We start from the raw sequence: 57,671 nt of genomic DNA, 5'->3' as shown, positions 1-57,671 counted from the left end.
ATCTGTAATGAGTACGAAATAATAAGCACTAAGAAAATTATACTACAAACAAATCATCACAGAATTTTATAGTATGCATTGTATTTTTATTCAATTCAAATAGCAATTAATCCTTGAAATCAAAAAATCCATACGCAGTATTTTCTCATTTTTGCCTTAGAACTCCTGCATTTTCCAGAGATTTTTATGAGGCTATTACTAAAGAAACAGAAATCCATCCGGATACTTATAAGGAAACCTGGAGAAACAAGATTATTAGAGAAGCTATTTTCTTAGCTTCACCAGAATTATACAAGGAAATCCAAAAATGGATGGATCATCAAATCAGTGATCCTGAAACTATCAAGAGATTACAACACTCCTTTTTAAAATATATCGCCAGAATTACCAGCCGTTGTACACCTTTTGGCCTATTTGCTGGATGCACTGCAGGAACTATGGGAGCAAAAACTCATATCCAACTCGATCATCTGGACTCTTATATCCGGCAAACGCGGTTTGATATGAACTTTCTGGTGGCATGCTCGCAAGAATTTCAACAACAACCACACATAAAAAAACAATTAACTTGGTTTCCCAATAATAGTCTATATAAAATTGGAAATCAATATCGTTATGTAGAATATACATATACTGAACAGAATCGTAGAGAGCATTCTCTGGAGGCAGTTACCCATACGTCTTATTTGCAAGAAGTAATAGAAATCGCAAAAACAGGTGTTACTATAGATAAATTAGTGGATGTATTAATACAAGATGATGAAATTACCATACAAGATGCGACCGATTATATTCATACACTCATAGAAAACCAAATTCTAATCAGTGAATTGGAACCATCTGTTAGTGGAGACGATTTTTTACAGCAAATGAAAGAAATCCTTCAGCAATATATTGATACTACTCATCTTTGTCATCAAATAACGGAATATCAAGACTTTTTACAGAAAATAGATCAACAGTTTGGCAATCCTATAAAAGTATATACCCAATTTATCAAATTAGTACAGCAGATTAATGTACCAATGGATCAAAAATATGTATTTCAGACAGATATATATCCTAAAACTGTTATACGACAACTAGATATTAAGTGGACTTATAAGATCAAAAGATTGATGTCTGTATTGAATAAAATGACAAACGCATCTACAGAAAATCACCTGAGTCGTTTTATCAAAGCATTTAGTAATAGGTATGAAAGTCGCGAAATTGCACTTACTACCGCATTAGATACAGAAATCGGAATCGGATATATTCAAGGGCAAGACGCTTCAGACACAACTCCTTTTCTCGATGGGCTCGATATTCACTATAAAAAAACACAAGAGCAATCCTTATCTTGGACTCCTCTGCAACAGATACTTGCCAAAAAGTTAACGCGAGCACAACAAAATAATGCATACATAGTAGAGATCAAAGATACAGATCTCGCAGATTTTACCGAAAACTGGAATAATCTCCCTGATACTATGTCAACCATTGTAGAACTAATTAATCAGGATGGTGTCGAGAAAATGACACTATCTTTTATAGGAGGTAGTTCTGCAACCAATCTTTTAGGCAGATTTACCAATGGAAACCCTGAAATTCTTGAGATTGTAAAGCAAATAGCAGATAAAGAAAAAGAAATGCATCAAGAGCAGGTTGTGGCAGAAATCATTCATCTGCCAGAATCCAGAATTGGGAATGTAATACAGCGATCTACTATTAGAGACTATGAAATCCCGTATCTGGGAAAATCTAACCTGCCATTAGACAACCAAATACCTGTTGATGATTTAATGATTTCTGTTGATAGAGGACAGATGCTACTTCGATCTAAAAAATTGAATGCTTATATAGTACCCAGATTATCTAATGCACATAATTACAGTGCCAATGCACTGCCAATTTATCAATTCTTATGCGACCTCCAAACCCAACAAAAAAGAGCAAGTATCGGTTTTAGCTGGGGAGCAGCATTAGAGAAAAATCAATTCTTACCAAGAGTTATATATGGAGATTTTATTCTATCAAAAGCCCGATGGATTATTCATAAAAATAAATTAACTGAATTGCGTACTGTATCAAAACAACATCTTATAGAAACCATAACGATATGGAGAAAATCGTTACAGATTCCCGGCAGGGTTCAATTAAAAGATGGGGATAATACCTTACTTATCAATATGGAAAATATCGATTCCATACGAATGTGGTTGGATACCGTAAAGAACAGAGCTTCCTGCATGCTCATAGAGTTTTTATTCTCAGAAAAATGCGTGGTAAATAGAAATGACGAAGGTTTTACTAATGAATGTATTATTTCATTTTACAAAAACAGCTAATATGTCTTTTACTTAGAACGCTACATTTTGTCATAAAATTACTGTTGTAAGAAAACCAATGGTAAAAAAAATCAAATAAGCTAACGAATACATGGATACACCAGAAACCAAGAGGATCTTTATTACTGGAGAAGAATGGTTATACTATAAAATTTATTGTGGTAACAGAACGTCTGATCTGATATTATCAGATACCATCCTACCGCTAGTAGAAAAATTAATACAGGATGGTTATATAGACTCATGGTTTTTTATACGATACAATGATCCTGATTTCCATCTTAGAATTAGATTTCATATCAAAAATAATCAGCACATTGGTCCTGTGATACACCAAATAAAAGCATCACTGCTCCCTTATATAGACGCAGATATCGTTTATAAAATACAAACAGACACTTATATCAGGGAATTAGAAAGATATGGAGCCAGAAATATAACTAATTCAGAAACTTTATTTTATAAGGAAAGTATGATGATACTAGAAGCACTTGACCTTATAGAAGACCCGACACTTTATTTTTTATTTGTTCTAAAAGCTATCGATACATTATTAGAAGATTTTGAGTTTACAGACGCCCAAAAACTACAATTAACAACCATGAATCAGAAAGCTTTTAAAAAAGAATTTCAGGTAGATAAAAAGCTGGTTAAGCAATTGAATAAAAAATATGAAGGTTTAAAAGATGAATTATCAGACTTTTTATCTGTGAACCGTCAGAATTCTGCATACGAGCCAATTTATAAAATAGTACTTACTAAAAGCAGCGCTCATAAAGAAGAAGTTAAAAGAGTGCAGGAATATCTATCTAAGCATCCGGGAGAAATACAAGCAGACCATCTTATAAGTAGTTATATACATATGTTTGTTAATAGAGCATTTAGATCCAGGCAACGTTTTTATGAACTTGTATGTTATGATTTTTTAAGCCGGTATTATCGCACACAAATGTATATAGGGTCAAAATGAATCTAGTACTACAATAATAAAAAAGAATTGTTTTACTTTGTCATCATATGAATTATAGTATTCATCTAAATCCAAAAATTAATGCCCAAATTTCCTTTCTATAAACAAGCTGAATCTAAAGATTGTGGTCCTACTTGCATTAAAATAATCGCCAGGCATTATGGAAAGACATTAAACATGACAACGCTGAGATCGATCAGCGAGACTACCAGAGAAGGCAGTTCTTTATTAGGATTAAGTGATGCTGTAGAAAAAATTGGTTTCAGATCACTTGGTGCAAAATTATCATTGAATCAATTGACAGAAGTGCCCCTACCCTGTATTGTTCATTGGCGTAAAATCCATTATGTAGTTGTATTTGATATTAAGACTTCCCGAAAAGGAGGCATGACCATCTATGTTTCTGATCCGGCACACGGACTCATCACCTATACCAAAGAGGAATTTATCAAAGCATGGATTGGCAATAATGCAGATGAAACTACAGAAGAAGGAGTTGCTTTATTAATAGAGCCTACCCCAAAATTCTATGCAGATGATCTGGATGAAGAAGATCAGAAATTTGGATTTAAATTTATATCTAAATATCTTTTTAAGTATAAGAAGTTTATTTTTCAGCTTATTTTAGGATTGATAGCAGGTAGTTTATTACAATTAATAACTCCCTTTTTGACCCAGAGTATTGTAGATGTAGGCATCCAGAATCAGGATCTTAATTTTGTGTATTTGGTACTCATCGCTATGCTTTCTCTTTTTATTGGCAGAACGCTGATTGAAGTATTACGAAGTTGGATTCTGTTACACCTCAGTACCCGTATTAATATCTCTCTTATTTCTGACTTTTTTATCAAACTGATGAACCTGCCGATCTCATACTTTGATGTAAAAATGACAGGAGATTTATTGCAGCGTATTAATGATCATAAACGTATCGAACGGATATTAACAATGTCTTCGCTTAATGTTTTATTCTCACTAGTGAATCTGGTCGTATTTAGTATCGTACTTATATATTACAGCCTTTCTATTTTTGGCATTTTTGCAATAGGGAGTATATTCTATTTTGCATGGATTCTGATTTTTTTTAAAAAGCGAAAAAAACTAGACTATAAGCGATTCTCTCAGGTGAGCGAAGAACAGAGCAGGGTAATTGAGCTGGTCAATGGAATGCAAGAAATCAAATTACACAATGCAGAAAAAAAAATGCGATGGAACTGGGAGTTTGTGCAGGCAAAACTGTTTAAAGTATCTGTAGAAGGATTAGCACTGGAGCAATATCAGAATGTAGGATCTGGTTTTATCAATGAATTAAAAAATATATTAATCATTGTATTATCCGCTAAACTTGTGATCAGTGGAGAAATTACGATAGGTATGATGCTTGCCATAACGGCAATTGTAGGTCAATTAAATGCTCCAATTACGCAACTTATTAGTTTTCTTAGAGAATTACAAGATGCACAGATCTCTCTGGAACGCCTCGGCGAAATCCATAATAAAGAGGATGAAGAGCAACCAGAAGATGAAAAAATATCAGAAGTATCCGAGAATTCGGGGTTTGATATACAAAACATAAGTTTTAGATATATAGGATCAGAAAAACCTGTTTTAAAAAATCTATCGCTTTCTATTCCTTCCAATAAGATTACTGCGGTGGTTGGAGTTAGTGGTAGTGGGAAAACTACCTTAATGAAGCTCCTTCTCAAATTTTATGAACCTGATGAAGGGCAAATTCTTATAGGAACTAATGACTTACAGAAAGTCTCACAAAAATCCTGGAGAGGTCATCTGGGTGTAGTGATGCAAGAAGGGTACATTTTTAATGATACCATTGCTAATAATATAGCCATAGGAGAAGATTATATAGATAAAAAAAAGTTAGCACATGCGGTAGATGTTGCCAATATCAAAGAATTTATAGAATCATTGCCACTATCTTATAATACAAAAATAGGGATGGAAGGTGTAGGACTCAGTACGGGGCAGAAACAACGATTATTTATTGCACGGGCCGTCTATAAAAATCCTAAATTCTTATTTTTTGATGAAGCAACCTCAGCATTAGATGCTAATAACGAAAAAGTTATTATGGAAAAATTAAATACCTTTTTCGAAAATAAAACAGTAATGGTTATTGCTCATCGATTAAGTACCGTAAGAAATGCAGACCAGATAGTAGTATTAGACAAAGGACAAATTATAGAAGCAGGAACCCATGAAGCGCTTGTAAAAAAGAAAGGAAATTATTATCATTTAGTTAAAAATCAATTAGAGTTAGGAACCTGAATTTTTAACTTTTTCAATGTATTAAACGTAGAAACTCAAAAAGATGCCTGATCATTTAGATGACATACAATTAAGAAGTGAGGAGGTTCAGGAAATCCTGACACGTGTTCCGCATTGGATGATCCGATGGGGCAATGTATTGATTTTTGCTTTGGTCATACTACTCTTATTTTTATCCTGGTTAATAAAATATCCAGATGTTATAAAAGCAGAAGCAATAGTAACTGCACAGGTTCCACCTCAAAAAGAATATGCAAAAGTAACAGGGGAAATCGAAAAAATTCTAGTCGAGGACGGGCAGATTGTTCCAGAAGGCACTCCATTAGCAATCATTAGAAATACAGCAAATTACCAGGATGTTTTTACGCTAAAATCAATGATAGATAGTGTAGCAATCAATAGTCTGGACATTAGTTTTCCTTTAGATAAAATCCCAGTATTGTTTCTGGGGGATATAGAAACTAGTTTTGCATTATTTGAAAACAATTATCTGGCATATTCTCTTAATAAAGAATTACAACCCTTTTCTAATGAATCGCTAGCCAACCAAGTATCGCTATCAGAATTATATCGAAGACAAGCCAATCTAAAAGGTCAAAAAAGAATCGCTAAAACCGAACTGGATTTTAAGAAAAGAGATTTTGACAGGCAAAAAGGCTTATTTGATAAGGGAATTATATCAGCACAAGAATTCGAAAGTAAGAAAATAGCGTATCTACAGGCAGAAAGAGATTATGAAAGTAATAATGTGCAACTTTCGCAGATTACAGAAGGTATTAGTACCGCTTCAAAAACATCAAAAGGCACAGAAATCAGCCAACGTAAAGAAGAAATTAATCTAAGAACAAAGTTATTACAATCCTTTGACCAGCTTAAGAAAAGTATCAAAGATTGGGAGTTACAGTATGTACTCACCTCAGATATTACAGGTCGTGTTTCTTTTATGAACTTTTGGAATGAGAATCAAACAGTGCTGGCAGGAGATTTAGTTTTTAGTATCATTCCATCAGAAAACTCTTCTTATATTGCTAAAATTAAAGCCCCGTCACAAAACTCTGGTAAAATAAAAGTGGGGCAAAAAGCAAATATCAAACTAGAAAATTATCCCGATGATGAATTCGGAATGCTACAAGGAACAGTAGAACATATTTCCCTTTTACCTGATAGAGATGGACTATACCTGATAGATGTTGCACTTCCGAAAGATTTAATTACTTCATACTACAAAAAAATTGAATTTAGACACGAGATGAGAGGTGTTGTCATGATCATCACAGAAGACCTTCGGCTCATCGATCGCTTTTTTTATCAGTTCAAAAGTTTAGTAGACCAGTAGCATAAAGCACACTTTTTCTTTTAAAACACTTATAAAAATCCTCTCGTAAATCGGCTATTGCTTATTAATAGCAGACGCCTTCTCTCATTTTAGCAGCATTATACACTTCCTTTGAAACTCCTATAAACACTACAAACTTAAAATTAATTAGAAAAAAGTGGAGAAAACAGGGTAATAAAATCTACAGAAGAGACACTATTATATTGAAACCTCACAATAAAGAAAAAAACATACTATTATTTAGGAATTTATGAAATCGCCATGTTCTTTTTTTTAAGCTGTATCAATTTGTGATCTGGAATAAAAAATAAGTGTACTATTGCAAAAAATTTAAAGAAATACTATTTAAAAAATGAAAAACACCTACTCATAAGTCTTTTACTACTTTTTGGTTATAACTGTTATTCACAAATTAGATTTGAGAACGGATATTTTATTACAAACAACGGAGAGAAAATTAATTGTTTTATAAAAAATGAAGGATGGAAAAATAATCCAACTGCGTTCTCTTATAAAATAAATGAAAACGATACTCTAAAAACGGCATCAATACAAACTGTTAAAGCATTTAGCCTTACTAATGGGGCTTTATATAAACGATTTTTAGTCAATATTGATAAATCCAGTAATCAGATCAATCAGCTAAGCAAGCATAAAGAAGTTGAGTTTATAGAAGAAACTGTATTCTTAAAAAAATTAATAGAAGACAAGGCAAGTCTCTACATATATGAGCAAAGCAACCTAACTCGTTATTTCTATCATACAAAAGAAACAGAGATCAAACAATTGATTTATAAAAGCTATCTGGATGGAACAACTAAAAGAACGAATACAAACTACAAAACCCAACTTTGGACAGACTTGCAATGCAGTAATATTTCTTTAAAAGAAGTCAGAAGTACAGAATACAAAAGAAAATCTTTAACAAAGTATTTCCTTAAGTATAATAATTGTAATGGTGACATATCTAATGTTGTGAATTCTCAGGAAAAAGGACGTTTTAAACTTACTGCAATTGGTGGAATAAGTGCTAATTCTTTAAAGGTCAGTAATCGCATAGATAATATTCCCACCATTGATTTTGATAGCAAGTTTACTTTTAGAATAGGGCTAGAATCAGAATACATTTTTGCTTTTAACAGAAATAAGTGGGCAGCATTTTTAACCCCTACTTATCAGTCTTTTAATAGTAATAAAGACATTATATTTCTTAGGCAATCATCAGGAGCATTAACTACCAATATGGATGTCAATTATCAATCTATAGAAGTACCTCTAGGAATTAGACACTATATGTTTCTCAATACGAATTCTAAGCTTTTTATTGATGGGGCATTAGTACTTGATATTCCTTTAAATTCAGAAATAGTATATGAAGACTATATAGATGATTTTAAAGTTAGCTCTGGTATCAGCTTTTCTGCTGGCATTGGATACGATTACAAGAATAGATATAAAGTGCAGCTACGATATGCTCCCAGAGATTTAGGAGATGGTGGAGCATCCTCCTATAAGTACAGCTCTATCTCTTTGGTGCTCGGGTATTCTATTTTTAATAATATTAAATAAACTCTCAATTCCTAACAGTTAGTAATAAGTAGTACTTTACCCTGACTTATTTATTTTCTAAGTAAAGGCAAAGTCTCCTGACTTGGCAGAATGCTCAAAACGGATTTACAATGCTAATAATCATTTATTTAATAAATCATATGTAACTTATTATATGCACCAATTTAAAGAGCATTTAGTCAATATTCGAGTGTCTTACTTAGATAGAGACTGAGACGATCAGACATATGCTCTTAGAAATAATAAAGTATCTTTATAATAATCTCATCTAACAGCAATGTAATACCCAATAATTCGTTCAAGCTTCAAAAATGGAATAGTGTTTGTGCGATTGGTGGAAATATTTAAGATAATAAAATTATGAAAAATTACATATTATATTTATTATTAATAGTTTGTATGAATGTTTATTCTCAGAACAGATATGAGACCGATAGCATTACAGCATATTCATTAATTAAAAATGAGATGGCTAATCTCAAAGAAAGAGGTATTGAAAAAACTAATGTGATTTCTTTATTCGATGACACAGGTAAGATTATTATTTTTTGGAAAGAAAAAGAAAAATATAGAGCAGTAAAAATGCATTACAAAGGGAAGGAATCTAATAAAGTTAAAAAACAAATGCTTTCAAAATTAGATAAAAAAAATATTGAGTTAATTTTTAAAAACCCTCAAATTTTATCTAAAATATCTAACTCTAATTGCAATGAAAAGGCTCATTCTCTTAATAAAGTTAATATAAATACTGAAAAATATTCTAACAGTTTTTTCTCGAATTGTGAACAAGACAATGAACTAATACCATTTACATCACTATATTTTAGTTTAAGGTAGTAGCTTAATTTATATAAATTATAAAACCACCTTTAACGAGTTGGTTTTTTAGTATAAGAGTTAATTATCCACCTGAGGATTCAATTAATGACGATTTAGCAACAACAGAATACTTGCTTAATAATTTAGTTTGGCATGAGTTTGTAAATGAAAATAATAGACCTTCAATAGATGAGTTTAATCAAAAAACAATTTATAATTATTGGCTTAAAAGAATAAATGAATGTAAGTAGTCATCCCCCAGTAGATGCAGAAAACACTTCTAAAAACAGTCTCTCTGAAGTCACAGGTAATAAAGATCCTTTTGTAGGAGATTAGAAACAATTATCTCCAACAGGTTGGAAAAGTATAAATTTTGATGTTGATGGTAGTATAGCGTGCTTTTATGGATGCAATTCAGATGAGTTTGCATTAAAATTTCTATCCTATCAAGATGTAAAATATACAACAGGAACTTTTGGTGGTTCTGGGGGATCATATTCTTTTCAAGGAGGGTTTTCAGCAAGTTGGTTTAATCCTTTAGGAAGAAATGTTTATCAAGTATCGCAAGAAGGAGGAAAAGTTCTTCCTAGACTAATTTATTCAGAAGATATGCCTGTTTCTAATTATACTGATTCAAGTGGAGGAGCAAGGCGATTAAAATATAGTGATGTTGAAGGTAATAATTGGAGTTATCGAGAATCAAAAATTAGTATTTATGGTAATCCATCAATTGATAAAAATTCAAAAACTGTAATTTCTGGATCAAAAGAATAATTATTATGAATTTAAAAAAAGTTTTGACTTATTTATTTTTATTTATGTTTATAAGCTCAGTTTTGTCTTTGATTATAAATATATATATACTTGATAATGGCTTTAAAGTAGGTTTTCCTTATACTTTTTATTGGGAATTTCAAATAACAGGGAGCGATTTTAAAAATTATAGTTGGTTTATTGAAAAAGGCATAATAGACATATTAATTTATGTCGCTGTATCTTTTATATTAATTAGAGTTTTTAAAAAAAACTCAGCAAGCACTCCTTTATAATATGTGCTCGGCTGAAGATGCTGGCGGGGTTACCTCCCAGATGGTCAGAAAATAATTATAGCAAGTAATACTAGCACAACATTAACACATCTTGCACAAATCGCAGCTACTAGTAAAGGTCGTAAAAGATTAGATAGATTGATTAATTCCCCCGCTGTTCCATAGTATGTTTGCTACCGCAATGCATTATTAAATTATTTGAAATGAAAAAAAAATGGTATCAAATAGGAATATTAGATAAAAATTTATGTAGTAATTGTAATTCTGAATTTCAAGGATTACAAACTCTAGACCATCATTCACAAATTTGTCCTAGTTGTAAAATAGAATGCATCTGGTTTTCATTTAAAAATGAAAAAACATTGCAAATAATACCTGAATTTGCTCCTAAAGAATTTCAAACTTTTATTAAATGGGCTCAAAAAGAGTTTGATGAAATAGAATTTTTGGAACTAATTTTGAGTTTTGAAGAAATAGCAGAAGCATTATGAATAAAACTCCCCACTAGCGCCAGAATATTTCTGGTACCGTCAGCGATTGGCAGTTAAGAGTAAATAAATATAAGAACCAGTTTCAGAAATGTAGCTAATTATATGCACCAATATAAAGAGCATTTAGTCAATATTCGAGTGTTTTACTTAGATAGAGACAGAGACGATCAGACACATGTTCTTAGAAATAATAAAGTATCTTGATGATAATCTCATCTAACAGCGATGTAATACCCAATAATTCGTTCAAGTTTCAAAAATGGAATAGTGTTTGTCCAATTGGTGGAAATATTTAATTAAGTAAAATGATATTAAAATTAGCAGCTGAAGATTTCGCAAGATGTTATGGAATTTTAATTTTAGATGATAATTTTCTAATAGAAATTGATCATTCTTTAATTCCTAAAAGTTTAATTAAAGAATTAAAAAAAATGATTCTGACTATTACAAGTATACAGGAATGTCAATTTATGAATTAAAAAAAATTGATTCTGAAATCAATTCTTTAGATGAAAGAGGTATACAATTATTGAAGCATATTTATAACTCCAATATTTTCAAAGAAATAAAGGAATACCAATATTATAGTAGAGGAAGTGATCAATTTTTATTTTCTTTAGATCGGAATGGGAAAATTATAAATCCCCATGTCGTTCAATAGTATGGTGTCTTCCCATTAATAACAGAATATTTATGGTGCCGTCAGTGATTAGCGGTTAAGAGAGTATAAAAATTAAAGTAAGCCCATTTGTACAAATTGAGTGCAAACAAAAAAGCTTCAAAAGATCAAAATCCTCAGAAGCTCCGTATTTACCAGTGGAGAAGATGGGAGTCGAACCCACGACCTCTTGACTGCCAGTCAAACGCTCTAGCCAGCTGAGCTAAATCCCCTGTACAATCCCAAAAATACTCTTTTTTCTTAAAATTTATCTAAATATGAATCCTGATCTGATCAGAAACTATAAACAGTAGGATAAAGTTAGTACTTTTGGTCTATATTAAAACTAATGATAAGAAAAGCAACGCCCTCTGATCTAAATCAAATCCATCGCCTTACTCAGGCTTGTGCCAGTGCTATGATCAAACAGGGGATTTATCAATGGAATGAACATTATCCCACTAAATCCCGTTTTCAAAAAGATATAGAATTACAGGAATTATATGTATTAGAAATAGACCTGACAATCCAAGGGATTATTGTACTTACTTCCATAATGGATGATGAATATATTCCTGTACAGTGGCTTACCAAGAATGAAAACAATCTATACATTCATCGACTTGCGGTGCATCCTGACGTATGGGGTAAAGGATACGCGCAACAATTGATGACATATGCAGAAACCTTTGCAAAAAATAATAAGTACCAATCCATACGCTTAGATACATTTAGTCAAAATAAAAGAAATCAGCAGTTTTACAAAACCCGAGGATATAAAAAGTTAAGCGACATCTATTTTCCTAAACAAAGCCAACATCCTTTTTATTGTTATGAATTGATTGTATGAATAGCATCAGTTTTAAAAATATAAACCGATTAGCAGTTCCTGCTATTATTGCAGGAATTGCTGAGCCTTTACTGTCCATAACTGACACTGCTATTGTAGGTAATATCCCTGAGTATGGCACAGAATCATTAGCAGCTGTAGGGATCGTAGGTTCTTTTCTATCAGCCCTTATCTGGATACTGGGTCAGACCCGTAGCGCAATATCTGCGATCATTTCACAGTATCTGGGAGCAGGAAAAATTAAGGAAGTATCCACATTGCCTGCGCAAGCAATTTTTTTTAATATACTCTTAAGTATTATCGTACTGTTATCAACTATCTTTTTTGTAGAAGAGATTTTTAAACTCTATAATGCCAAAGGATTGATATTAGATTATTGCGTTGATTACTATAATATAAGGGTATGGGGATTTCCACTCACCTTATTTACATTTGCTGTTTTCGGAATCTTCCGAGGATTACAAAATACGTTCTGGCCTATGGTGGTTGCCTTAATTGGTGCTTTTGTCAATATAGGATTAGATTTCATACTTGTATTTGGGATTGATGAATTTATTCATCCTATGGGAATCAAAGGAGCAGCCTGGGCAAGCCTTATCTCTCAGTTTATAATGGCATTAATTGTTTTTATCTTATTAATCGTCAAAACAAAGGTGAGTCTTAGATTACGTTTTCCCTTGCATAACGAATTAGGAAGATTAGTACGTATGAGTCTCAATCTTTTTGTAAGATCGGTGGCACTTAATGTTGCTTTATATTTTGCTACTTCCTATGCAACTGACTATGGTGATGAATATATAGCCGCCTATACTATTACTATGAACATATGGTTATTAGCCGCATTTTTTATTGATGGCTATGGTGCGGCAGGTAATATTCTCGGAGGAAAACTATTAGGTTCCAAAGATTATAATGCACTCTGGAAATTAGGCAAGCGTGTCGCTTCTTATGGTATAGGAATGAGCATCATATTAGCGATATCAGGGTTCATATTTTATGAACAAATCGGAACCTTATTTACAAAAGATGATGAGGTATTACGAGTTTTTTATAATGTGTTTTTTATTGTACTGATTGTTCAACCTATCAATGGTTTTGCTTTTGTTTTTGATGGAATTTTTAAAGGATTAGGCGAAATGGGATATCTAAGAAATGTCCTTTTAGGCGCTACTTTTATTGGATTTCTACCCACATTGTTTTTCTGTGATTATTTTGATTTAAAACTACACGGAATCTGGATTGCCTTTACCGTTTGGGCACTATTTAGAGGAATTTCTTTAATTATAAAATTCAGGAATAAATTTATTCCTTTGATCCAAAAATAATACCCAAATCGTAATAGAATGATTCGGGTATCTTGGTATCCAATTACGATTCTCTGCTACTGTCTAATCTATATTAGCAGCAACCTGACACGTTTTTGTTTCTCTATCAAAAAAAATCAGTCACCGTTTGGACCGTCTATGTATACTATTCTGATCCTAAATCTGCATCAAACTGTATAATCTGTCCTCCTACCAATCGATCACATTCAATTGCAAATTGTTCATCGGTTGCTCCTGCATTAATGGTAAATGTCTTACTCTGACCTGCTAGCAATCCCTTTAGGCTAGTTGTTGATCTCACACCGTTAACAGAAGGAAATGCATCATAATAAATAGGAGCAAGACCTATATTCATGATAGTTACTTTTGTAGTTGCACCATTACTTTTAAAAGAAGTTACCTTAAAGCGATATCCAATATTAATAGCAGCTTCTTCGATTCTTTTTGCAGTTTGATATTTTAATTGATCGTTACCAATTATATAACTGATATCATACAAATCGGCTAATTCTTCAAAACTAGTTCCATGAGGACCATTAGGCACATCCAGCATATGTTTCTGATCATAATTGGAGTAATAGCTAAACTCTCCTCCTGCAACTTGAGTAGCAGCTCTTGTAGCACCAAAAGTAAGCCAGGAAGCTCTATTATATTCTTGATCATTCTTAGAATGTTTACTATGTAAAAAAGAATCATCAAACAATCCAAATCCAAGATTCATTAAAGAACTATTTCCTTTAATAGGTGAAAATTCATTATCAGCGGCATCAATAGATATTGCCCACCGCAACTCCGTAAATACAGAATCTACATGTTTGAGAAATGTTGTCTGGTAATCCTTTGAAGGAAAGGTCTTCCCTAATGCTAATGGACCGTCATATAAGTGATACTCAGAATACGATCCAAACCCAACTTGTACAAATGCCAATCTGGGGTCTGTATTATATCGTTCAGCAAATTTAGTAAAGAATTTTAATGTAAAATCCTGTAATTCCTGATGAGACCAATCAGGAAGGTACGTCTTACTACCTTCTACTCGTTTTATCTGATCCGTATAATCACTTAAATTCCGAATGTAATCTGGCACACTAGGAGTAGTTACCCCAGGATAGGTATATCTAAATCGTAAAAGTACCTGCCTGCCACGAGCAGCAGCATTCATTAATAAATTATCCACTACAGACCAGTCATATACATCCTTCTGGGATACTACGTCTGAGTAAATAAGATATGAGTATTCTAATTGTACCTTATTGCCTAATGAAGAAAGATCAGACTCATTATCTGCCCAAAAAACAATACCTGTCATTGGTTGCACTCTATCCACATTGCCGTGTAAGCCGACATTGACAAAATCCTGCCCTTGTACAATCATAGCCGCAAGAATTGCGATGACAAAAGCCATTTCTTTACATAATAATAGTAGTTTCTTTATTATGTCTTTTAATAATGATCGGCGTGCCTTTAAGATGCCTGAATTCATGGTAATGTATTTTACGTTAGCTAGATAAAACTTTTAAAACATTATCTTTAAAAAAATCAAAAATAAGGTTTTGAAATAATATTTTGAAATATAAATTTCATATAATTTGTTTTCACTTCTCCATAATACATAATGACCATCTAATACTTGTCAAAACTATACCTATTGGCAAAGTCTTCCTGACTAACATTTTATAGAATTTTTGACTTTTCCCACTGCTGCTCTTGAAATGAAAAATAGTACATTTGAATAAATCTTCTTTTTATGACAACTTCAAGACTTAACGGAAGTTTATATACACATGTAGAAAATAAAATTGCAACTATAGAATTTGGGCATCCAGCCAGTAATTCTTTTCCATCAGAATTATTAGATAGACTCACTCAGGCATTTGATCAGTTATCTGTAAATGATATGGTACATGTGATCATATTAAAATCAGAAGGAAAGAAAGCTTTCTGCGCAGGTGCTTCTTTTGATGAGTTGGTATCGATTACAACTTTAGAAGAAGGAAAAAAATTCTTTTCGGGATTCGCTAATGTAATCAATGCAATGCGCAGATGTAAAAAACCAATTGTAGGCAGAGTACAAGGAAAAACTGTGGGTGGAGGCGTCGGATTAGCAGCGGCATGTGATTATTGTATGGCTACAGAAGCTGCAGCGATTAAGCTAAGCGAATTAACAATCGGGATTGGCCCCTTCGTTATAGAACCTGCAGTATCAAGAAAAATAGGATTGGCAGGGTTTAAAGCTATGGCCTGGGATGCATCCCAATGGAAAAATGCATACTGGGCAAAAGAAAAGGGTTTATATGCACAAGTTTTTGAAACTATTGCAGAATTAGACAAAGAAATTGAGCTGTTTGCAGAAAAACTTGCAAGCTATCATCCGGAAGCAACACAACAAATGAAAAAAATAAGTTGGCAAGGAACCGATCACTGGACAGAGTTATTGATAGAAAGAGCCATGATCTCTGGCGAACTGGTGCTATCAGATTTTACTAAAAAAGCGTTGGCTAAGTTTAAAAAATAAATGCTTTTGCAGTAACATCTCATACGACAGAAACTCTATTAAAAATAAGAAGTTTATAACATATCAATTAAACATCACTCACATGAAAAATCAAATCATTTGTCTGTTACTCGTTATCTTTTCTATAAGTTGTAAGAACACAACAGATACAAATGAAAATCAGGGTATTCAAAACATGGAAAAGGATACTGTTACGATTTCTATGGACACCAATGCCGCAGCATTTTTAGAAGATTCCACAGTGACAGCAATTTCTATTGGGGTGTATAAAAACGGTAAATCATATACCGGTCACTATGGTGAGTTAGATCGTCAAAAAGGAAATCCGCCTACAGATTCGACTTTTTATGAAATTGCTTCTGTAACAAAAACATTTACAGGTACACTCGTTGCTCAGGCAATATTAGATGGAAAATTAAGTCTGGAGGATGATATCCGGAAATACTTAGATGGAGATTATAACAATCTGCAATATGATGGGCACCCTATTTTAATCAAACATGTACTTACACATACGGCACGATTACCCTCTAATAATAAGGGTATTGATGAATTATTTAAAAATGAAGCTGATAGCCTTGCTTTCAAGTTTAATGAAATTGAGAAAAATTATAATAAAGAAAAATACTTTAGTCATTTGCAAGAAATCACCTTAGACACCCTACCAGGAACAAAATATAATTATTCTAATGTGGGAGCAAATCTAATGGGTCATATTCTGGAAGTAGTCTATAAAAAATCGTTTACACAGTTACTCGACCAATTCATTTTAAAAAAATCAGGGATGAATACCTCAAAAATGATACTAACTGAAGAAGAAAGTAATCGATTAGCTAATGGATATAATAATGATGGTGATTTAATGCCCCATCTTCCAGTATCCAATACATTATGGGGCGCAGAAGGAGGACTAAAATCTACCATGCCAGATATGATAAAATATATGCAATTTCAGATGGACTCTACAAATGCTGTAGCGCAGGAATCACATAAGAAAATTCATAAAGAAAATGCAACAGAGTGGATAGGCTATTTTTGGCGTGTAGAGCAAGATGAGGATGGTATCTACTATCACCATCACGGAGGAGCTTTTGGAGCAAATACTTATTTTTTTATATATCCACACTATAATCTGGGTATTGTAGCAAGTACTAATTGTAGTGGTCGTATCGCATCTGCTAATTTAAAAAGTGCTGTAGATGGACTGTTAGATGATTTAAAACCTTTTGGTAAAAAATCAATTTCTCGTGCTATTACTACCCTCTGTTTTGAAGATATAGATAAAGGAATTACCTATTACCATCAACTAAAAAAAGAAAAACCCGAGGGATATAACTTCGAAAAAGAAGGCGAACTAAATTCACTAGGCTATGCGTTGCTTAGAAAGGGAGAAGTAAAAGCTGCTATAAAAATATTCACATTATTGGTAGCAGAATTTCCAGAAGCATTTAATCCTTATGATAGTTTAGGAGAAGGATATTTTGAAGATAAAAATTATCAAATGTCCTTATTAAATTATGAGAAATCGTTAGCATTAAATCCAGAAAATGACAATGCAAAAATGATGATTGATAAAATAAAAAATAACAAAGAAAAATAAATAGCATCCTGTCTCAGGAACATCAGATGATAGGCTCAACATTAAATTATGGATATACTAAGTTTTTTAGGTGGTAACGGATTGTTTCTGGTTTTAGGAATCGTATTAGTTGTTGTTTACTTTATAAATAAAAGAAAGAGAAGATAATCTTCCTTAACTTTGCATAAGGTTATTAAGTAAGCACAATGAGTAAAATAAGAATCACCAAGCAATTTTCTTTTGAAACCGGTCATGCATTATATGGATATGATGGTAAATGTAAAAATGTACACGGTCATAGTTATAAATTAAGTGTGACTGTTATCGGCAGTCCCATTACAGATACTTCTCATGTAAAATTAGGTATGGTTATCGATTTTGGGGACCTTAAAAAGATTGTAAAAGAAGATATAGAGGATGTTTTTGATCATGCTACTGTTTTTAATAAAAATACGCCACACGTAGAACTGGCAATGGAGCTAAAAAATAGAGGACATAACGTTATTTTAGTGGATTATCAACCTACCAGCGAAAATATGGTGATTGATTTTGCAAAGAAAATCAGCGCCAGACTTCCTGCAAATATTGTTTTACATTCCTTAAAGTTACAAGAAACTGAGACTTCTTTTGCAGAGTGGTATGCTAGTGATAATACGTAGACAAAAAAGGGCGTTACCCAAAGGGTCAGGCTATACGCTACAATTCCTCCCACACTAAGGTGTGGTGCGGGATTTTCACTACTATCCCTAACGCAAATACTAGCATCGCTTAACTTTTTCAGTATCTTTACAGCTCAAAATAAATCTATGAATCTTCCTGAAGGGAAAAAAATATATTTTGCAAGTGATAATCATCTGGGAGCACCTACATCAGCACTAAGCTTCCCCAGAGAACAGAAATTCATACGATGGCTTGATGAAATTAAAGAAGATGCTGCTGCCATTTTCTTATTAGGAGATCTTTTTGATTTTTGGTTTGAGTATAGTACCGTAGTACCAAAAGGGTTTACCAGAACACTGGGTAAACTAGCAGAAATTACTGACTCAGGAATTCCTGTGTACTATTTTGTAGGAAATCACGATTTATGGATGAATGGATATTTTGAAGAAGAACTAAACATTCCTGTATACCATAAACCTCAGGAATTCACATTTAACAACACTACTTTTTTAATTGGTCATGGAGATGGTTTAGGACCAGGTGATAAAGGGTATAAACGGATGAAAAAAGTATTTACTAATCCTGTTGCTAAGTGGTTTTTTAGATGGTTACATCCTGATCTGGGGGTAAAACTAGCACAATATCTTTCTGTAAAAAATAAATTGATTTCTGGAGAGGATGATGTTATTTTTCTGGGAGAAGAAAACGAATGGTTAGTACAATACTGCAAACGGAAATTAGAAACTAAACATTGGGATCATTTTGTTTTTGGACACAGACATCTTCCTATGGAAATTCAACTAAATGATCAGTCCAAATATACCAATCTGGGAGATTGGATTGTACATTATACATATGCTGTTTATGATGGTAATACAATGAAATTAGAAAAATACGAAGCGTCCACTGAAAAATAAAGAGCTATTCGACCCAACTGGACATAGTTTTTTGCATCTTAGCATATTAAGTCCTTAACGCTATAGCTTCTGGCGAAATCTGTATACCGATTTCTTTGTTTTTGGAAAGATTTTCTTTGTTTTCCAAAAAAACGATTTGCTCGTTCCATACTGCCTCCACAAGATAATGACTCCCCTGAAAATGTGATTTTTTTACTACTGCCTTGATAGCTGAAGCCTCATCTATAAGTAATTCGTGAGGATACACCAATAGCTGAGTTTCATTACTAAGATCGGGTCTGAATATAGACAATGGCAATTGATTTACCTCTCCAAAAAGCGAAGCTACGTAATAACTTTTAGGCTGTAGATATAATTCCTGCGTTTTGGCATTTGCTACGATCATACCTTCCTGAATTACTAACGTTTCATCGGCAAAAGAAAGGATATCAGTTTTATCATGAGTTGCTGTAATACTTGTAATTTTATTTCGCTTCAGGTAACTAAAAAGATTTCTACGTAAAGAGCTTCTTCTAAAGTTATCGATATTACCAAAAGGTTCATCCAGTAGCAGAAGTTCTGGTTTTTTAGCTAACACTTTAGCTAATGCCACCCGTTGTTTTTGTCCACCACTCAGGTTAGTTACTTTAGTCTGTGCAAACGCAGTCATCTCCACAATATCCAGTAATTCCTGAACACGTCCTCGTTTCAGATCAGGTTCAAAATTAGAGAGATACTGACCTATATTTTCTGCTACCGTTTCAAAAGATTGCAATTCTGACCCTTGGGACAAATGTTTCATATATGCTTCGCCGGGTATCAGATTATAGGCAGGACCTAATATCTGTGTATCATTCCAGAATAAAGATCCTTCATCCACATCTAATAAACCATAGATTACCTTTAGTAGTGTGCTTTTACCACATCCACTAGCTCCAATGACAGCAATATGCTGCCCTTTTTTAATAGTAAAACTTATATTTTTTAAAATGGGAGTAGTATCGTAAGCAAAAGAAACATTGTTGACATTTAGCATATTCAAATATAATTAAAAAAATTCTTGAAATCGACTATTGTAAATCAGGAATATACCTTACAAAGCATCAGACAATCTATTTAAAAATCATAATATAATAAGCTACTTCATCCCAAAAGTATGTATCAGAAACAAGACACCTTTTATCCTGATTTTTGAATCAGAAAGTGCTGATTATATACGCTACATCCGAAGCAGATCCTTGTGTGATACTATAGATTATAACTATCCCTTCATCTTTTTTACCAAATTTTCTGGCAGTTCTTCATATCCCATAGTATAAAATGTAAAGCTGAATATATCAGCATATTGCTGTATTGTCTTTGCTACAGGAGTTCCTGCTCCATGACCTGCATTCGTTTCAACACGGATCAGTGTGGGATTAGTGCCTGTTTGATTTTCTTGCAATGCTGCTGCAAATTTAAATGAATGCGCAGGAACCACCCGATCGTCATGGTCTCCCGTAGTTATTAATGTTGCTGGATACTGTACATCCTTTTTCACATTATGTACAGGTGAGTATCCTTTGATATATTCAAACATTTCAGCACTCTCCTCAGAGGTTCCATAGTCATATGCCCAGCCTGCTCCGGCAGTAAACGTATGGTATCGCAACATATCTAAAACCCCAACTGCTGGTAAAGCAACTTTCATTAAATCAGGACGTTGTGTCATAGTGGCTCCCACTAATAATCCTCCATTAGAACCTCCCCTGATTGCAAGATATTCACTGGATGTATAGTCGTTGTCTATCAAGTAGGTTGCTGCTGCAATAAAATCATCAAATACGTTTTGCTTTTGCATTTTAGTCCCTGCATCATGCCATTTCTTACCATATTCTCCTCCACCTCGTAGATTAGGAACCGCATAAATGCCTCCTTGTTCCATCCAGATAACATTAGCAATGCTAAAGGATGGGGTGAGACTAACGTCAAAACCTCCATACCCATATAACATCGTTGGGTTCTTACCCGTTAGTTGCAATCCTTTTTTGTGAGTAATAATCATCGGGATTTTAGTACTATCTTTTGAGGTATAAAAAACCTGTTTACTCTCATAATCATCCGGATTAAAATCGATTGACGGTTTTCGATATAGTGCAGAAGTACCATCCTCAATCACATACCGATATATACTGGTAGGTGTTTTATAATTAGTAAAAGAATAATAAAGTACTTCTTCCTCTTTTTGAGTTCCAAAGCCTGCAATGCTCCCCAATCCAGGCAATTTGACCTCACGTATTAAGGTACCGGTATAATCATATTGCAAAACTTTAGATACTGCATCTACCATATATTCTGCAAAGAAATAACCTCCTCCTGTGTTGGGACTCAATACGTATTCTGTCTCTGGAATAAAATCCTTCCAATTTTCTGGAGTAGGATTAGCTGCATCTACCGTTACTATCTTTTGGTTGGGTGCGTTTAGATTTGTGACCAAATATAGTGTAGATCCCATATTTTCTATAACATAAGTATCACTTTCTGTATGATCTAGAATAATATTGAATGTACTATTTGATTTTTTCAAGTCTTTAATGAATAATTTATTTCCTGAGGTAGAAGTACTGGCAGAAATCAAAAGATACTGGTCATCTTCTGTGACATATCCTCTTATGTACCGATGTTTTTCTTCTGGCACACCTCCATAAATCAACTGGTCTTCTTTTTGTTTAGTACCCAATATGTGATAATATACTTTATGCTGATCAGTTTTTGCAGAAAGTTCACTTCCCTTTGGCTTGTCATAGCTAGAGTAATAAAAACCTTCATCGCCTTTCCACGACATCCCAGAAAATTTAATATCCACTAAGGTGTCTTCTATGATTTCTTTAGTCTCCGCATTTTTAACAATCACTTTTCGCCAATCACTACCTCCTTCAGAAATAGAATACGCAAGTAATTTACCGCTTTTAGAAAAGTTCATCCCTCCCAGAGAAGTTGTTCCGTCTTTACTGAATGTATTAGGATCTAAAAATACCTCGGGTGTATCTCCTTCCTTCTTATATCTATAAATAACATATTGATTCTGCAATCCATCATTTTTATAAAAATAAGTATAGTCCCCTTCTTTAAAAGGAGCACTTACTTTTTCATAATTCCACAAATCGGATAAACGATTTTTTAGCTGATCGCGATAAGAAATACTGTCCAAGTATCCAAAAGTCACTTTATTTTGTGATTTCACCCAATTTTCAGTTGCTTCACTTCTATCATCTTCCAGCCAGCGAAATGGATCCTTTACTTGTACACCAAAATAAGTATCTATAGTGTCCACTTTTTTAGTTTCCGGGTAGTTCAATGGTTCTATTGTTTTAGTATTAGCGATCTTTTCTTCTTTTTTACATTCCATAATGGATCCGATTAAAAGTAATATGAAGAGACAATTTTTCATGATGAATTTTAATTTTAGTAACTCAAAACTACCAAAAGTAACTTCTTTTTAATATTAAAGAAACCATAAAAAACGATCTCCATTTATGAATTGGAACGGAGAACACATTATTTTAGAGTATGGCTTTAGGATATCACGGGGTTATATTCCTTAACCCATCCAGAATTCTTCTTAATTAAACTTTGCAAAAAAGTCCTTGCTGTAAAGATAACAGCAAGGACTTTATTAATTCACATTATTGAATTTTCTCAGGTTTTGGTCTACAGTGACCAAAAAACATCTTTTTTTACCCTATCAATTTATTAGCTATGAGATACTCGCCTATTTGTACTGCATTGGTTGCAGCTCCCTTACGCAGATTATCAGCTACAATCCACATATTTAATGCATGTTCTCTAGAGTGATCTCTTCTAATTCTACCTACAAAAACATCATTTTTACCCTCAGCATAAATAGGCATTGGGTAGGTATTAGTATCTGGATTATCTTGTACAGTCACTCCGGGAGTTTCGCTTAAAATTTTACGAACCTCATGCTCGTCAAAATCTCGTTCAAATTCCAGGTTTACACTCTCACTATGACCTCCAACCACTGGAATACGTATAGCAGTAGCAGTCACTGCAATTGTACGGTCGTTTAATATTTTCTGAGTTTCATTGACTAATTTCATCTCCTCCTTTGTATATCCATTGGCCTCAAAGACGTCGCAATGTGGGATGGCATTACGATGAATAGGGTATGGATATGCCATTTCACCTTTCTCTCCGGCATATTCATTTTCTAATTGTTGTACAGCCTTTACTCCTGTACCTGTTATAGACTGATATGTAGAAATAATGACACGTTTGATTTTATATGCATCGTGTAAAGGTCCTAAGGCCATCACTAATTGTATCGTAGAGCAATTAGGATTCGCTATAATTTTATCATCTTTAGTAAGCTCTTTTGCATTAATCTCTGGAACTACTAATTTTTTAGTAGGATCCATTCTCCAGGCCGATGAATTATCAACTACAGTAATTCCCGCTTCAGCAAATTTTGGTGCCCATGCTGTTGAGGTGCTTCCACCTGCAGAAAACAAGGCAAGATCTGGTTTCATTTCTATAGCTGTAGCCAGACCTACAACGGTAAACTCTTCTCCTTTATACATTAATTTTTTACCCACAGACCTCTCTGATGCTACAGGAATCAATTCCGTTATCGGAAAATTACGCTCTTCTAATACTTTTAACATTACGGTTCCTACCAATCCAGTGGCACCGACAACAGCTACTTTCATACATACTATTTTTTACAAATCTCGGCAAATGTGAGGAATAATTTTAGTATCCCCTCTATTTTTATAGTAATTATATCAATTTGAACAAATTGTTATATAATAAACAAATTGTAGAAAAAACCGCTCAGATGACTAAGCGGTTTAGGTTAATTACGTAGTATAGCGGTGAAGCTATTATTATTTATTTTGTCTTTTTAATTCATCTCTGATCTCAATTAGTAACTCTTCTTGAGTTGGACCAGCTGGAGCTGCAGGAGCAGGTTCTTCTTTTTTCTGACTTCTTTCATAAGCTTTTAACACCATAAAAATACAGAAACCGATGATAATAAAATCAATTACTGTCTGTATAAAAGAACCATAATTAATAGTCACAGGAGGCACCGCTTCTCCGGCGGCATTTACAGTAGCCTCACTTAACGCTAATTTAAGTTCAGTAAAATCTACTCCACCTAATACCATACCTATTGGAGGCATGATAATATCATTAGTAAATGAAGTTACAATTTTTCCAAAAGCTCCACCTACGATTACCGCAGTTGCAAGGCTTACTATATCACCTTTCATTAAGAAAGACTTAAAATCTTTTAAAAATCCCATTGTATAAAAATTTAGTTAGTGTTAATAACAACCAAATTAAGTAAAAAAAATAAATACTTTAACATATCTATACTATAGAATTGCTCTAATCGACAAAACTCATTATTTATCGACAAACACACGTTTTACCCTAGGCGCTATCCCTGTAATTAGCTCATAAGAGATAGTTCCTGCATGCTCAGCCACGAAGGCAGCGGTTACGTCTGAATCAAAAAGAATCACCTCATCACCTTCTTTACACTCAATCTCTGTAATATCCACCATAATCATGTCCATACATACATTGCCCAAAATATATGCTTTCTTGTGATTGATCATCACAAACCCTTTTTTATGACCATAGTGCCTACCGATCCCATCAGCATGACCAATAGGGATAGTTGCTGTTCTAGTCTCTGCAGTAGCAGTAAATGCTCTATTATACCCTACTGTTTCTCCAGCACTTAATACGTGAATTTGGGAAATTATAGATTTCAAAGAAGCAATAGGTTTTAATTCTTTATCATATATTGCTTCATTACCAAAACCATATAAACCTATACCCGTACGAACCATATCAATATGAGCTTCTGGATAATTCAATATCCCAGAAGTATTACATTGATGTACTATCGGTTTATAGCCAAGTTGATCTGTGAAATTATCAGTAATCCTTTTAAAAGCATTGATCTGTTTTAATGTAAATTTTTTTTCTGTATGATCTTCACTAGCTGCTAAATGCGAAAACAGGGATTGTACCATAATAGCATTTGTATTGTTTAGCATACTTATACACTGATCTACCTCATCCTTAGAAAATCCAATTCTGTTTAAACCTGTATTGAATTTAAGGTGTACAGGATACCTATCCTGATCAAGTGATTCTGCAATGCTAATAAATTCTTTTAGCACTCTCATGCTATACATACTAGGCTCTAAACGATATTTTATTAAACTCAAAAAATTTACTGTCTGGGGATGAAATACCAATATAGGTTTTTGAATTCCAGCTTCTCTCAATGCAATTCCTTCTGGAGCATAAGCAACTGCAAAATAATCTACATTAAGTCTTTCTAAATGTTTCGCAATTACGGCAGCATCGCTTCCATACCCAGCAGCTTTTACCACGGCCAATAATTTGACTCCGGGATTTAATTTACTTTTTAGATACTCATAATTATGAGTCAGATGTGCCAGATTAATTTCTAAAACGGTTTCTCTAGTACTCATCCGGGTTTTTAGTATTTTTTGACAATTCTTTTGGATCCTTTACTTCTATTTCTTTTACTTTTTCCTTTAATGTTGCCTTGTAATATGCTGCACGACTTAAAGGTTCATATTCTTCTGTTTCTCCTAATACCACTAAATCATCTTTTTTAGACTTTCTAAAACTATATTGTGCCAGATTTCCTGTTCTGGTGCAAACCGCATGAACCTTAGTCACATATTCTGCTGTAGCCATCAGTGCTGGCATAGGGCCGAAAGGGTTCCCTTTAAAATCCATATCCAGCCCTGCAACAATTACACGAATACCCCTGTTAGCCAAATCATTACAAACATGAACTATTTCATAATCAAAAAACTGAGCTTCGTCAATCCCAATGACATCACACGTATCAGCCAGAATTCTAATATTAGCTGCAGCAGGCACTGGTGTTGACCTTATCTCATTCGCATCATGAGAAACAACCATTTCATCATCATACCGCACATCAATGGCCGGTTTAAAAATTTCTACTTTTTGTTTAGCAAATTGAGCACGTTTTAATCTTCGAATCAATTCTTCGGTCTTACCCGAAAACATCGAACCACAGATTACTTCTATCCACCCAAATTGCTCTTTATGATTTACTGTATTTTCGAGAAACATTTTGTATTTTTCAGCATCAATTAAAAGAAAATCTCTACTCCTACCAATTAACCTTTAAAATGATATATAAATAATCATGTTTTGGTTAATTTTGGTAGTCCTCTAAAGATGAGGTAAATTTATTAAAAAACAAAAGGTAGTATCACAAACGAATCAGAAAGTTATGAAGAACAAGTTGGAATCAGAACTTATAAGTATTGCTCACAGGATATTACGACTAAGTGGTAGATCAGAGATCTCACAATTACAGGAAGAGGCAAAGAATTTATATGAGAAACTGACAATTTTGAACTTTTCAGAATCTCACTTTTTAGAATCTGAACCTACATTACAAGAAGTACAAGATATCTTAGATAACAAGACTACTTTTATACCAGATGAAACCACAGATATTAATCCTCCTCAACCATCTATTAGTTTACAAGAAACTGTAATAACAGAATATGAGGAATCAAAAGAGCCTTTTACAAATGTAACATCAATAAATGCAGAAGATATTCCTGTAAATATCAAAACAGATCATAGCAAAACTGTAGCCTTAGAAGATGAAAAACCAGAAATAGTAATTGAAAAAATTAACGAAAAAATCTCAGAAGATCTTTTTGTACCTGCTACTAATATAATTACGGAAGAAAATATCTCATTTTCTGAGCCAGTTTATGAAAAAAATGACAAAGAAGACATTGGTACAGGGGGTCAAAGTATGCCTATTATAGATCCGGTTAAGGAAACAGATAAAAAGCCTAAATCACTAAATGACCAACTTAAAAAGGGTATTCATATCGGATTAAATGATCGACTGGCATTTATTAAGCACCTTTTTAACGGAAGTTCTACAGATTATAATCGTGTGCTCTCCCAACTGAACACATTAAATAGTAAAAGTGGTGCACGACAATTTGTTAAAAATATGGTGAAACCTGATTATAATAATTGGGTAGGTAAGGAAGAATACGAAACTCGTTTTATGGAAATCGTAACGAACAAATTTGAATTTTAAATCGTATCTGCCTTCATAAGTAAAAGAGAATACATGAAAATTATATATTGGATTGCGACTATCGCTCTATGCAGTATAATGTTGTTTTCTGCTCAGATGTATATTAGAAATACGGAAATGGTGCAAGGCTTTTTTGAAAGTTTTAATTATCCTGCATATCTTGTGATTCCGTTAGCAGTTGCTAAAATCCTCGGAGTTATAGTAATTCTCGCTAATAAAGTGCAATGGATTAAGGAGTGGGTTTATGCTGGTTTCTTTTTTGATCTGGTATTAGCTACAACTGCTCATTATTATGCAGGTCATACTATTGGATTATCATTATATGCCTTTATTCTGTTGGTAATCTCTTATATCATTGGAAAAAAAGTTAGACCTTAAAATATGTCAAAATTATACCTCGTACCTACACCCATAGGTAATCTCGAAGATATAACTTTTAGAGCTATTAAAGTGCTTAAAGAAGTTGATCTTATCTTAGCAGAAGATACCCGAACCAGTGGTAAATTACTAAAACATTATGAGATTACTACCCATATGCAGAGTCATCATATGCATAATGAGCATAAAACGGTAGATCATATTATCAAAAAACTACAAAGTGGTGAAACCATTGCAATCATTAGTGATGCAGGAACGCCTGCGATCAGTGACCCTGGATTCTTAATAACCAGAGCGTGTGTGGAACATGGTATTGCAGTAGAATGCTTGCCCGGAGCAACTGCTTTTGTTCCTGCATTAGTAAATAGTGGTTTACCTAATGACAAATTTGTTTTTGAAGGATTTCTTCCTGTAAAAAAAGGAAGGCAAACCCGATTAAAATTATTGGCAGAAGAAACCCGAACCATGATTTTTTATGAATCTCCGCATAAATTAATCAAAACTCTAGGACATTTTGTAACTTATTTTGGTGCAGATCGACCTATTTCTGTATCCCGTGAATTGAGCAAACTATATGAAGAAACCGTGCGGGGAACTGTACAGGAAGTATTACTACATTATGAAAAAAAACCTCCAAAAGGTGAAATTGTGATCATAGCCGGAGGTAAGAAAAAAGATATATGAAAACCTTACTCTCTGAAATAAAATCCTGCAATGTTTGTAAAACTAACCTACCACTTGGAGCAAAACCAATTATTTCTGCACATCAAAAATCAAAAATTGCTTTAGTAAGTCAAGCGCCGGGAATCATTGCTCACCGATCCGGTACTGCTTGGAATGATCCTGGAGGAAAAAGGTTAAAACAATGGTTGCACATTGATGACCATCAATTTTATAATCCTAAAAATTTTGCTATAGTACCAATTGGTTTCTGCTATCCTGGAAAAGGAACGGGTGGTGATCTACCACCAAGACCAGAATGTGCTCCATTATGGCATTCTACTCTGTTTGAGAAAATGAAAGAACTACAACTCATTATATTAATAGGTCAATATGCTCAGAAATATTATCTTAAAAACAGTGTGAAAAAAACTGTAACAACAACCGTTCAATCCTATAAAGAATATTTGCCTTTATATTTTCCAATTCCACATCCATCACCAAGAAACAGAACTTGGATGAGTAAAAACCCTTGGTTTGAAGAGCGTGTAATACCAGAGCTTAAAAATTCTGTGGCATCAATTTTATCTGAAAAAAATATTTAAAAAATCAAAATATGACCATCAATAATTTTATCGAAAAACTAAAAATTACTCCCTCAGAAATAGCATTCCAAGACACAATGCAAGTAATAGAAAGTTATTATAATTTTAAGCCAACTAAATTTAGCAATGGAGATTGTATAAATGAGGAAGGTCAAAATTCTGGTTCCTGTAAGTTGTTTTCTTTTGCAAAATTACACCAGTTAACAAAAGAAGAAACGTTATCATGTTTTGGAACCTATTATACTGATGTACTCGCGAGTCCTGAGGGAAAAGATCATCAAAATATTCGTAATTTTATGAGAGTAGGCTGGGAGGGAGTTTCTTTTGATCAGGATGCATTAATTAAAAAACAGGCTTGATTATGATTGTTTTCTATCATATTACTGTAACTTTTTTGTAGTATAAACTACATATATTACTAAAGAATCTAAAAACTTATATTATTTCTAAACCATTTGATTATACCATTATACTTGTTGCCATTGCTGTATTAATTCTGTGGTACATGCCATATCTGGGCATTATACAATATCCCTTTCATTTATTAGGTACCTGGTTTCATGAAATGGGTCATGGACTAACGGCTTTATTAGTGGGTGGTCATTTTCAGCATTTAGAAATTTATGAAAATGGTGGTGGTGTGGCGTATTCGTCTGTTAGTAATAGTTATATGCCCATATCAATTGCCAGAGCGTGCACTGCAGCAGGAGGACTGTTGGGTCCTGCTATTGTGGGTGCTATATTGATCGCATCAGCAAAATCTCACAAAAGCTCTATGCTTGCACTCAGGATTTTAATAGGTGTCATTATCATATCACTGATTATCTGGATTAGATCTTTCTGGGGTATTGCTGTTATGAGTGTTTTTGCAGCACTACTATTTATCATCACACTTTTTAAAAGTAGGAGATTAGAAGTAATCACTATTATGTTTTTAGGATTACAATCTGTTTTGAGCACCTATTTACAATTAAACTATTTGTTTACAAAACAATTTGAAAAAGATGGTGCGATCCAGATTTCAGATACGCAAGCAATTGCAGAAAATACTGTTGGCACCTACTGGATGTGGGCCGTATTCATTATTATTATAAGTGTCTATTTGCTTTGGAAAAGTTTTCGTTTTTATTTTAGAAAATAATAGTCTTATGGTTACTACCACCCATCTAATACACATTGTAATGTATAAGGTTCTGTTTCTGATAAAGGTATTTCTTCTAGGTTATCTCCTAGATAATTACCGCTAGCAAATCCTGTAACATCATTAAATCGATAAGACCAACAAAACCTAAGATTAGGATGATCCTCAGAATAGGTTACCAGATTATCAACTAACACGGCATTATCAAACTCAGTAAATGATAAGAAATATCCATAAAACTTATTACGACGTACATCAGCATCAGCACTTTTATACATATACATACCACAGCTATTACACACATTATCGTGTACATAGGTAACAAGACTATGCCCCTTATCTCCTCCTCCTGAGTATTGAATATATCCTAACCTTCCGTTTTCAGATCCATCCACCATGGTAATTGTATTTCTAGCGATAATATTATGAGTTCTATGCCAACTCACGATAGGTCCATCTACATATGTACTACCATCTCCCTGCTCCATAACATTATCTAGGATAAACACATTTTTACCACTAGTATTGACAATATCACCTCCTGTATTGTGATGAAAATAATTATTCTGGATTAGTATGTCCTCATCTACCCGGCCAGCACCTTCAATATCAATACCAAATTGTGGAGCAGTACCATTAATATGATGTATTTCATTATCGGTTATTTTAATGCGCACACCTCCCACAACAGAAATCCCCTGACGTCTATTATTATAGATAGTGTTATTGGTAAAAGTAACATCATTAGACTCTAATATCAGTGAGCCATCCCCGGTTACACTATGAATTTCCATATTATCAACTAATACCTGATTACTGGTATTCCAGACACAAATACCATGACCTTCATCATGCGCTGTTTTTCCGTCGCTATCTCTTGGTGTTAAAATATGGGTATCTCTATCTCCTTTAATAACACCATCACGAATCGTAATGTTATCACCATTTAGACTAATCACACAGTAGTTCCATTTGTCATTAGTATCCATTTCTAACACAGCACCTTCACTAAACACAAATTCTGTATCTCCATGGAGTTCAATACCTCCTTGATAGTTATATGTTTTATCTTCACCAACCAAGTATTCACCGCTAGGCAATACAACACGACTGTATTGCTCCTCATGCGCCCAATCAATAGCCGCTTGTAAATTAGTAGTGGTCTTCAGTGGATCGGTTCCATTATTAGGGATATCCCATCGATCTAATTCAATAATATATTCCTGATCGTTAACGTTTACTGGTAATTGAACATCAAAAAGTACCACAGGTAATCCATCAGCATCTAATTCTTGCGGATCGGTTTCATTACCTGAATCATCCCCAGAATCATCACTAGAACAGGAGATAATCAAAATCAGGATAAAGAATCCTAAGTAATAAGGTATATTTTTCATAATTGAAACTATAATTAAATTAGCTATACGGATATAAGATATATAAAATTTAAGACATAAAAAAAGTAAACAACTCATTGATATTAAAATTATAACTTTTCCTTTTTTAAAATATATTGTAATCTTTTCTGATATACTTAAATCAATGGTTATATCCTTTAGCAAAAATTTATTGTAGACATATAAAAAGAGAATAGTAATACCTGCGATACCCATCATTAATGTATATGATGATAAAAATAAAGTGTTAAAAAAGCAATATATGTAAGAATAACCGCAGGCAATAAGGCTAAATAATAAGAACTGAAACTTACTAGAGATTCAAAAGTGAAAATTCTTTGTTTCATATATTAAAAAAAATTTATTAGCACATACATGCATATGATCATAAAAAAAAGCAAAATAAATATACCTGATAAATAATTCCTTCTGGCTATATCTTCAGAAATACTATACTCATAGATAGTATCTAAATTATAATTATCTTTATAAAACCGAAAAGTTCGTAATGTATGTTTATCTACCTTCTTTTTACTTCTTCCTTTCTTAGGGTTATTTAATTCCTTAGGGTCTATAAAAATAGTAATTGGCAAATGTTCCCAAGATTTTAACCTAACATCCATATAATCAGGAACCATATTTACAGAACTCACTCTTATAAATTTATCATACTCCTTATTGTAGAAAATAAAATAGTATTCTGTTATTTTAGTTCCTGCACCTCCCAAGGTATTAAAAAGAGCAAATTTTACAGTATCTGAAATCATTTCATCTATAGTCAACTTAAACTCTTTAAGCGATTTAATTCTCTTAGCCACTTTTCTCTTATAATAATTGCGTACAAATAATAAAACATAAAAAATGTAGATAATGCCTGGTATTAATCCTAAAAAAAACTCTGGTTTGATATCTAGGTCTTTTGTAAACACACTACCTATAATTATTGTTAAATTAGGAAGTAACAAGATCAAAGCAAAAGTGAACCCTACTTTTGTAAAAACATTAAGCTTACTATATCCTTTCATATCAAATTGGGGATAACCATGTTATAAAACCACTACCACTAATAAGATCTATTTCTGCCGCATTCGCTAAATCCTTTCGGGCACTTTCAGTAAACCAAGTGGAAACAAATGGTAAAAGTAGTGCTACTAAAGAAAATGATTCTATTTTTTTTCAATAGCTAATCTGTTTAACTAAATCATTTTACAGTTCTATAATATTCAAAAATTTCCCAATCTCTTAAGACATTGTGCGAGTATTTTTTTGATTTCTCTTTTATTTTAAAACCATGATTGACACATAATAGTGAAACAATTCTCTTCAACATATTTATTTCATGTTCCTCTCCATTTTGAATTTCATAAAGCCGAACTTTTTTACTGTCGAATTGAAAAATCAAAAATACTTGAGCATATGGCATTATAGTTGCTCTAATATCGTAAGAATAGAAGGAAACAAGTTGACTTTGATCGAAAGTCAATTTCTCCCCTTTTTCAAAATTAATTTTTATTGTCTTTCCATCTGACATATCAATGCTCACATCTTTTGTTAAAAATTTTTTATATCCATATATAAAAATGATAAAAATTAAAACTTGCCAATGATTCAAACTTGAATGTTTTCTGTTCCATTTAATGATATTTATACTGTATTAAAAAATACCCAGCATACATGCAAATGATCATAAAAAAAAATAAAATAAGCGTTCCTAAGAAATTATTTTTTCTAGCGATGTCCTCAGAAATACTATATCGATAGTTATTATCTATGTCATAAACCCCTTTATAAAATCTAAACGTTCTTAAGGTATTTTTGTTTATTTTTTTATACTCTTCCCTTTTTTGGAATTGTTAATATCTTTTGGATCTAAAAATACTCGGATGGTAGTATGTTCCCAAGATTTTAAAATGACTTCATTATAGCTAGGTTGCATTGCTACAGTACTAACCCGGATATATTTATCATATTCTTTATTGTAAAAGAGAAAATAATATTCTGTCAATTTAGAACTAACGCCCAAAGAATTAAAAAAGGCCTTTTGTACTTTTTTTGACACCATCTCATCGATAGTCAAAGTATATTCTACTAATGACTTAACTCTATTAGAAACCTTACTATTGAAATAGTATTGAACAAATAATAGAACAAATAATAAATATAAAGCTCCCGGTAATAAAAAAAGAAAAATCTCATGATCATATTCCATTGTTTCTGAGAAAAGCATACCTAAAATAACTATGATGGCGGGAAGCATTAGAAACAAGGACAATCCAAATCCAAACTTGATAAAAATGTTCCATTTAGTAAATTTTATCATAACTATATTGGCGATAGTGCATTAATAGAACCTCCAGCACTGGCAAGATCCATTTCTGCTGCCACAGCTAAATCCTTTCTAGCACTTTCTGTAAACCAAGTGGAAACAAATGGTAAAAGTAATGCTACTACAGAAAATGATTCTATTTTTTTACTTATTTTCAATCTATTCAATGAATTATCAAATCTTTATTTATACAAAAGACCATCTCAGGTCTATAAACAAAAATCCGCCTTAATTAAGTCCTCTCATATTTAAAAATTTCCCAGTCCTTAAAGAGAACATTAGAATATTTTTTGGACTTTTCTGTGATTTTAAATCCATAGTTGTGTTTCAATAAAGAAATAATTTCTTTCATCATATCAACCTCAAAATGCTCTCCATTTCCCAATTCAAAAAGACGGACTTTTTCTTCTTTAAATTCGAAAATCAAAAATATTTTAGCATTTTTAGCTACCCAACCTCCTGTATCATAAGAATAAAAAGCAACCAAGTCATTGATCTCAAAATTATACTTTTTCCCTTTTTGAAAATCAATTATAATCTTTTCCTCAGAGGTCATATCAATGGTTACATCCTTTAATAACATTTTATTATAAATAAATGCAAAAATTATTAGTATACCAAGCACACCCAACATTATCAAATAAGAAGACAAAAAGTATATAGTTAACAATGTTATGTAGATAAGAATAACCGTAGGAAAAAGGGCTAAATAATAAAAACTAAAACTAGCTAAAGATTCAAAATTAAATAATTTTTCTTTCATAAACATTTAGTTAGTAATTATTCAAACTTCCTTAAATAAGTGTAAAAGATGTTAGAATATTCCAAACGAATAATTTCTACTTACGACATCTCAAAGAATACCATAATCATAAACAGCCTCTAAATGACAAATCCAATGTTTTTTTCCTTAAAAAACATTTCAAAGCTACTTAATATTAAATAAAAATGGAATTATTTATACCTTTAATGGAGATATGTTTTCACTAAGAAACCAAAAAGATATACACAAACTATCATAAATGAATACATAAATAAAATTCCTAAAAAAATATTTTTACTGTCAAAGTATTCAGAAATACTATATTCATAATTATTTTCTAAATGATAAGAACCTCTATAAAAACGAAAAGTTCGTAATGTATGTCTATCTACCTTCTTTTTACTCTTTCCTTTTTTAGGATTGTTTAGTTCTTTAGGGTCTATAAAAATTGTAATAGGTAAATTTTCCCAAGATTTTAATATTACATCTTTATACTTAGGAGCTACCCCTAATAAACTTACTCTTATAAACTTATCATACTCTTTGTTATAAAAAATAAAATAATACTCTTCTATAGTAGAAGTAGTACTGCCAAATGTGCTTAATCTACCTATCTTTACAGTATCGGATATCATCTCATCAACTATCAATTCATATTTTTCTAATAATTTTAACTTTTTAGAAACTTGTGCTTCATAAAAAAATTTATTAATCAAAAAAACATAAAGTATATACACAATACTTGGTAAAAAAAGCATAAATACTTCTAATTTAAATTGTATATCATCTGAAAAAACTGCTAATAAAATAAAAAAAAATCCAGGAATCGTAAAAAAAAGAGAGATTACAAAACCTCCTCTAGTGGTAGCATTAAATTTGCTATATTTTTTCATACTATTGTGGAGTTGTAGTATTAATAGCACCTGTACTCTTTATAAGATCTGTTTCTGCTGCTATGGCTAAATCCCTACGTACGGTTTCAGAAAAGTAAGTAGCAACAAAAGGTAAAACCAAAGCTATCACTGAAAAAGATTCTATTTTTTTTCCAACAGCTAGTTTGTTAGAATTATTTGCTGCCGTCCTATTGGTACTCGCCTCAGATCTAACTTGTTCTTGGGTTAAACTTGTTCTCCCGTGTTCTTTTATGGCTCTTACTATTTCTGGATTTGTTTTTTGTAAGCCTCTAATGGTAGCTCTACGCTGTTGCCTACTCATTTTACTTAGTTTTTCATATATTTTTAGATGCTCGGTACTTACTCCTTTTTGTATCAAAGCCTTTCTGGCATCTCCCCAGTTCTTGTAACTAAATATATCATCAATATTCTCTGGATCACTTAAATCTCTAGTACTAGAATCTTTTACCCATTCGATATCTTCTAAATCATAGTTAAGAGGTCCTTCAACCTCGTTTAACCTTTGATAGCTTTCATTATCCTCAAACGACTCATTTCCCCGCATATATTCCTTTTGATAAGTTGTCGCTAAAGCTAATAATGGTGACCCTATAATTGTTCCTAAAAACAATCTAACTGCGGGTACTGCACTCTTGGTAACAATAGAGGTTCCAAAAAGAGAAGCTCCAGCAGAAGCAACGCCAAATCCAAAGAAGAAGGCAATGACCGAGTTTGCACCAATCTCCATCCTATTCCCAAAAGCAATATCTTCTGCTGCTTGCTGAGCCAATGCAGGGTCAAGGATCGGCATCAAAATTCCTGATTTACCACAAGTTAATATAGATACCTGAGTCAATGCAGGTTCTTTATCAAATTTAACCGTAGGATGACCAAGAGTCCAAGAACCTGCTGATAAGTTAGAAGTACATGCATGATTTATTTTAGAAGCGGTATAAGTAACAGCAGCTACTGCTATTGTAACCAATGCTATTGCACCTATAACCCATCCTATTGGATTAGAGAATACCAAAATACCAACAATCAATCCCGCCCCAAATGCCAAAATCGAACTAACTAAATTGACGGGTATTTTACACACCACATCTGTTTGGATGTTTTTATCTGCTACAGTAAGTAATCCCATTTTTTTACTTTTCTGTACAACTGTTATTTTTGATCTTGTCAAAATCAACTTACTTGGCGCCGCACTGGTCTGGTAGGTACAAACTACTGGTGTCTCATTTGGGATGTATTTTGCACTCATAGTTGCACTTGTTTAAGATTAAATTCTGTTGTAAACTCATAGTTATTTTTAACTTTTTCAGAAAATACTGCTCTCCCCTCACTTATAAAACCTGTTTTCTTATCAATGACATAAGAGAGCCTGTACATATATTCATATTCTGTAAAATTATACTCGACCATAGGTTTATAAAACTGATCATATTGCCGTATTAATTCATCTCTATCTAATTTTTCTCTCTGTAAAGTGCCTACTTTTCTTCTATGAATAAAATCATCATCTTCACTGACCGTAGTTTCTACAATATCAACCTCTACTTCGATATTTTGAAATATCTGAGACAGAAACTTTATTTTTTTATGCTCCGCTACATTCGATATGTCCACTAAATAAGTATCAAGAATCAAATGATAAAAAAGATTTTTATCGTAGGTTTTGATTAAATTCTCTTCTTTCCCGAATTCTGCATTACCACTATCAATAATATCCTGAGCTGCTTGTTCATTTACCTTTTTTAGCTCTACAAAAAAATCTGAATACTGTAATACGTCTTTTCTAAAACTAGTCCATGCATCCTGAATGGCTTCTAAATTTTGTATGCTTTGTATTTTTCCATTTGTATCTAGCTTCAATAAAACATTTTCTTTTACAAACTCCAGGTCTCTAAAAGAGTCCATCGCAATTTGAAAGTGCTTTGGTTCCGTTTTATACACATAATCTTCTAAAACAGAGTTCACCAAAATAGTATTATCCTTCTTTATAAACTCTGTAAGATATTCTTTCTTCATATCCGCATGGAATACCATGGACTTGTCGGTATGTGTAGTGTTTTTTTGCTCACAACGATACCGTATTTTATTCATCTCTTGCATTGGATTAAAAAAAGCATCATCATCAACTTTTATACTACTGGAAGGTGTAGATTCTTCATCATCCAATAAGAAACTCCATCTCTTTTTATCTGACATTCTATACTGTTTTAATTAGTTGATATCCACGTTAGATCCTATTATCTTGGCATTCCCATCAAGAAATACTTGACTACCATTAGCAGTAGTGTTTACCGTTTTACTTCCAGAAATTCCAATATTTTCTCCCAAAACTGCAACATTTTTACCTTTAATTTCTATAGTGCCATCTTTTGCTAATGCTATGGAACTTTCGCCTACAACGATCTGGAGCATTTCTTTTGCCCTGATCTCAACTTTTCCATCTTTATCCATGACCAAAACACTGGATTCTTCTCCCACATTAACCTCATACTTTTCATTCGCTTTTATTATAATCACACCTTTACCATCTAATTTAATACCTGCAGTACCTTTGTCAGTTATAGTAGTTGAACCTTCGTGATCATTAAGAACTACTTTATTACCACTACGTGATTGAATCGCTTTAATATCATTAGCTCCACTCTGAAAATTACCTGGTTGCGCCGCACCAGTATACATACATCCTATTACATAAGGACGTTCTGCATTACCTCCTTCAAAACCTATTAATACCTCTTCTTCTTTTTCTGGTATAAAATGAAAACCCTTATCACTACCTGCATGCGGAGATACCACTCGTAACCACGGAGTCAGTTCTCCATAGGGTTTCTGCCATGGAAACTGTACCTGTATTCTACTCATTCCATCAGGATCTACATTTTCTTTTACAGTCGCTACCTGAGATTCACTTTTGGGAAATGCCATCATATCTGTTTTAGGATAAACATCTAATGCTGCGGTGACTCCTTCGAACGTATTTTGATATTTGCCGTTTTCTGTCGCGGTATGCGTTACTTTAGTTATTCTAAAAGATCCATAGCTTGTCATCCCATCCTGAATGCTTACAATATCGCCTAGATTTACTCCTGGATTATCGCTTTGCCCTCTTATAATAACTTGCTTAGACTCCACTGCTTTCTTTTGTTGTTCTACATGGGTATCCAATCGCTTTTTTAATTGAGCATCTGTATATGAATTGATATATACTGATGTTTCTTTAGCATATAGCGTACTACTTTTTTCACTTGTAAATTGGTTAAAACCATTCACTCCAGTATTAATCTCTGAAGTTGATTTTTCATGCTGTTCATCTGTCAGATAGTCATTGGTGAAATACTTATATTTATTTGGTTTTGGAGCTAATTGCAGCGAGAATTCCTGCAAATCTATGCCATATCGTAAAGGAACAGTCTCTGAGGTAGCTTTTCCAAACACAAGCTTTTTTCCATCATAATAAAACCATTCACTGTATTGCGCTGCCAGACGACTGGCGTATTTATAAGAACTTTCGTTCTGTTGCACGCTATAATGTAAGGTATCTGTTTTTACGGGTGTAAAAGCAATTTCCAGTTTAGAAGTATCATATCCTTGAAATGTTTTAGCCAATATATCTGCTAACCCTACATCAGTATGTGATGCATAATGAGGTCCATCATCTGCTATAATAGAACTACTATTACCTACAATCTCTACCGTATCTCCTCCTGCATTCTGGAATCCCTTGGTAATATTAACAGAGGTTACTACACCTTTGAATTCTAATTTTTTATAGCTTTCTAAAGATCCCAATGCACCTATCTGCAAAATAAACGTTTCTCCCAGAAAGTTCTTTGTTTCTGCTGCGAGTTCTCCTGATAGATTTTCTAAAACGTCTGCACGACATACTAATCTAAAATCATGATGTAGATCAATTTCCTGATGTAATTTGAAGGATTTAAATGCAGTAATTGGAATACCATTTATAAAGATCTGTATACTTGATTGTAGTGCCATAAGTTATGAATTAGAAATTAGCAAGGGTTACTACAATTGTAAGCATTTTTCTCCTTTTTATCTATTGTTTTAGCTACCTATTCGATAGAATGCCAGAACTATAGGACAAACAGCCTTGATCCCTCTAAAACATACTAAATATTATATGAAAAAAAGGTGCAATTCCCCCTTATACCTATCTATTGTAGAAATAACCAAGATAATTTGACTTCTGAATTATTCAAGTCCTGGATTGGATAAGTATAAGAGATTATAAAAAAGTAACTCTATAAGTAACGTCTATTTTGATGTAACTTAGTTCTATAAATTATAATATTAAACCATTAATATAGGATTAATATATATTCATTTCCAATTCTTCTTTGCTGCGATCAACTGGTATATGCTAGGTTATTTAAAAACCTTATACCGTTCAAAATAGATAAATAAAAAACCCTCAGGCTAACTACTTCCTGAGGGTAAATTGAAACGAATTATAGTATTTAACACAAACTCAACTTATACTTAATTATGAATGTTTCAATTTTTTTTAAAAATGCGAATATAGGTGCTTATATTTACTAACCTTCTTAAAAAACATCTCTTAATCAATATTTAATGATGCCGCAACATCTGCTTAAAATCTTTGCGGTTCTATGATCAATTAATACTTCTACTTATATATTAGTAACTTAAGCAAGAATTTTGTTACCATATTATCAGCGATTTTTTCATAAAACTTATAAAAACATGCTTTATATTAATATTGTTTATCAAAATTCTTACTATCACACTATATTCTTAATCAAAATCCAATTAATTATAGGTTTATTATAACTACTCTACTGTTACATCAAAACTTACTTCTATGTCAGTTTCTCCACCAAAATCATCTCTGGTATCTCCTGTTTTGGTTGTTGGCTCATGAATTAAGAAAGCTCTAAGAATCCCAGTAGCTGCATCTCCTGTTGACCAATCTGTAGATATATTAATTGAAATATTATCTGCATCAACTACGTCATCTGCAGCAGCGACAAACGATAATTCATTAACTGTATTATCATAAAAAACATAATGCTCATCACTTTCATCTATTACTTCTTCTGTAATATCCTCAACATCAGATGGATCTGATTCATCTAAAAACTCGATAGCAAAATTATACGTCGTATTAGCAGATAGTGTGATATCATCTTGACTATCTGTTGTCCAGGTATATACCTCTGTATCTGTTGTACCACTTTCTGTTACAGATAACCTCACTGTGGTTATCGTTTCTTCTTCATTAATTACTTCTGGATCACTGTCATCATCACTACAAGAGGCAAATACCGTTACTAGTGTTACTATCAGTGCAAATCTTCTCATTACTTTTTTCATTGGTTTCAAAATTTAAAATTTATATTAAGTGTAAAATTTCTTCCTGTATTATCAGCATAAAAACGCTGTCTATTAAGATAATCTCTATACGTAGTGTCAAAAAGGTTTGTAATACTAACTCCTAGTGAGAGATCACTCTGGTTCAAAACGCTAAACCTATATGTTCCTATAAGATCAAATAAACTATATCCGTCTGGGGGAGTCGAGATATCAACTAAAGTGGTAACAAGTGCTCCGTTCTCAATAAACTCTGATTCAAAATTATTATCCGGATATCTTTGTTGCTTCAACACAGATGTATTTACCAATTTTACATCCCACATTGATTTTCTATATACGATCTCTGATCTAAAATTAGGAGACGGCATACTAATTAGTGGTTCATCATTAGTAGTATCCTGCCCATAGATATAGGAAAATGCTGTTTTAAAAGAAACTTGTTCTGTAATATCAATTCCATAGTCAATATCAATCCCGTATAATAAAGCGTCTGTTTGCTTATATTCCCATACAGGGAAAGAGCCTCTTATTGTAAAATCAATCCCTGTGGGCTCTAATAAAATGAAATCTTTGATACTACTTATATAAGGTGAAAGTGTCAGACGTCCTAAACCAAAAAAGTTTAAATGCTCACTACTCATTGAAAATTTTACTGCTGTTTCCTGATCAAAACGTAAATCCCCTAATTCAATGATGGCAGCACTATGATGTAACCCATCACTAAATAGCTCCACAGGATTGGGCGCACGATTTGCTATGGATACACTCATCAAAAATGAATTTTGTGCGCCATATTTATAATTCATACCACCAGATGCAGATATTGAACCATAATCAAAATCAGGATTTGTTAACCATTGATCTGTTTCATCTGCAATGATTAAATTAGCAAATTCTGTATCATAGCCCCGCTCTTCCCAAAAATCCTTTTCGTAGAATTTTTTAGCATTTATATTTACAAAATCGTATCGTATTCCGGCATCAGCTGTAAGGTGCTCGCTCAACGTAAATTCAGTAATAGCAAACACTCCCGCAGAAGTCTTTTGATAATCAGGAATAAGCCTCCGGATTCCTGTATCCGGGTTGGGAGTATTTTTTTGATAGGATACCTGAAATCCAACATTCTTTTTAAAGGTATCATTAGCATCAAACAAAAAAGAACTTTCCAGACTATGAGTAAATAATTCCAGATCAAGACTAGCTTTTCCCCTATCATCTCCTCTTCTGATATCAAATTCTTTTCTATTATTATACTGAAATGAATACTGAAGATTGAGTTTCCCAACTTTTTTAAATCTATGGTACCCTTTCAACTTAGCAAGATGATGTTGTGTTTCTTGTTTAGGTGCATCGATATCATATGTGAAATCATTAATTACTAAAGGAACATTACTATTAATAGCTCGTACCAAATCTCCCACATTACCGATATGTGAAGCTCTCAAGATACCTTGCGTAGCATTATAAAAACTATAATACCCTTCTATACCTTGTACAAAATTTGTTTTTCCAAAACCTACAGAAAAACTTTGTTCCTGATGCCCTGTGTTACTTAATATATAATCCGGAGCTTCACTATCTCCAAAATACTTAACAGTACCCTGAAATTTTGCACCCCATCCTTTTGTCAATCCAAGATTAAGTGCTGCATTAACACCGCCTCCACGACCATTACTACTAGCAAAAAACTGAGTTTTTCCAAAAACAGTATCAGCTAAAGTGGTAATTTTATTTTCTGCAATCACTACACCTCCTATTGCATTACCTCCATACTCTAAGGCACCTGCTCCTTTAATTACTTTGATATTAGTAAACGCATTGATATCCAAATTAGGTGCGTGTTCTTCTCCCCATTCCTGATCTTCCTGCCGTACACCATTATTAAGCATAATAATTCTACTACTATGTAATCCCTGAATTACCGGTTTTACAATCGTACTACCAGAGGTTAAAGTATTTACACCAGAAATCTCTTGTAATGCATCTCCAATAGATACATTATTATAACGATCCAATTGGCTCCTGGTCAGTTCACTTTCTGTCTGACTATTCGTTGTTTTTTTATGTCCTGATGTTTGTATATCCACTTCTTCTAAGTCTGTGTAATGATGTTCCAGATAAAAATCTTTTTTAGATAGGTTACTTAGGTTAATCGTTACTACCTGAGAATTACAATCTTCATGTGATATTGTAAAAGCGTATGCTACAGGACACAAACCAGATATAGTATAAGCACCTGAACTATTTGTTAACACAGTCTGATTATTGACTGTAACCGTAGCACCTTCCAGAGGTATTCCATCATGAAAATCAATCACACTACCAGAGAGGATCTGATTACATTCTTGTGCTGACAAGAAGTGGAGTCCCAGAAGAAACACGAATATCAACGCGTTTCTTTTCATTATTGAACAATAAATAAATTTGTAATTATAGTAATGGAGATACGCTATAAAACCTAATTTTAATTAAAATAGAATTTTAAATACTAGGCAATAGGTGGTGCTTTATTTAAAAAAAAGTAAGAGGAAGAAACCCCAATGAAAGGAGTTACATAATGACTAGCAATATGATTTGTAGATATTCTAACAATTTCAGAAAAATCAAAAATAGCAACAGAAGTAAAATCACTATTCAGGTTTTCAGAAGCAAGAACACATATCTTACAATCAGTATGATCAGCATCATGACCTATACTGTGTAGATCTAAAAGCTGTATACAACTGAATACTACTAATAAGAGTGTAGCAATGATATGTCTGTGTGACTTCATAACGGCAAATAAACAAAATTTAACCTGTATTAAAAACTCGGCTGGTGTTAAAATATTGCAAAACTTACAGATTCAGTAATAATTTTTTGTAGAGCGTTTGGCAAATATTGCTGGCTCCAAGGATGTTTTGTCCCGAAAACATGATCTGCTTCTTTGACTATTAACATATGACTATTTCTGTTCCATGCATGCAATTTTTGCGCCTCTTCTATAGAGACCGTAGGATCCTCAGAGCCATGGATAATCAAGTGTGGAATTTTTATTTTTTTAGCAGCTCTGGATATTGTAAGTCGTTCTTTATTTTCGATAAATGACGTGTAAAATTGAAAATAATGTGGCATTTCCTGTTTTGTTCTTCCATTTTTCACATAATACACCCCACTATTTTCCCATTTCTCAAAATCAGCCCCTTTAGGAAATCTATTTTTATAATCAGAAACACTTGCCCATGTGATCAACTTTTGAACTCTAGCATCTTCTGCTGCTTTAATCAGCACAATTCCTCCTCCACGAGAATGCCCAATTAATGTGATTTTAGTAGTATCTATAAAATCAGTGTACTCTGTATGTGTTGTAGTGATCCAATCCAGAACGGATTCTACATCATCTAACTCCTTAATATAATTATTATGACCAAAAGCATCTAAATCCGAAAAATCTATTGGCTGCTCCACGGTTCCCCCGTTATAAGAAAAATTAAACTTTACAAAGAAAAACCCTGCTTTTGCAAAAGCATTAGCTACCAGATCCCACGCACCCCAATCCTTAAACCCTTTATAACCGTGACAAAAAATAACAACTGGTTTTTGGACTATTTCATTAGTATAAAAAACATCAGTCACAATTGACTTTTGATGTTTTCCTGATACTAATATATTCTTATGACTTATGATCATATCACGAATTAATTCAGTGGTTTATAATTATGGTATATGCACATTAAAAAAATGTTACTTTGATCATTAATAATAAATAATATTTAATTCAAATATGAATTAAGCATCCATAAGGTTTTTTCTGTTTCAGTGATGTAATCGCTCATCAAACTTATTGTTCCTTCATCATCTGCCTCTCCTGCCAAGCTTAATATTTCTCGCTCTTTAGCAACTAATATTGATAAATTAACTACTATATATTCAACCCCTTTTACGCCATCCTTGACACCCTTTCTTTCTTTTATAGAAGATTCATTAAGATAATCAGAAAATGTATGTAAAGGTTCTCCTTCTAATGTCAGAATTCTTTCAGCAATTTCATCTATTTTAATAGAAGCGTCATTATAAAATTCTTCGAACTTTATATGCAGTTCAAAAAATTCTTTTCCTTTTATATTCCAGTGAAATCCTCTTACATTTTGATAAAACAGTTGATAATCAGCTAATAACTGATTCAATAGTTTATTTAATACCGTTGCTTTGTTTTTATCTATTCCTATTAGGTTCTTCATCTTCTTAATTTTATCTTTTATATATAATTACGATTTAAAAAAGTATAAAAATACCTTTTATATTTTATTTTGTTCTTATTATTTATAATGACCTTTTTGTCGTTACCTCCTTCTTCCTCCAGAATATGTCATCGCTTCACCTTTACCAAAACCATAACTAAATCCCAGGGTAAGAAAGCGTCCTCGTTGATTAAAACTAAAGGTTTCAAAATCATCCTGTTGCGTGAAATTCTCCGAAATTCGGGATTCAAATACATCTCTAATCCCTAAATTTATAACCGCTTTTCCTTTTAATATTTTTTTCCGTACACCTATATCCGCAAAAGCAAAACCAGCAACATCTCCTTGTACAGTATTGTAATCTGATTCATAATTGCCTGTGATCTCAATATCAATTTCTGCAGGTAATCCAATTTTAGTTCCCAGTTCTGTAGACCATCGTTCTCCAGAAAAATCAAAAAGTTGTTCTTCAAAAATACCTTCCCTTTCAAAATAATTAAAATTAAAATCACCTGTCAATGTAAACCACTTTACAGGACTATATTTTCCATTCATCTCAAAACCTGTAGCTCCATTAGTACCCACATTTTGTGGAGTGGATATGGTAACATTATCTTCAAATCGAGATATTCTTTCTATAACCTCTTTAGTATATCTATGATAAATACTTGCATTCATAGAAGCTTTTCCGATTTTAAAAATACTGGTTAGCTCATAAGAATCCGTAAATTCTGGTTGTAAATCCGGGTTTCCCGTTCTGATATTAAAATTATTTCGAATATTAAAAAAAGGGTTTAAATCGAATAGCCGTGGTCTATAAATACGCTTAGAATATCCAGCTTGCAGAGAAAAGTTTTCAGAAACTTTATAAGAAGTGTGAAAACTGGGAAAAAAGTTAGTGTAATTCTGGCTATTTGATTCATTAGTATTAATCAATTCAGTAGTAAGATCTGTGATCTCTGCCCTCATTCCTATTTTAACACCCCAAGTATCTAGCTCATAACCTGTGGTTCCGTAAAATGCTAATACTTTCTGATTATATTCAAAATCATTAGTCAAATCTTCATTGGCGACAAATACTCCATCGATAAAATCACGCACCTCATATTCATTACCTACATCATTAATAACGTATTGGGCACCTGTTTCTAATGTGACTTTATCTGTTAGCGGATTTGTATAATCTAACTTAAATGTATAATCCGCCTGCTGAAAATTAGTATCCGTCTGCTGATTACCACCTACATCATCCCCAAAAGTTGTCGTATTAAAGAATTCTGAAGATAGATCCTTTCCAAAAAACTTACCCAGCGTACTAAATAATAAGATGTGTTCTTTTTTATTTTTAAACTGTTTTTTATAGTTTAATTCGTATTGCCATTTTGGATTAGTTGCTTCTGTATTTTCTTTTCTTGTCCATGAGGAAACCAACCCAGTTTCATCAAAAAAATCAAAATCATTAGAAGAGGGTTGATCTTCTACTTCGTAGGCAAAATTACCCGACAATGTAATCACATTGAGCTTATTAATATGATAATCTGTACCTAAAGTGAGGTTATAAAAAGTTTCATTTCTAAAAGAAGTGCCTACACTATTTACAGTAGTAGCATTAGTAAGATCACGATTAGAAGTTTCTGAATCTCTGGGTAAAGAACGATATCCCGCTCCAAATTGTGTAAATAGATTAAATTTTTCTGTCCTTCTGTTTAGACTTACACCTATACTATGATTATCCGGGATCCCCGTATTTAGTGAGATAGATCCGTTAAGCCCTTTTTTTTCGCCCTTTTTTAAAATAATATTTAAAATTCCTGAAGTTCCTTCAGCATCATACTTTGCAGAAGGATTTGTAATCACTTCAATACTTTCTATCATATCCGCTGTAATTGTTCCCAGTGCATTACTTTCTTCATCTGCTAGTACAGAAGGTTTGCCATCAATCAGAATTTGTACTCCGGTACTACCTCTCAGACTTATCTGACCTTCGATATTTACGTTTACAGAAGGCACATTATTAAGAACCTCTAGTGCACTCGCTCCTGTACTGCTAATATCGCGACCCACATTAAACACTCTTTTATCTAACTTAAATTCTGTTTTAGAAATCTCTCCCGTCACTATAACTTCATCTAAAGTCTGGCTATCTAAAGATAAAAGGATTGTTCCTAAATTCACTTTGGAATCTTCTACGTTATATTCGGTGATTGTCTTTGTCTTATATCCCATAAAACTTACTTCGATATAAAAATCACTAATCGTAGAATATATCTTAAAACTTCCATTCTCATCTGTAATCACACCATCAACTGCTTGATTGGTTTTTTTGTTTCCCAATACTATTGTGGCATACCCAATCGCTTCATTACTTTCTTTATCTACGAGATTTCCTGTTATTTCTATTTCACTATTCTGAGCACTAGCTACCATAATTGAAGAAAATAATAGTATAAAAAATGTAAAATATTTGTTTTTATTCATTACCACTACTAAGAATTTTATATTGTTTTTAGAGAAGTTCTCATACATCCATTATAGTATGTATGTTTCTATTGATCTACTGAATTTTAGTGCCGTTGCTATATATTTTATGAATATAAAGCAAAATATGTAGGGCGATTGGTGGATTATATCAACTTTAACAATCTATAAGTACACGAAAAATCAGAAGTAAACCTTTGGACAAAAATAAAGTCTAAATTTTATGTTGTATTGGTGGTGTTGATAGCGACGTAACAGAAAAGTGTAGCACTATGTATCCTTAAGACATTAAAACCAAAATTAATGAAAACCTATAGATCCATATTTATTCTATTTTACACCACACTATTTTGTTTTTCGCAGGATCAAGTTGAAACTTTATCGGCTGTTATCATTGGTTACGGAGAACCAGCATATAACCCCCAGCGATCAGGACCTTCTGTATGAGTACAATATAAAGACACAAAAATTCTAGTCGATATGGGTAATGGTATTCAAGCCAGTCTAAACAAAGCGAGGGTTGAGATAAAAGAACTAGATCGTTTGCTATTTATTCATCATCATATGGATCATAATGAAAAACTAACGCCTATTTTCATTCGTTCTATTTTGGGTGGAAATAATTTTATGTTGGCAGGACCAGCATCTACTTCTGATTTTGCATCAAGCATCATGAATTTATATACTGAAGACATGAATTATAGAATAAAAAACAGTGGTCGGACGGTAGAAGATGTTAAAAATAAATACAACGCAAAAAACTTAAAAGGAGTAGAAACTTTTACTAGTAGGAGGTATTAAAATACGTTGTACAAAGATAAATCATACTATTTACGCGCTAAGTTACCGTTTTGATGTTGATGATCCCTTATTATTTTGGGAGACTTAACCTATTCAGTATCTCTATCTGTATTAGCCAAAGATGCGGATTATTTGATTATTGATTCTGGGGGTACTAAAAAAAAAGAACTCTTCTGGCAGAAAAGGTAAAAAAGGAAAGGGTCTTACTGTAGGTAAGAATAAGCAAAGAGCTCATGCAAACCTTGGCTCCCTATGACAACTATACGGGTAAATATGTAAGGGATTATAAGTATACTACCGGATCTGTAGAAGAAGGATTTTCTAAACTGGATTTTAAAGAAGATAAAAAAATAGAAAGAAAAGAAGCAAGAGGTTCATTACGAACAGATTTTGACATAAAAGATAAAGATAGTTTTATCTCTCTACAAGATTTAAAGAATAGACGTTTATAAATTAATACTATACTTCTTTCTCTGTGAAAGGAATTTCTATAGTTGAAATTTCAACAATTAAATGTCTCAGTTGTTCTAGATATTTTTCTAATGTTTCTGCTGTGATTTGATGATTCACTTTTCCTCTAACAGATGCTTTGGTTCCAAATTTCATAAACCCCTCTTTTAGATTTTTGAAAGATATAATACCGCCTTGAAAAGGTTCTGATATTGGATTTTTATTTTGTTGCATATAAGCATATGCTAATACCTGAATTATCTTACTATATTTATAGTCTCCTGTAATTACATCCCAGTCCATAAGAATTACATCTCCTTTATTTACTTTACCTGTCTTATAATCAATAATTCGTATATGTCCGTCCAGCTCATCAATCCGATCCACTTTTCCTTTTATATACACAGGAAAATTAAGTTCTGGTACTTCAATTTTTGTTTTAAGATTACTTTCTATTGCAATAATTTTTAATGCTGCACCTTTCTTTAATATTTGTTCTTCTGCTTTTAGAAAATTATAAATATATCTTTTAGCTACCTCATAAATCAATAAATTTTTACCTTGCCTGATGTCCAATTGGCTGTATTCTTTTTTAAACTGAGATTTAATTTCGACATCGATATCAACGATCATTTTAGAAATATCTTCTATAGTTAAAAATTTATTTTCAAGTGGTTTATAAAAATTTTCTAACGTATTATGAATAACTGTACCTAGTGTATTAGCGGCAATGGTTTCTTCTACCTGTTCACTCTCTCTGACTCCTAATATATATTGATAATAAAAATCAATAGGATTTCTTATATAAGTTGTCAGTGCTGAAGGAGATAGCCCGTGGGTTGCTAATTCTTTAATTTTTTGAAGTACCTGTTCATCTTTATTAATAATCAATGGGTTCTGAATCACCGCTGGTATTTCTGACGAAGTGATATATTGCGATACCTCATGCAATGGTCTTTTATCAATTTCCAGCTGACGAATAAACCTGCTCTTTTCTCCTCCACCGACTCCTTCATCCTCTGTATTATAAATAATATAAACATGCTTAGCTCGCTGTATCAAACGATAAAAATGATACGTATAAATCGCATCTTTTTCTTTATATGTAGGTAGGTTATATGCGTTTTTGAGATCATGTGGAATAAATGAGTTTGCACTTTTCCCTGCCGGTAATATCCCTTCATTTACCGAAGTTATAATTACGGTTTCAAAATCCAAACATCGGGATTCTAACATCCCCATTAATTGTAATCCTCTAAACGGTTCTCCACTAAAATCAAGAGTTTCTGTATTCATAACATCTTTATATAAATGATATAATGAAGCTATTGTTGTCAAATATTGATATTGCTCATGTAAGGTTTGTAAACGATTAAAAACTAAATGAAAACGATATACATATTCTAACTCTAATTGATGCGTGTCTTTTTTTAAAACATCTTTCAAAAACTTAATAAGTTCTCTACAACGTGTCAAAGCATCTGAAGCATTATCCCAAGGTGAGAATAAAATATCCACCATAGAATTAGAAGTATTCTGTAATTTACTCTTCAATCCTTCTACCGTTATAAAAACCAGGTTTTCTTTAGAAATTATATTTCTAATGTCATTAGAAATTGACCCAAACAACCAATATGCAGGTTGACTACTCAAAATTTCTAAAACAGATTTATAATAAAATCCCTTTGAGTTAGGAGTTTTGTGAAGGGCAAACAAGGATTCAAAAAAAGATGCAAGCGGCACTTCTTTTAATGCTAATCCCATTGTAATATTGAGAGCACCTATTGTTTCTGGCAAGGCATTGAGGACAGGAAGCAATAAAGATTCATCAGATAAAACCAACGCAGTATTTTCAATTTCTAATGCAGGAATTTTTTTTAAAATTTGCCCTACCAGCTTTGCCTGACCAATATTCTTGGGGACACCTATCAGTTTTATATCTTTTGAAGAAGAAAAATTATCTCGTATCCATTTAAAAGGTTTTTCCTGATAATATTTCCATTTGTTCTTATAGTTTCTTAGAAATAAAGCAGCCTCGTGGTAGGAATTATGTTGAAAAAACGCATCTGCATCCCAATAAATATCAGCTTGTTCTGCTTCTAATAATGTCTGAAAAATAATCTGCTCTGCATTATTCAAGGCATTAAAACCAATCAAAATATGGGTTTGCTGGGTTTCTTCGCAATAGGAAGTAATATTCTGAGCCGCCATCCTATAGAGCAACCCCTGATAACCTACTTTTTTCTTAAGTAATTTATTTTTAAAATTAGTGTAGTAATCTGATAAATCATTCCAAAATCTAATATAATTCTGGATCAGTTCAGTCTTCTCTTTTTGTAAATACCAGTGGTTAATATCTTGTATACTGGAGAGATATGAGAAAAAGCTCTTATGATCTATACAATACCTATCTATTTCATTAAAATCGTATATAAGTGTTTGCGCCCAACTGCTAAAAGTTTCCAGCGTTTCTTTCTCTAAATGGGTATGGGTATGAAGATATGTTTCATAAAACTCAAATAGAGTCTGGATATTATCAATCTGACGGAGTCTGGATACTTGTGCAATGAAATCTTCAATACTTAGGATAATAGGAGCAAAGAGTGTTTGCTCTGCATATTGATATAATAACTCTTTTTTTAAAAATAATCCGGCTCTTTTACTAGGTACGATAAATATTAGTTCGCTAATATCAGTATACGTATCTTTTACTTCTCTTACTATTTCTTTTAAAAAACTATCCACTCTCTAAAAATAAAAAACGTCCCGATATATCGGGACGTTTTTCTATTATATTAATAAATTATTAATGAAGAATATTACTTCACTAAGTTAATTTCAACACGTCTGTTTTGAGCTCTTCCATCTCTTGTTTTGTTAGAGGCGATAGGTCTAGATTCTCCGTATCCGATAGCAGATAATCTGAACTGATCTACACCTTTACCTGTAAGATAAGTTTTTACAGAATTTGCTCTAGCATCAGATAATTTCTGGTTAGAAGCTTCGCTACCTGCACTATCTGTGTGACCTTCTACTGTAAACTTAGCAGATGGGTACTCATTAAGTATTGCGATAATATCACTTAATACTTTATCAGATTGAGCTTTGATTGAAGATTTACCTGAATCAAATAATACTTGAGCAGCGTACTCATTTAATTTTTTCTGTACTTCTTCAGTTACTTCAGGACAACCGTTATTAGCAACAGTTCCAGCAACGTCAGGACAGTTATCGTCTTTATCTAATACTCCGTCACCATCTTTATCTTGGTAAGGACATCCGTTGTTAGCAGCAGGACCAGCTTCATTAGGACAATCATCTTTTGCGTCAGTGATTCCATCACCATCAGCATCAGGACATCCATTTAAGTTAGCTAAACCAGCAACAGTAGGACACTCATCTTTAGGATCAGCAATTCCATCACCGTCTGTATCAGGACAACCGTTAAACTCTGCAGTACCTGCAACATCTGGACAATCATCTTTCGCATCAGTGATTCCGTCACCATCTGTATCAGGACATCCGTTAAATTCTGCTAAACCAGGAACTTCAGGACACTCATCATCTTTGTCATATACTCCATCACCATCTGTATCTTTTCCTCCAAAAGCAAAAGTAATACCAGCAGCATGTTGGAAGTGAGTTGGAGGATAAGCTCCAGTTTCATAATCTTCTAATACGTGCTTATAAGTAGTCTGTAAGTTTAATGCTAAATTTTCAGTCATCCAAAAGTTAAGACCGAAAGAACCATTTACATGACCTACACCGATTTCATCAACCCAAGTGTAACCCCCGCCTAATCCTAAATATGGATCAAACCATTTAGAACCGATTGCTTCTTTGAAGCTATAGTTAATTCCTCCATCTACAGCATAGTAAGATAAGTCATCAGCGTTTACTGCATCTCCTTCTTCTGTTTCTCCTAGTACATCTATCTTGTTTACAGAACCTGCAACGTTAAAAACGAAACCACTTCCTATATATCTACCTACAGATAATCTAGATACTGATGGAAGGATATTCCAGTGGTCACTAGCGTTAAAAAATTCACTGAAGATATCGCCTTGTACGTTTTCTAAGTCTCCTCCAGTAGGATAGATGTCAACAGCATTAACGCCAATCGATACTGCCCAAGGGTTGTTTTGATCTTGTGCATTCGCAGTACTAAACCCAAGTACTAATAACGAAGCCACTAAAAATCTGCTAAGATGTTTCATATTCAATAATTTAATTTTTAAGTGTTAATTAGAGCAAATGTAATATGTTAAATATTACTGTCAAAGACAAAACTAATAAATTTTTCTTAATAGGTCAGTGTATATCGACGTTTGCGAAGTTTTTAAAGCTGTAATTTAGCAAATTATGTACCCCAAAAATGTGATAATAAGCCCTTATAAAAACAAATTTATAGTGATGATCTCTGTAACAATAGTACAATTATAAGATAAAAATATTTTTTATCAGTAAATTTCTACCAGTAATTCTAAAAATAATTGTTATTTATAGGTATTTTAAAGTGAGTTCATCATTAAAATATACAAGTATTTTTCTATCTATATGATACCCCATATTCTCTAATAACTCTCCATATAGTAACAATTGATTCGTGTATACTGTTTTATGTTCTCCCGTTTTGTAATCTATTATTGTAGCTTTTTTTTCTGTATCAATAATAATCCTGTCTGGTCTGTACATATGGCCTTGCGCCATGATATCTCTCTCATTCAGGACTTCTTTATCTTCACTAAAAAAAGGAGCAAGTTCAGGGTGATCTAATACCATTTTTAATTCCTTATATAATGTATCTTTTTCTGATACAGTAATCATCCCAGATTCCTGAGCTCTTATTATTACGTCATCGATATCTTTATATACATATATAGAAGCCATAAGATCATGAATTAAATTCCCTTTCTCTATTGCAGTTGCTTGCGCAGTATCCCAAAGCTTACCAGCATTAGTAATGATATGTACCTTGTGTTTTTTTAATGCATTGTCAAATTTAGTCAACACAATACTTTCTGTAGATGATTTTACTGCTGTTTTTATCTGTTCTGGTTTAGTAGCAATCCCAAAATCATAGCTAAGCTGGTCATTATTCCATATTCCTATATGTTTTAGATAATTAATAAATTTTCCTGAAAACTTATTAAAATTACTTTCTCCTTTAGCATTTAATTCTACTTTAGAAATAATGTATAGTTGTTCTTCTGCTCTGGTCAGCGCTACATATAATATATTTAGATTATCTAATTCTAATTGAGACTGTCTGTGATTTACGATTCGTAATGCTTCCGGTCCCAACTCTGAAAGTTCTTTATTATAATTAATAAACACATCTTCAAAACCTTCAAAATCTTCTTTAGCAACTGGTAGCCATGTTTTAGGTTCTAATTCTTTATAAATATCCACATTAGCATATGGGTAAATAACACAAGGGAATTCTAACCCCTTTGCTTTATGTATAGTCATCATCATAACTGCCTCTTCTCCTGCAGGTGCTATTATGCTTAGTGTATCTTTTTTACGTTCCCAATATGTTAGAAAACCTATGAGACCTTCTCCAAACTTTTGGGTATAGGAAAAAACAGTATCTAAAAAAAACTGTAAGTATGCTGGTGCTGTAGCTGTAAGATCAAAACTATTTATAATATATTCTATACCATCGTAACACGGTTTTACATCTAACTGATAAAAATTAAAATCAACTCCATACAAGGTAAGCTCTGTTATAAATGATGACTTATCAATAGAGACCATTTTTTGTAAAAAAGAGTGTTTTTCATCGATAGAAAATCGTTCTGTCATAAAATGTAACACTGCTATTTTAGCTAAAAGATCATCAGGATTTACATACCATGTGAGTAGATCGATGATAAAGCAAACTCTGGGGTCATTCTTTAACAGCAATGTTTCAGAAGAAATAATAGGTATTCCCTTTTCTACAAGAACATCTGCAATTGCGGTTCCTTCTTTTTGCCTTCTGGTCAATACACAAATTTGACTTAGCTCATATCCCTTTTTAGTAAGCGCTATTATCGTTTCATAAACCTTGTCTGGGTATACTTCATTTTCCTCTTCAACATTCTTAGCTTCTACAAACGATACATTCACATACCCTCCTTCTTTGTCATTATATTCTTGATTATTACCTAATAAATATAATTTCTGATATAATTCATTGCTAAAATCATTTGATAAAAAAGTAAACAGATCATTATTAAATTTAATAATTCCTTTACAGCTTCTATAATTTCTAGGTAGGTTACGTACACGTTTTTCTTTTACTGAAAAAGGGTTTTCATCCAGAGATAAATTAATAAATTGTTCTGCTTTTCCTCCTCTCCATCTATAAATAGCCTGTTTAGCATCACCTACAATAGTTAACTGTCCTCTTTTACCAGCTAAAGTCTCAGTAGCAATTGCATTATCAATAAGTGGTATCATATTCTGCCATTGTAGTTCTGAGGTATCCTGAAACTCATCTATAAAATAATCACGATACCGCTCTCCTAAACGTTCATAAATAAAAGGTGCGGGCTGATCTTTTATTGCATCACTTATAATTTTATTAAATTCAGAAATCAATAAAATATTTCTTTCTTTTTTTATATTCCGGATTTCTTTATCTATTGCATTTAATACAGAAAGTGGAATTATATTTTTGATAATATTCTCATACAGTTTTAATTGAAGCGCCCTCTCTTTTGTTTCTAAAAAAGCCTTTTCAATTAATGGGCGTAAGCTGTCTATCGCTTCTTTCTTTACTACATCTAATGTTTTATTGTAGAAACTTGCAGTTTCTATATTTTGACTCCATACAGATTTAAAAACACCTTTAAACTCCAGGTTCTTTAGTTTCACAAAATGACTGGGAATAGATTTACGTGTAAAATCTTCAAATACCAACCCTGCAACTTGTATGGATTGAATAATACCTTCAGCTATAGCAACAATTTTTTTTTGGTCCGCCTTAATCTTTGCTGTCAATACTGTTTTTAATTCTGTAAAATTGTGAATGGATTTATCTAACAGCTTATCCAGGTATATTCTGTCATTTTCACTAAATAAAAGTTTGGCAATCTTATTAAGTTCAATAGTGATATCCCAGCTTTTGTCATCTTCTAGCTTACTTAACGCAAAATCAATAAGGGTTTTTGTAAGTTCCTCATTCAATCCTACTTTTGCTATTAATGCATCCACCCCTTCTTCGATTAATGAATCAGTATCCATTTCGATTTCAAAATTCATCGGAATTTCTAAATCCTTAGCAAAAGTTCTTATGACTCTATGTGTAAATGTATCTATGGTAACAATATCAAACCCTGCATAGTTATGAAGTATGCTTTTAAGAATTCGATCTGCCTTTTGTTTTAATAATTTTTTGTCAATACCCGTTTCTGATATAATATCATTGATTAATTGTTGGTATTTAAATGAAGGTGTAGCATTGTTTATTCCAACAAGACTTTCTAACACTCTGGACTTCATTTCTGCCACAGCTTTATTGGTAAAAGTAATGGCCAACACATTCTTATAACTTTCCTGAAATTCTCCGGTTAATAGTTTAATCAAATATGCCTTCACTACTGTATAGGTTTTTCCTGCTCCTGCAGCGGCATTGTATATGGTAAAAGCGTGTTGAGGGTTCAAGATGTAGTCTGATTAAAATTTAAAAGGTATTAGTATCCTTTAATATAGGCTAAATATAAATTAATATTGAAAATTTTATAAGATAAACGGTACCAATTCATATGATCTTGACAAAAATAATAAGCAAGCCTGAATGAAAATCTGGATTTAAATAATTTATAACAAATATTAATTTTTATTAGTCAGTCTAATTCATAACTTTGATTTCGTTATTTTTAATCACTAAAAAAAGTAGAATATGTCATTCGAATTACCAAAATTAAAATACGCCTTTGATGCTTTAGAACCTAATATAGATGCTCGTACCATGGAAATTCACCATGATAAACACCATGCGGGATACACCTCTAAATTAAATGCAGCAATAGAAGGAACTGATCTAAGCGGAAAGACAATAGAAAACATTCTTATCAACTTAGATATGTCTAATAGTGCTGTCAGAAACAATGGTGGTGGATTTTATAACCACAGTTTATTCTGGGAAGTAATGTCACCTAATGGCGGTGGAGCTCCTTCTGGTGAGCTTGCAGAAGCAATAAATGCATCTTTTGGCTCTTTTGATGCTTTTAAAGATGCTTTCTCTAAAGCAGCAGCTACTCAGTTTGGTTCTGGATGGGCTTGGTTATGTGTTCATGAAGGCGGAAAAGTAGAAGTTTGCGGAACTCCTAATCAGGACAATCCTTTGATGCCAAAAGTAGGTTGTGGAGGAACTCCTATTTTAGGATTAGATGTATGGGAACATGCATACTACTTAAACTATCAAAATCGTCGTCCGGATTATATTTCAGCATTTTTTAATGTTATTGATTGGGATATGGTTTCTACAAAATATGCGGAAAACAAATAATTCTTTTCATTAGATTTATTAAAAGAGGCTGTCTAAAAAGCAATTTAGGCAGTCTTTTTATTTTGTATACTTTTAGGTTTTAATTGTTGATTGTAAATTTTAGCGAAGATTTATGGGATTTTATAAAAGCAAGTTAGCTTTTATAAGGCTAAACTTACCTTTTTAAGGTTGTGTGCCATAGCAATCAGTCCCATTTCAGTTTCT

Annotated in this window: 52 protein-coding genes and 1 tRNA gene (1 of these 53 running past the window's edge); 26 read left to right on the top strand and 27 right to left on the bottom strand. The window is 32.7% G+C overall.

All coding sequences use genetic code 11. The features are described from left to right. The 11 genes from ABD816_RS18390 to ABD816_RS18340 all read left to right on the top strand — a co-directional run. On the top strand, positions 1 to 8 hold the 3' end of the coding sequence (locus ABD816_RS18390; protein WP_344929884.1) for a carboxymuconolactone decarboxylase family protein. 583 nt of this gene lie to the left of the window's left edge; only the last 8 of its 591 coding nucleotides appear in the window; its start codon lies off the left edge, out of view; it ends in the stop codon at positions 6 to 8. 105 nt (positions 9 to 113) lie between these two features. Further along, positions 114 to 2,330 carry a lantibiotic dehydratase family protein gene (locus ABD816_RS18385; RefSeq protein ID WP_344929882.1) on the top strand — a complete coding sequence of 739 codons (2,217 nt, stop codon included), beginning with the start codon at positions 114 to 116 and terminating at the stop codon, positions 2,328 to 2,330. Positions 2,331 to 2,421: 91 nt separating this feature from the next. Further along, complete coding sequence (locus ABD816_RS18380) at positions 2,422 to 3,300, top strand: thiopeptide-type bacteriocin biosynthesis protein (protein ID WP_344929881.1); 879 nt, start codon at positions 2,422 to 2,424, stop codon at positions 3,298 to 3,300. Between the two features lie 81 nt (positions 3,301 to 3,381). Continuing rightward, positions 3,382 to 5,586, top strand: coding sequence for a peptidase domain-containing ABC transporter (locus ABD816_RS18375; RefSeq protein WP_344929880.1), 2,205 nt, complete (start codon positions 3,382 to 3,384; stop codon positions 5,584 to 5,586). A gap of 43 nt (positions 5,587 to 5,629) precedes the next feature. Continuing rightward, positions 5,630 to 6,922, top strand: a complete 1,293-nt coding sequence (locus tag ABD816_RS18370; RefSeq protein WP_344929878.1) for an HlyD family secretion protein — start codon at positions 5,630 to 5,632, stop codon at positions 6,920 to 6,922. 786 nt (positions 6,923 to 7,708) lie between these two features. Then, positions 7,709 to 8,491 (top strand): porin family protein, encoded by a 783-nt coding sequence (locus tag ABD816_RS18365; protein WP_344929876.1) that lies wholly within the window; start codon positions 7,709 to 7,711, stop codon positions 8,489 to 8,491. Between the two features lie 360 nt (positions 8,492 to 8,851). Next, positions 8,852 to 9,328 (top strand): hypothetical protein, encoded by a 477-nt coding sequence (locus tag ABD816_RS18360; protein WP_344929874.1) that lies wholly within the window; start codon positions 8,852 to 8,854, stop codon positions 9,326 to 9,328. A gap of 591 nt (positions 9,329 to 9,919) precedes the next feature. Continuing rightward, on the top strand, positions 9,920 to 10,084 hold the full coding sequence (locus ABD816_RS18355) for a hypothetical protein (protein ID WP_344929872.1): 165 nt from the start codon (positions 9,920 to 9,922) through the stop codon (positions 10,082 to 10,084). 5 nt (positions 10,085 to 10,089) lie between these two features. Then, the gene (locus tag ABD816_RS18350; RefSeq protein WP_344929870.1) at positions 10,090 to 10,359 is read left to right on the top strand and encodes a hypothetical protein; all 270 of its coding nucleotides are present in this window, start codon (positions 10,090 to 10,092) and stop codon (positions 10,357 to 10,359) included. A gap of 203 nt (positions 10,360 to 10,562) precedes the next feature. Then, a complete protein-coding gene (locus ABD816_RS18345; RefSeq protein ID WP_344929868.1) occupies positions 10,563 to 10,850 on the top strand; it encodes a hypothetical protein in 288 nt (95 codons plus the stop codon). A 305-nt stretch (positions 10,851 to 11,155) separates the two neighbouring features. Next, positions 11,156 to 11,329 carry a hypothetical protein gene (locus tag ABD816_RS18340; protein WP_344929867.1) on the top strand — a complete coding sequence of 58 codons (174 nt, stop codon included), beginning with the start codon at positions 11,156 to 11,158 and terminating at the stop codon, positions 11,327 to 11,329. A gap of 338 nt (positions 11,330 to 11,667) precedes the next feature. On the opposite strand, the gene ABD816_RS18335 is transcribed toward ABD816_RS18340, so the two are convergent. After that, positions 11,668 to 11,741, bottom strand: a tRNA-Ala gene (locus tag ABD816_RS18335). A gap of 116 nt (positions 11,742 to 11,857) precedes the next feature. On the opposite strand from ABD816_RS18335, the gene ABD816_RS18330 reads away from it, so the two are divergent. Further along, the gene (locus ABD816_RS18330) at positions 11,858 to 12,358 is read left to right on the top strand and encodes a GNAT family N-acetyltransferase (protein ID WP_344929865.1); all 501 of its coding nucleotides are present in this window, start codon (positions 11,858 to 11,860) and stop codon (positions 12,356 to 12,358) included. Continuing rightward, complete coding sequence (locus ABD816_RS18325) at positions 12,355 to 13,683, top strand: MATE family efflux transporter (protein WP_344929863.1); 1,329 nt, start codon at positions 12,355 to 12,357, stop codon at positions 13,681 to 13,683. The genes ABD816_RS18330 and ABD816_RS18325 overlap by 4 nt, the downstream gene beginning before the upstream one ends. Before the next feature lie 145 nt (positions 13,684 to 13,828). Here ABD816_RS18325 and ABD816_RS18320 read toward each other — a convergent pair whose 3' ends face one another. Next, positions 13,829 to 15,166, bottom strand: a complete 1,338-nt coding sequence (locus ABD816_RS18320; RefSeq protein WP_344929861.1) for a hypothetical protein — start codon at positions 15,164 to 15,166, stop codon at positions 13,829 to 13,831. A gap of 264 nt (positions 15,167 to 15,430) precedes the next feature. Here ABD816_RS18320 and ABD816_RS18315 point away from each other — a divergent pair, with 264 nt between their 5' ends. From ABD816_RS18315 to ABD816_RS18300, 4 genes are all read left to right on the top strand, one after another. Beyond that, positions 15,431 to 16,198: an enoyl-CoA hydratase/isomerase family protein gene (locus tag ABD816_RS18315; RefSeq protein ID WP_344929859.1), complete on the top strand. Its 768-nt coding sequence runs from the start codon at positions 15,431 to 15,433 to the stop codon at positions 16,196 to 16,198. 82 nt (positions 16,199 to 16,280) lie between these two features. After that, the gene (locus ABD816_RS18310; RefSeq protein WP_344929858.1) at positions 16,281 to 17,798 is read left to right on the top strand and encodes a serine hydrolase domain-containing protein; all 1,518 of its coding nucleotides are present in this window, start codon (positions 16,281 to 16,283) and stop codon (positions 17,796 to 17,798) included. Positions 17,799 to 17,983: 185 nt separating this feature from the next. Continuing rightward, a complete protein-coding gene (locus ABD816_RS18305; RefSeq protein ID WP_344929856.1) occupies positions 17,984 to 18,436 on the top strand; it encodes a 6-pyruvoyl trahydropterin synthase family protein in 453 nt (150 codons plus the stop codon). Between the two features lie 147 nt (positions 18,437 to 18,583). Further along, a complete protein-coding gene (locus ABD816_RS18300) occupies positions 18,584 to 19,354 on the top strand; it encodes a UDP-2,3-diacylglucosamine diphosphatase (RefSeq protein ID WP_344929854.1) in 771 nt (256 codons plus the stop codon). Positions 19,355 to 19,400: 46 nt separating this feature from the next. Here ABD816_RS18300 and ABD816_RS18295 read toward each other — a convergent pair whose 3' ends face one another. From ABD816_RS18295 to ABD816_RS18270, 6 genes are all read right to left on the bottom strand, one after another. Then, positions 19,401 to 20,369, bottom strand: coding sequence for an ABC transporter ATP-binding protein (locus tag ABD816_RS18295; protein WP_344929851.1), 969 nt, complete (start codon positions 20,367 to 20,369; stop codon positions 19,401 to 19,403). A 225-nt stretch (positions 20,370 to 20,594) separates the two neighbouring features. Continuing rightward, entirely contained in the window at positions 20,595 to 22,763 is a 2,169-nt protein-coding gene (locus ABD816_RS18290) for a prolyl oligopeptidase family serine peptidase (protein ID WP_344929849.1), read from the bottom strand. 286 nt (positions 22,764 to 23,049) lie between these two features. Beyond that, positions 23,050 to 24,042, bottom strand: coding sequence for an aspartate-semialdehyde dehydrogenase (locus ABD816_RS18285; RefSeq protein WP_344929846.1), 993 nt, complete (start codon positions 24,040 to 24,042; stop codon positions 23,050 to 23,052). A 177-nt stretch (positions 24,043 to 24,219) separates the two neighbouring features. Further along, a complete protein-coding gene (gene mscL / locus ABD816_RS18280; protein ID WP_344929843.1) occupies positions 24,220 to 24,639 on the bottom strand; it encodes a large-conductance mechanosensitive channel protein MscL in 420 nt (139 codons plus the stop codon). A gap of 102 nt (positions 24,640 to 24,741) precedes the next feature. Then, positions 24,742 to 25,848, bottom strand: coding sequence for an alanine racemase (gene alr / locus ABD816_RS18275; RefSeq protein WP_344929841.1), 1,107 nt, complete (start codon positions 25,846 to 25,848; stop codon positions 24,742 to 24,744). Beyond that, positions 25,838 to 26,488: a thymidine kinase gene (locus tag ABD816_RS18270; protein ID WP_344929840.1), complete on the bottom strand. Its 651-nt coding sequence runs from the start codon at positions 26,486 to 26,488 to the stop codon at positions 25,838 to 25,840. Before ABD816_RS18270 ends, alr begins: the two co-directional genes overlap by 11 nt. Positions 26,489 to 26,651: 163 nt before the next feature. Here ABD816_RS18270 and ABD816_RS18265 point away from each other — a divergent pair, with 163 nt between their 5' ends. From ABD816_RS18265 to ABD816_RS18240, 6 genes are read left to right on the top strand one after another with little or no spacing between them, the layout of a single operon-like run. Further along, the gene (locus ABD816_RS18265; protein ID WP_344929837.1) at positions 26,652 to 27,488 is read left to right on the top strand and encodes a hypothetical protein; all 837 of its coding nucleotides are present in this window, start codon (positions 26,652 to 26,654) and stop codon (positions 27,486 to 27,488) included. A gap of 33 nt (positions 27,489 to 27,521) precedes the next feature. Beyond that, positions 27,522 to 27,866, top strand: coding sequence for a DoxX family protein (locus tag ABD816_RS18260; RefSeq protein WP_344929834.1), 345 nt, complete (start codon positions 27,522 to 27,524; stop codon positions 27,864 to 27,866). Positions 27,867 to 27,869: 3 nt separating this feature from the next. Further along, entirely contained in the window at positions 27,870 to 28,550 is a 681-nt protein-coding gene (gene rsmI, locus ABD816_RS18255) for a 16S rRNA (cytidine(1402)-2'-O)-methyltransferase (protein ID WP_344929832.1), read from the top strand. Further along, positions 28,547 to 29,131, top strand: coding sequence for a uracil-DNA glycosylase family protein (locus ABD816_RS18250; RefSeq protein ID WP_344929830.1), 585 nt, complete (start codon positions 28,547 to 28,549; stop codon positions 29,129 to 29,131). The genes rsmI and ABD816_RS18250 overlap by 4 nt, the downstream gene beginning before the upstream one ends. A gap of 11 nt (positions 29,132 to 29,142) precedes the next feature. Continuing rightward, on the top strand, positions 29,143 to 29,490 hold the full coding sequence (locus ABD816_RS18245; protein WP_344929828.1) for a HopJ type III effector protein: 348 nt from the start codon (positions 29,143 to 29,145) through the stop codon (positions 29,488 to 29,490). 53 nt (positions 29,491 to 29,543) lie between these two features. Continuing rightward, positions 29,544 to 30,272, top strand: coding sequence for a M50 family metallopeptidase (locus tag ABD816_RS18240; RefSeq protein WP_344929918.1), 729 nt, complete (start codon positions 29,544 to 29,546; stop codon positions 30,270 to 30,272). A 14-nt stretch (positions 30,273 to 30,286) separates the two neighbouring features. On the opposite strand, the gene ABD816_RS18235 is transcribed toward ABD816_RS18240, so the two are convergent. The 16 genes from ABD816_RS18235 to ABD816_RS18160 form a co-directional block, all read right to left on the bottom strand. Continuing rightward, entirely contained in the window at positions 30,287 to 31,669 is a 1,383-nt protein-coding gene (locus ABD816_RS18235) for a right-handed parallel beta-helix repeat-containing protein (protein WP_344929827.1), read from the bottom strand. Positions 31,670 to 32,019: 350 nt separating this feature from the next. Beyond that, positions 32,020 to 32,694 carry a hypothetical protein gene (locus ABD816_RS18230; protein ID WP_344929826.1) on the bottom strand — a complete coding sequence of 225 codons (675 nt, stop codon included), beginning with the start codon at positions 32,692 to 32,694 and terminating at the stop codon, positions 32,020 to 32,022. Between the two features lie 176 nt (positions 32,695 to 32,870). Continuing rightward, positions 32,871 to 33,281 (bottom strand): hypothetical protein, encoded by a 411-nt coding sequence (locus tag ABD816_RS18225; RefSeq protein WP_344929824.1) that lies wholly within the window; start codon positions 33,279 to 33,281, stop codon positions 32,871 to 32,873. Positions 33,282 to 33,488: 207 nt separating this feature from the next. Then, entirely contained in the window at positions 33,489 to 33,989 is a 501-nt protein-coding gene (locus ABD816_RS18220; RefSeq protein ID WP_344929823.1) for a hypothetical protein, read from the bottom strand. Between the two features lie 2 nt (positions 33,990 to 33,991). Continuing rightward, positions 33,992 to 34,153 (bottom strand): hypothetical protein, encoded by a 162-nt coding sequence (locus tag ABD816_RS18215; protein WP_344929822.1) that lies wholly within the window; start codon positions 34,151 to 34,153, stop codon positions 33,992 to 33,994. Positions 34,154 to 34,227: 74 nt separating this feature from the next. Continuing rightward, a complete protein-coding gene (locus ABD816_RS18210; RefSeq protein ID WP_344929821.1) occupies positions 34,228 to 34,758 on the bottom strand; it encodes a hypothetical protein in 531 nt (176 codons plus the stop codon). Between the two features lie 203 nt (positions 34,759 to 34,961). Further along, positions 34,962 to 35,651, bottom strand: a complete 690-nt coding sequence (locus ABD816_RS18205) for a hypothetical protein (RefSeq protein ID WP_344929819.1) — start codon at positions 35,649 to 35,651, stop codon at positions 34,962 to 34,964. Between the two features lies 1 nt (position 35,652). Then, entirely contained in the window at positions 35,653 to 36,915 is a 1,263-nt protein-coding gene (locus ABD816_RS18200) for a hypothetical protein (protein WP_344929818.1), read from the bottom strand. Then, the gene (locus tag ABD816_RS18195) at positions 36,912 to 37,862 is read right to left on the bottom strand and encodes a hypothetical protein (protein ID WP_344929816.1); all 951 of its coding nucleotides are present in this window, start codon (positions 37,860 to 37,862) and stop codon (positions 36,912 to 36,914) included. Before ABD816_RS18195 ends, ABD816_RS18200 begins: the two co-directional genes overlap by 4 nt. Positions 37,863 to 37,877: 15 nt before the next feature. Continuing rightward, on the bottom strand, positions 37,878 to 39,659 hold the full coding sequence (locus tag ABD816_RS18190; protein ID WP_344929814.1) for a type VI secretion system Vgr family protein: 1,782 nt from the start codon (positions 39,657 to 39,659) through the stop codon (positions 37,878 to 37,880). A gap of 816 nt (positions 39,660 to 40,475) precedes the next feature. Continuing rightward, positions 40,476 to 41,018, bottom strand: coding sequence for a type 1 periplasmic binding fold superfamily protein (locus ABD816_RS18185; RefSeq protein ID WP_344929812.1), 543 nt, complete (start codon positions 41,016 to 41,018; stop codon positions 40,476 to 40,478). Positions 41,019 to 41,023: 5 nt separating this feature from the next. After that, positions 41,024 to 43,423: a TonB-dependent receptor gene (locus tag ABD816_RS18180; RefSeq protein WP_344929810.1), complete on the bottom strand. Its 2,400-nt coding sequence runs from the start codon at positions 43,421 to 43,423 to the stop codon at positions 41,024 to 41,026. A gap of 83 nt (positions 43,424 to 43,506) precedes the next feature. Further along, entirely contained in the window at positions 43,507 to 43,791 is a 285-nt protein-coding gene (locus ABD816_RS18175) for a hypothetical protein (RefSeq protein WP_344929808.1), read from the bottom strand. A 47-nt stretch (positions 43,792 to 43,838) separates the two neighbouring features. Further along, positions 43,839 to 44,687, bottom strand: a complete 849-nt coding sequence (locus ABD816_RS18170; RefSeq protein WP_344929807.1) for an alpha/beta hydrolase family protein — start codon at positions 44,685 to 44,687, stop codon at positions 43,839 to 43,841. Between the two features lie 83 nt (positions 44,688 to 44,770). Then, positions 44,771 to 45,238, bottom strand: a complete 468-nt coding sequence (locus ABD816_RS18165) for a Dps family protein (RefSeq protein ID WP_344929806.1) — start codon at positions 45,236 to 45,238, stop codon at positions 44,771 to 44,773. Between the two features lie 102 nt (positions 45,239 to 45,340). After that, positions 45,341 to 47,716, bottom strand: a complete 2,376-nt coding sequence (locus tag ABD816_RS18160; protein WP_344929805.1) for a TonB-dependent receptor domain-containing protein — start codon at positions 47,714 to 47,716, stop codon at positions 45,341 to 45,343. 480 nt (positions 47,717 to 48,196) lie between these two features. Between ABD816_RS18160 and ABD816_RS18155 the strand changes: the two genes are divergently transcribed. Both ABD816_RS18155 and ABD816_RS18150 read left to right on the top strand, forming a co-directional pair. Next, the gene (locus ABD816_RS18155; RefSeq protein WP_344929803.1) at positions 48,197 to 48,517 is read left to right on the top strand and encodes an MBL fold metallo-hydrolase; all 321 of its coding nucleotides are present in this window, start codon (positions 48,197 to 48,199) and stop codon (positions 48,515 to 48,517) included. 233 nt (positions 48,518 to 48,750) lie between these two features. After that, complete coding sequence (locus tag ABD816_RS18150) at positions 48,751 to 48,969, top strand: hypothetical protein (RefSeq protein ID WP_344929802.1); 219 nt, start codon at positions 48,751 to 48,753, stop codon at positions 48,967 to 48,969. A gap of 7 nt (positions 48,970 to 48,976) precedes the next feature. On the opposite strand, the gene ABD816_RS18145 is transcribed toward ABD816_RS18150, so the two are convergent. The 3 genes from ABD816_RS18145 to ABD816_RS18135 form a co-directional block, all read right to left on the bottom strand. Beyond that, positions 48,977 to 51,712 carry a PD-(D/E)XK nuclease family protein gene (locus ABD816_RS18145; protein WP_344929801.1) on the bottom strand — a complete coding sequence of 912 codons (2,736 nt, stop codon included), beginning with the start codon at positions 51,710 to 51,712 and terminating at the stop codon, positions 48,977 to 48,979. A 74-nt stretch (positions 51,713 to 51,786) separates the two neighbouring features. Beyond that, positions 51,787 to 53,184, bottom strand: a complete 1,398-nt coding sequence (locus ABD816_RS18140) for an OmpA family protein (RefSeq protein WP_344929799.1) — start codon at positions 53,182 to 53,184, stop codon at positions 51,787 to 51,789. 283 nt (positions 53,185 to 53,467) lie between these two features. Then, positions 53,468 to 56,620 (bottom strand): UvrD-helicase domain-containing protein, encoded by a 3,153-nt coding sequence (locus ABD816_RS18135; protein ID WP_344929797.1) that lies wholly within the window; start codon positions 56,618 to 56,620, stop codon positions 53,468 to 53,470. 238 nt (positions 56,621 to 56,858) lie between these two features. On the opposite strand from ABD816_RS18135, the gene ABD816_RS18130 reads away from it, so the two are divergent. Next, positions 56,859 to 57,467: a superoxide dismutase gene (locus ABD816_RS18130; RefSeq protein WP_344929796.1), complete on the top strand. Its 609-nt coding sequence runs from the start codon at positions 56,859 to 56,861 to the stop codon at positions 57,465 to 57,467. Positions 57,468 to 57,671: the final 204 nt, after the last annotated feature.

It is taken from the genome of Aquimarina addita (genome assembly GCF_039539305.1).
Lineage (GTDB): Bacteria > Bacteroidota > Bacteroidia > Flavobacteriales > Flavobacteriaceae > Aquimarina > Aquimarina addita.
Note: the sequence above shows the minus strand (reverse complement) of the source record. Positions and strands in the feature narration are given on the sequence as shown.

Excerpts from the sequence above, each read along its gene's own strand:
- ABD816_RS18380 (WP_344929881.1), top strand. The coding sequence starts at position 2,422 with ATGGATACACCAGAAACCAAGAGGATCTTTATTACTGGAGAAGAATGG.
- ABD816_RS18375 (WP_344929880.1), top strand. The coding sequence starts at position 3,382 with ATGCCCAAATTTCCTTTCTATAAACAAGCTGAATCTAAAGATTGTGGT.
- ABD816_RS18370 (WP_344929878.1), top strand. The coding sequence starts at position 5,630 with ATGCCTGATCATTTAGATGACATACAATTAAGAAGTGAGGAGGTTCAG.
- ABD816_RS18360 (WP_344929874.1), top strand. The coding sequence starts at position 8,852 with ATGAAAAATTACATATTATATTTATTATTAATAGTTTGTATGAATGTT.
- ABD816_RS18355 (WP_344929872.1), top strand. The coding sequence starts at position 9,920 with ATGCCTGTTTCTAATTATACTGATTCAAGTGGAGGAGCAAGGCGATTA.
- ABD816_RS18350 (WP_344929870.1), top strand. The coding sequence starts at position 10,090 with ATGAATTTAAAAAAAGTTTTGACTTATTTATTTTTATTTATGTTTATA.
- ABD816_RS18345 (WP_344929868.1), top strand. The coding sequence starts at position 10,563 with ATGAAAAAAAAATGGTATCAAATAGGAATATTAGATAAAAATTTATGT.
- ABD816_RS18340 (WP_344929867.1), top strand. The coding sequence starts at position 11,156 with ATGATATTAAAATTAGCAGCTGAAGATTTCGCAAGATGTTATGGAATT.
- ABD816_RS18330 (WP_344929865.1), top strand. The coding sequence starts at position 11,858 with ATGATAAGAAAAGCAACGCCCTCTGATCTAAATCAAATCCATCGCCTT.
- ABD816_RS18325 (WP_344929863.1), top strand. The coding sequence starts at position 12,355 with ATGAATAGCATCAGTTTTAAAAATATAAACCGATTAGCAGTTCCTGCT.
- ABD816_RS18320 (WP_344929861.1), bottom strand. The coding sequence starts at position 15,166 with ATGAATTCAGGCATCTTAAAGGCACGCCGATCATTATTAAAAGACATA.
- ABD816_RS18315 (WP_344929859.1), top strand. The coding sequence starts at position 15,431 with ATGACAACTTCAAGACTTAACGGAAGTTTATATACACATGTAGAAAAT.
- ABD816_RS18310 (WP_344929858.1), top strand. The coding sequence starts at position 16,281 with ATGAAAAATCAAATCATTTGTCTGTTACTCGTTATCTTTTCTATAAGT.
- ABD816_RS18305 (WP_344929856.1), top strand. The coding sequence starts at position 17,984 with ATGAGTAAAATAAGAATCACCAAGCAATTTTCTTTTGAAACCGGTCAT.
- ABD816_RS18300 (WP_344929854.1), top strand. The coding sequence starts at position 18,584 with ATGAATCTTCCTGAAGGGAAAAAAATATATTTTGCAAGTGATAATCAT.
- ABD816_RS18295 (WP_344929851.1), bottom strand. The coding sequence starts at position 20,369 with ATGCTAAATGTCAACAATGTTTCTTTTGCTTACGATACTACTCCCATT.
- ABD816_RS18290 (WP_344929849.1), bottom strand. The coding sequence starts at position 22,763 with ATGAAAAATTGTCTCTTCATATTACTTTTAATCGGATCCATTATGGAA.
- ABD816_RS18285 (WP_344929846.1), bottom strand. The coding sequence starts at position 24,042 with ATGAAAGTAGCTGTTGTCGGTGCCACTGGATTGGTAGGAACCGTAATG.
- mscL (WP_344929843.1), bottom strand. The coding sequence starts at position 24,639 with ATGGGATTTTTAAAAGATTTTAAGTCTTTCTTAATGAAAGGTGATATA.
- alr (WP_344929841.1), bottom strand. The coding sequence starts at position 25,848 with ATGAGTACTAGAGAAACCGTTTTAGAAATTAATCTGGCACATCTGACT.
- ABD816_RS18270 (WP_344929840.1), bottom strand. The coding sequence starts at position 26,488 with ATGTTTCTCGAAAATACAGTAAATCATAAAGAGCAATTTGGGTGGATA.
- ABD816_RS18265 (WP_344929837.1), top strand. The coding sequence starts at position 26,652 with ATGAAGAACAAGTTGGAATCAGAACTTATAAGTATTGCTCACAGGATA.
- ABD816_RS18260 (WP_344929834.1), top strand. The coding sequence starts at position 27,522 with ATGAAAATTATATATTGGATTGCGACTATCGCTCTATGCAGTATAATG.
- rsmI (WP_344929832.1), top strand. The coding sequence starts at position 27,870 with ATGTCAAAATTATACCTCGTACCTACACCCATAGGTAATCTCGAAGAT.
- ABD816_RS18250 (WP_344929830.1), top strand. The coding sequence starts at position 28,547 with ATGAAAACCTTACTCTCTGAAATAAAATCCTGCAATGTTTGTAAAACT.
- ABD816_RS18245 (WP_344929828.1), top strand. The coding sequence starts at position 29,143 with ATGACCATCAATAATTTTATCGAAAAACTAAAAATTACTCCCTCAGAA.
- ABD816_RS18235 (WP_344929827.1), bottom strand. The coding sequence starts at position 31,669 with ATGAAAAATATACCTTATTACTTAGGATTCTTTATCCTGATTTTGATT.
- ABD816_RS18230 (WP_344929826.1), bottom strand. The coding sequence starts at position 32,694 with ATGAAAGGATATAGTAAGCTTAATGTTTTTACAAAAGTAGGGTTCACT.
- ABD816_RS18220 (WP_344929823.1), bottom strand. The coding sequence starts at position 33,989 with ATGATAAAATTTACTAAATGGAACATTTTTATCAAGTTTGGATTTGGA.
- ABD816_RS18210 (WP_344929821.1), bottom strand. The coding sequence starts at position 34,758 with ATGAAAGAAAAATTATTTAATTTTGAATCTTTAGCTAGTTTTAGTTTT.
- ABD816_RS18205 (WP_344929819.1), bottom strand. The coding sequence starts at position 35,651 with ATGAAAAAATATAGCAAATTTAATGCTACCACTAGAGGAGGTTTTGTA.
- ABD816_RS18200 (WP_344929818.1), bottom strand. The coding sequence starts at position 36,915 with ATGAGTGCAAAATACATCCCAAATGAGACACCAGTAGTTTGTACCTAC.
- ABD816_RS18195 (WP_344929816.1), bottom strand. The coding sequence starts at position 37,862 with ATGTCAGATAAAAAGAGATGGAGTTTCTTATTGGATGATGAAGAATCT.
- ABD816_RS18190 (WP_344929814.1), bottom strand. The coding sequence starts at position 39,659 with ATGGCACTACAATCAAGTATACAGATCTTTATAAATGGTATTCCAATT.
- ABD816_RS18185 (WP_344929812.1), bottom strand. The coding sequence starts at position 41,018 with ATGAAAAAAGTAATGAGAAGATTTGCACTGATAGTAACACTAGTAACG.
- ABD816_RS18180 (WP_344929810.1), bottom strand. The coding sequence starts at position 43,423 with ATGAAAAGAAACGCGTTGATATTCGTGTTTCTTCTGGGACTCCACTTC.
- ABD816_RS18175 (WP_344929808.1), bottom strand. The coding sequence starts at position 43,791 with ATGAAGTCACACAGACATATCATTGCTACACTCTTATTAGTAGTATTC.
- ABD816_RS18170 (WP_344929807.1), bottom strand. The coding sequence starts at position 44,687 with ATGATCATAAGTCATAAGAATATATTAGTATCAGGAAAACATCAAAAG.
- ABD816_RS18165 (WP_344929806.1), bottom strand. The coding sequence starts at position 45,238 with ATGAAGAACCTAATAGGAATAGATAAAAACAAAGCAACGGTATTAAAT.
- ABD816_RS18160 (WP_344929805.1), bottom strand. The coding sequence starts at position 47,716 with ATGAATAAAAACAAATATTTTACATTTTTTATACTATTATTTTCTTCA.
- ABD816_RS18155 (WP_344929803.1), top strand. The coding sequence starts at position 48,197 with ATGGGTAATGGTATTCAAGCCAGTCTAAACAAAGCGAGGGTTGAGATA.
- ABD816_RS18150 (WP_344929802.1), top strand. The coding sequence starts at position 48,751 with ATGCAAACCTTGGCTCCCTATGACAACTATACGGGTAAATATGTAAGG.
- ABD816_RS18140 (WP_344929799.1), bottom strand. The coding sequence starts at position 53,184 with ATGAAACATCTTAGCAGATTTTTAGTGGCTTCGTTATTAGTACTTGGG.
- ABD816_RS18130 (WP_344929796.1), top strand. The coding sequence starts at position 56,859 with ATGTCATTCGAATTACCAAAATTAAAATACGCCTTTGATGCTTTAGAA.